Below are 57,671 nucleotides of genomic sequence, written 5' to 3'. Positions count from 1 at the left end.
GGTGATTTAAATCTTGAGGGTTTAGATCATGTTTTTGAAGTTTTTAGCTCACAATTAAATGCAAATACTAATGAAATTGAGTTAAAGAATAACTTTAAAAAATCATACGTAAGTAATTCTAATTTAGCTGAATCGATGCGTTATTTGGTTAATAAGTTGTTTGAAAATTCTGGTTTGGTTATTGTTGATGGAAATGACAAAGAATTAAAAACGCTTTTCATTCCAAATATAGAAGAAGAACTAATAAAACAAACATCATTTTCGAGAGTTTCTGAAGCTAATCAAATGCTGAATGCCTTAGATGGAAACTATAAAATTCAGGTTAATCCAAGAGAAATAAATCTGTTTTATATTGTTAAAAATATTCGCGAACGTATCATCGAAAAAGAAGATGTTTATTATGTAAACAACACCAGTATTAAATGGAGCAGGAGTGAGATACTAAAAGAAGTCAATGCGTTCCCTGAACGGTTTTCACCTAATGTGATAATGCGACCTTTATATCAAGAGGTGGTTTTACCAAACCTTTGCTATATTGGAGGAGGTGGTGAACTAGCTTATTGGTTGCAGTTAAAATCTAATTTTGAAAGCCAAAAGGTTCCATTTCCAATGCTGTTACTTCGTAATTCTGCATTATTAGTTACTGAAAAGCAAAAGGAAAAACTTGCCAAATTAAACCTTGAAGTATCAGATTTATTTTTAAATCAAGATGCATTAAAAACCAAAATAACAAAGGAAATTTCTGAAATTGATATCGATTTATCATCTCAAAAGCAACATTTAAAAAAACAGTTTAAGGCTTTATATGATTTAGCAGAAAAGACTGATGCTTCTTTTAAAGGTGCTGTTGCTGCTCAAGAGCAAAAACAAATTAATGGATTAGAAGTTTTAGAAAAGCGTTTGCTTAAAGCTCAAAAACGCAAGTTGACAGATCATCTTAATCGCGTCGTGACCCTTCAAAATGAACTGTTTCCAAATCAGAGTTTACAAGAACGCTATATGAATTTTTCGGAGTTTTATTTGGAATATGGTTCAGATTTCATTCCTAAGTTAATCGATAGTTTAAATCCCTTACAAGGTGACTTTTCTATTGTTCAAGTTTAATAGGTTTTTATTTATCGACTTTTGAAAGATCAACTCAACAGACCCATTTCAATCCAGCAAACACCAAAACGGATTGTAAGTTTGGTGCCTTCTCAAACCGAATTATTAATTGATTTGGGACTGGAAGATGCGGTTGTGGGCATTACCAAGTTTTGCATTCATCCAGAACATCTACGGAAAGAAAAAATAGTTGTAGGAGGTACTAAACAAGTGCATTTGGATGAAATCAAATCACTTAATCCTGATATTATCCTATGCAACAAGGAGGAGAATACTAAGGAGATGACTTCTGAATTAGAACAGATAGCTCCAGTTCATATTAGTGATATTTTTAATATTGATGATAGTTTAGAACTCATTGAAATGTATGGTGATTTATTTAATAAGTCTGAAAAAGCACACGAAATCATTACTAAGATTAATCTCAAATTAAAGGCTTTTAAGGAGTTAATGTTAAGTCGACCAAAGCTCAAAGTGGTATACTTTATTTGGAAAAACCCTTGGATGATTGCAGCTAACCAAACTTTCATTAATGAAATGCTTTCTATTAACAACTTTGAAAATGTATTCAAAGACGTTGATCGCTATCCAGAAATAACACTCTCAGAATTAAATAAAAGACAACCTGATGTTATTTTATTGTCTAGTGAGCCTTTTCCCTTTAAAGACCTTGATATTGCTGAATTCAAATCTAGTTTCCCAGAAATTAAAACTAAAATTGTAGATGGTGAGTCGTTTTCTTGGTATGGATCAAGATTAATAAAGGCGTTTGAATATTTTGAAGAATTACAAAAATCAATTTAATTTTTGTGTTGTATTAACGGATTAGTTTTGTTGTAATGTGTTTAAGTCTCTCGTCAAAAATTTAAGCTTATTCATCTTATGTAGAAGTTTTATAGCTTGATATTCTGAAAAATCACTAAGAGCAGAATCCGTTTGTCTTAAATTATATGCTTGCTCAACTAGGCTTTTGTAACGTGATAGCAACGTTTTTTGATTGTCAATAATTTTTTGTGAGTACTTCATTACTATTTAGTTGAGCTATTAAATGTATACAAAATATTGCACTTGCCCAAAAAATAGATTTATAGATTGGTATCGATTTTATAATTTATTTTCTAAATCTAAAAAATAAAAGAAAAAAGAGTGTTGGTAGGATGATTAAAATGGGTAAACTAATGTTATGTTAATATTTGCAATGGATTAAGAATGATTTTATAGTTTTATGAAACAACTATAAATTCAATCCATCATGAAAAGACTAATACTTTCAATTGTAATTTTATGTTCATTAAGCATTAATGCTCAAACAAAACCTTGTAATTGTTGTACAGAAAAACATGCTGAGTTCGACTTTTGGATAGGTGATTGGACAGTTACAAATCCTGATGGTTCAGCCGCTGGAACAAACTCAATTCTTAAAATTCAAGATAATTGTATTCTTCAAGAGAATTGGACAAGTGCCAAAGGCAACTTTACGGGAACTAGCAATAATTTTTATAATTATAAAGCCAAGCAATGGGAACAAATCTGGGTTGATAATCAAGGACAAAGTTTACATCTTAAAGGAAACAAGACAGGAAATCAAATGATTTTACAGACAGATGAGGAGAATAATAAAGATGGAAATCCATTTTTTCATCGCGTAACTTGGACCTTAAATGAGGACGGATCAGTTCGTCAGTATTGGGAAACAATTACCAATGGCAAAGACATCACCGTTGCTTTTGACGGTTTGTATAAAAAACAAAAATAAAGATTGATTAATTTAATCTTGCAATGCAAACACTTTGCGAAGTAGATCGGTTGTTCTAGAAGATACTTTTGTACGAATTTCTTTTTCTTCCACAGCAATCATCGTGTAAACTCCTTTAAGAGCTTCACCAGTAACGTAGTCTGTTAAATCTGGATTTACATTGTTAGTAAATGGTATTGAATTGTATTTATTAATTAGGTTTGACCAAATTTCATCTGCTCCAACTTTGCTAAAACTAGCATTGATAACAGGTTTAAATTTGTTGTAAAGTTCTGATTGTGTTTTACTAGTTAAGTACTGCGTAGCTGCATCATTATTTCCCAATAAAATGTTTTTAGCATCATCAAACGTGATGTCCTTTACAGCGTTTACAAAAATAGGTGTCGCTTCTTTTACAGCATCTTCAGCAGCTCTATTTAATATTTTTAAACCTTCATCTGCCAAATTATCTAAACCTATATCACGTAAACCTTTATCTACTTTTTGTAATTCTTGAGGCAATAAGATCTTAACCAATTCATTTCTGAAAAAACCATCGGTTTGCGTCAACTTACTAACCTGCTTGTCGATGCCTAAATCTAAAGCTTGACGTAAGCCTGAAGCCATATCTGCATTACTTAATACAGTTCCGGTTTGTGGTAATTGGTCAACAACACTTTGTAATTCTGCACATGCTGTAAGGTTGAAAATAAATATAAAAGCTAATAATTTACGCATCATGATGTAAGGTTTTTTGAAGTGACAAATATAGATATTTACACTCGAATTATTTTAAAATTTTATTTCTTGAGTTTAGACATCGTTTTTTGTCTTGAACTCACATTTATTTTGATATCAAAAAGAATTATGTATTAAACAATTATAAATCTTTGAGTGCTTCATTTGAAAATTCCGTAAATTTGTATCCTTTAAAACACATAATTTTACGAATGAAGCAAGTCGCACCATACAACCCGAAATATAAAGTAAGAATCGTAACTGCAGCATCTTTGTTTGATGGTCATGATGCTTCTATTAATATCATGCGTCGAATCATTCAGGCTACTGGAGTTGAAGTAATACATTTAGGACATGACAGAAGTGTTGAAGAAGTTGTTAATACGGCTATTCAAGAAGATGTAAACGCTATTTGTTTAACGTCATATCAAGGTGGACATAATGAGTATTTTAAATACATGCACGACCTTTTAGAAGAAAAAGGAGCAGGTCATATTAAAATCTTCGGAGGAGGAGGAGGCGTAATTCTACCTTCCGAAATTAAAGAACTCATGGATTATGGTATAGCTCGCATCTATTCTCCAGATGATGGAAGAGAAATGGGTTTACAAGGCATGATTAACGATTTAGTTCAGCAATCCGATTTTGCCATTGGAGATTCCTTAAATGGTGAAATTGAAAAACTTCCAAACAAAAATCCAAAAGCGATTGCGCGTGTGATTTCATCTGCAGAAAACTTTCCAGAAATAGCAAAAGCTACTTTAGATAAAATTCATTCCAAAAATAAAGATTCGAAAACACCTGTTCTGGGGATTACAGGAACAGGAGGTGCAGGAAAATCGAGTTTAGTTGATGAATTGGTTCGTCGATTCTTAATCGATTTTCCAGAAAAAACTATTGGAATTGTTTCTGTAGATCCGTCAAAACGAAAAACTGGAGGTGCACTTTTAGGAGATCGTATTCGTATGAATGCTATCAATTCTCCTAGGGTTTATATGCGAAGTTTGGCTACACGTCAATCTAATTTGGCTCTGTCTAAATATGTTAATGAAGCAGTTCAAGTTTTAAAGGCTGCCGAATTTGATTTAATCATTTTAGAGACTTCAGGAATTGGACAATCGGATACTGAAATTATAGAACACAGCGATGTTTCACTTTACGTCATGACTCCAGAATTTGGAGCAGCTACACAATTGGAAAAAATCGATATGCTTGATTTTGCCGATTTAGTAGCCATTAATAAATTTGATAAAAGAGGTTCTCTTGATGCGTTACGTGATGTGAAAAAACAGTATATGCGTAATAATAATCTTTGGGATATTCCTCAAGATCAATTGCCAGTTTTTGGTACGATAGCCTCTCAATTTAACGATCCAGGAATGAATACACTCTACAAAGCCATTATGGATAAACTTGTAGAGAAAACAGATACCGATTTAAAATCGACTTTTCTTATTTCAGATGAAATGAGTGAGAAAATCTTTGTGATACCACCAGCTAGAACACGCTACCTTTCTGAGATTGCTGAAAACAATCGAGCTTACGATAAAACAGCAAATGAGCAAGTTGAGGTGGCTCAAAAGCTCTACGGAATTTATAAAACTATAGAATCTGTAACTGGAAAAAAACCGCAATTAGATAAAGCAGGAATTGAAAGTGAGTCTGTCAGTTCGAGCACAGTTGATAACATAGACTTCGTTAGAATGCTTATTGGAGAATTTGATAGAGTAAAACTTAACTTAGATCCTTATAACTGGGAAGTCATTACAGGTTGGGATGAGAAAGTCAACAAATATAAAAACCCAATCTATTCGTTTAAAGTTCGTGATAAAGAAATCAAAATAGAAACACATACAGAGTCCTTGTCGCATTCGCAAATTCCAAAAGTAGCTTTGCCAAAGTATCAAGCTTGGGGAGATATTTTGCGATGGACCTTGCAGGAGAATGTTCCAGGAGAGTTTCCATATACTGCAGGATTGTATCCTTTTAAACGTACAGGTGAAGATCCAGCGCGAATGTTTGCTGGTGAAGGTGGACCAGAACGAACGAATCGTCGTTTTCATTATGTGAGTATGGGATTACCTGCGAAACGTTTGTCGACAGCTTTTGATAGTGTGACGCTTTATGGAAATGATCCAGATCACAGACCGGATATCTATGGTAAAATTGGTAATGCTGGTGTGTCTATCTGTTGTTTAGATGATGCTAAAAAATTATATTCTGGGTTCAATTTAGCCGATGTCATGACCTCTGTGAGTATGACAATTAATGGTCCTGCACCAATGTTATTAGGCTTCTTTATGAATGCCGCTATCGACCAACAATGTGAGATATACATAAAGGATAATGGCTTAGAGAAAGCGGTCGAAGCTAAAATTGCAAAGCTCTATAAAGGGAAAGTTCGTCCGTCCTACAATGGCGACTTACCAGAAGGAAATAATGGTTTGGGTCTGATGTTACTGGGTGTTACAGGAGATCAAGTTTTAGATGCTGAGGTATATGCAGATATTAAAACCAAAACCATTGCTCAGGTGCGAGGTACAGTTCAAGCAGATATTTTAAAAGAAGACCAAGCACAAAATACTTGTATTTTCTCTACGGAATTCGCACTGCGTTTGATGGGAGATGTACAGGAATATTTTATTGAAAATAATGTCCGTAATTTCTATTCGGTTTCGATTTCAGGATATCATATTGCTGAAGCTGGAGCGAATCCAATTTCACAATTGGCTTTCACCTTATCTAACGGATTTACCTACGTAGAATATTACTTATCGCGAGGAATGGATATCAATAAATTTGGTCCAAACCTATCGTTCTTTTTCTCCAATGGCATCGATCCAGAATATGCAGTTATTGGTCGAGTAGCTCGAAAAATTTGGGCTAAGGCTTTGAAAAATAAATATGGTGCAAATCCAAGAGCACAGATGTTAAAATATCATATTCAAACATCAGGTAGAAGTTTACATGCACAAGAGATTGATTTTAATGATATTCGTACAACGCTTCAAGCCTTATACGCTATCTATGATAACTGTAACTCCTTACATACCAATGCGTATGATGAAGCTATTACCACACCTACTGAAGAATCAGTTCGTCGTGCAATGGCAATTCAATTAATTATCAATAAGGAATTAGGTTTAAATAAAAATGAAAACCCAATACAAGGTTCATTTATAATTGAAGAGTTAACCGACTTAGTAGAAGAAGCGGTTCTTTTAGAATTTGATCGTATTACAGAACGTGGAGGTGTTTTAGGTGCTATGGAAACGATGTATCAACGTTCAAAAATTCAGGAGGAAAGTTTGTATTATGAAACTCTAAAGCACAATGGCGATTTTCCAATTATTGGGGTTAATACGTTTTTAAGTAGTACAGGATCACCAACAGTGTTACCTGCTGAAGTTATTCGTGCTACTGAAGAAGAAAAGCAATTCCAAATTAAAACGTTAGAAAATCTTCATAATGCTAATGATACTAAATTGTTATTGAAGGATTTACAACATAGAGCTATAAATAATGAAAATATCTTTGAAGCCTTAATGGATGTTTGTAAAGTATGTTCCTTAGGCGAAATTACATCTGCTTTATTTGAAGTAGGAGGTCAGTATCGTAGAAATATGTAAGTTTACACATTATATAATTTTTGAGTAACCTCTCAAATCTAGATTACCTGACTTAAATCAATATTAAATAAAAACATTATGAAATACTTTAAGATTATTGCCTTACTACTTTTAAGTTCAACTTTGTCTTTCTATAGTTGCAATGACAATAAGAAAACGGTAAAAGAAGACAATACAAAATCAGTAGAAGTTGAAAAACAGGCTACTAAAGCATCTGAAACAACTACACCACCACCAACTACAACTGAGCCAGCTCAGAATGCCTTTGGTGTTTGGCACTATACCTGTAGGATTGGTTGCCCTGGAGGCGCTGGTACTGCGGCTAAATGTGAAACTTGTGGTAATATTTTAGCGCATAATACGGATTATCATGGTAGTAATAGTAACACAAATGCTTCACCTTTAGTTAATCCTTCCGCAACACCTGCAACACCTGCTGCACCAGAACCTGCTCAAAATTCTGCTGGTGTTTGGCATTATACGTGTGCAAATGGATGTGCTGGTGGATCTGGTTCTACTGGAAATTGTGCCACTTGTCAAGGTCCATTAGCTCACAACGCTGCATATCACTAAATACACCTAAGGTTTAAAAAATAATTACAACGAAATGCATCTTTTTTGAAGTTTTCTCGTCTACTATATGAACTTAAAACTCATATACTATGAAAAATTCAGATTGTACTTGCAACTGTAACAGTTGTAATGATGGAAATTGTAAAAGTTGTACTTGTGAAAACTGTACATGTAACAATTGTAATTGTTAAGCTATAATAAAATGGCAAGATGTAATGTCTATTTTGGTAACTTTATACTGGAATAGGCATTGTTTTGCTTCCTTAATATTATGAAGACAACAAAAGACATATGGACGCTTTATGCTGATGACATCAAATATTTTATTTTAAGCAAAGTAAAAGACACTGTAATTGCTGATGATTTACTTCAAGAAACCTTCATTAAAGCACATACAAAATTAAGTACGCTTAAAGATGAAGAAAAGCTAAAGTCATGGCTGTTTTCCATTGCTAGATATACAGTTCTGGATTACTTTAGACAACGTGAAATCGTCTATGAAATGACCGATGAGGATTTCATTTTTGAAGACCAAAAATTAGATCATACTGATATAGATTGTTTACGAGGTATTATTAAAAAATTGCCTAAAAAATATAGAGACCCATTGTTTTTGAGTGATATAAAAGGCATGAAACAAGCTCAAGTGTCAAATCAATTACATTTACCCTTGGCGACTGTAAAATCTCAAATACAGCGTGGCAGAAAACTAATTGCTCAAGGGTTTATAGAGTGTTGTGATTTTAAAGTAAATGACAAAGGTTTTCTAGTAGGTGAAATAAAAGAAAAAGAAGATTGTAAAGTTTGTACTTAAAATTAAAGTGTCATCATCCAATGGCGCTGTAATCGCTTGAACTTTTTTAATTCACTTTGAAGTATAGGTAAATAGTCTTTGCCATTACTATTGCAATGCTGTAATCGATTGCAATTAAGATGCAAACGATATACTAATCGTTCTATAGAAGCAAAGTGTTTATGTTTCTTATCCGAAAAACGTTCGGCTTGAGCTTTCTCAATTTCTGGAACTAAAGATTCTGACTGTTGAATGATATCCCCTGAAAAATAAATATCTAAATCTTCAGTGCCATCAGACCTTAAATACGATAAATCCTGACCAATATATGTAGAGATGTTTCTTGATAGCACAAGAATATCCATAGCCTTTTGATATATAGGCAGTTCAGATAAATGAGATGGGATATTATAATTCATTTTCAATAGCAATGGAAACAAAATTAGTGACAAGTAATGAAATTATACTTTCGATATTAAAGTAAAAACGTATATTTGATTTAACTATTAACGTATATTTTAAAAATTCTTTAAATGAATATTGATAGCCTGAATTGGAAGATTTTAAAATGCTTGCAAACAAATGCACGTCAGTCTAATGCAGAAATTGGGCGTCAGGTTGGTGTGAGTTCACCTGCAGTTTCTGAACGCATTAAAAAGATGGAAGATGCTGGAATTATCCAAAGTTATAACACCTTAGTAAGTTCGTTTGAAGTCGGTTACCAACTAAAAGCTTTAATCACATTACGTGCTTTTATGGGCATGCTTAAACCTTTTTTAGAAAAGGTAAAAACCTATAATGAGGTTATTAATTGTTATCGCATCACAGGAAATGAAAATATTGTGATGGAAGTGGTATTAAAAAACCAAAAACACTTAGAATCTTTTATTGATCAATTGATAGTTTATGGTGAGACTAAAACGCAAATTGTATTGTCTCATGTTATTAAACATAGTGAGGTCAAGCCACTAAAATAATGACTTATTCAATAATAAGGTGAGGAACAACATTCAGATCCCAATCTATTACCAGTCCTTCTGCTAAACGTTCTGCAATGGCTTTGCCATAGAGGAATTCACATAAGTATAAGGCTGCTTCAAATGATTTTGCACCACCAGCTGAAGTAATGTATTTTCCATCGTGAACAAATAAAACATCCGTCTTAATATCTAAATTTGGGAAGCGTGATCTCATGGCATCAATATCACTTGGGAATGTCGTCGAAACCGAATTATTAAGCAAGCCAGCTTGAGCTAATACAAACGCGCCATCACAATGTGAGGTTATAAATTGGGCTTCAGAATCAATTCGTTTTACAAAATTAATCATTGCTTCGTCTTCTAAATCTGAATCTAAATGATGTTCTGCACTTGGAACAACCAAAATATCAATTTTAGGCAAGTCGTCCTTCAGATAATTAAAATCAGGAATAATCCGCATACCTTCAAAAGTGACAATGGGTTGGTCTGTATTGGCAACAGTAAACACATTCATAGCCTTAATACTATCTCTAAAAATGGTATGTTGAAAAATGTCAAAAGGAGCTGTTAATTCTGTATTAAAAGTGCCATCCATAATAAGAAAAGCAACATTATAACGGTCAGGTTCTAACGTAGGAAATGTTTTTGAGTCTAAATCCTGAACATTATTGAGAATCTCATTATTCTTTTCAGAAGTATTACAACTTACTATGCTAATTAGGATAAATAGAAATATTTGTTTCATTTTATTGTATTCGCCAAGGCGGATTGATTCGATTATTTCCAGCTTTGAATAAAATGATATGGTTTCCGTCTAAATCATATAAATGGGCTTCACGCCACAACCAATCTTTATCTTCGGCTTCAGAAGTAAATATAATTCCTTTTTGTTGAAGTTGATCTACCAATTCATCTAGATTATCATCTTCAAAATAAATTGCAGGGCCATTTCCTATTGGTAATTTTTCTACTTTATGTATGGAGAAAGTAGCATGTCCATCAGGACATTCAAACCTAACATAATTTGGTGAAGCATTTACTATGAGTTTTAAGCCCAACGTAATATAAAATGAGGTCGCTTTTTCAACATCTAATGAAGGTATGGTAATTTGATTGAGATTCATAAGTTTATTTTTTTATCATTTTTGGAAGGTACATGATAATGATTGCTGCGATTGCTAAAATCACAAACATGCCATACCAAGTGGTGTCAAAATCAAAATGGTAAATGGCATTCATGCCAGCATTATGACCAATAATATGTGAAATTGAAAAACTCATACTATACAATCCCATATAACTTCCCTTTCGTCCTTTTGGAGCCATATTTAAAGCTAATGCATTAGAAAAAGGAGAACCTATCATTTCACCAATAGTCATTAAAATCATACCAAGAATTAGTACACCGAAGAGGTCTGAAAAATTGAGAATAATAAAGCTTAATGCTAGAAATATAATACCTAAAATAGTTGCTGTTATCTTGGTCATTCCTAACCTTTCTACCCATGATATCAATGGCATTTCTAGACATACTATCATGATTCCGTTTAAGAACAAAATTGAACCAATGGTAGCTTCTGAAAGGCCATGAACCTGTTTGTAGTAGAGGGGAATAGTTGAAAAGTATTGAATAAATGCAATGGCATTGATAACCATTACAACAAAAAACAATAAGAATGCTGGGTTTCTGTATGGAGAAATACCTTCTTTTACCTGAATAATTTTCTCTTCAATTTTTTTACTTTTCTTTGGTTTTAAAAGGATAATTAACAAAAATGATGCGATGATACAGGTGATGCCATCTACCCAAAAAATTGAAGTGTAACTTGCTTTTGCAATTAAAATCCCACCAATTACAGGTCCTATTGAAAATCCTAAGTTTATGGCTAATCGGATGAGCCCAATATTTCTGGTGACGTTGTTATTAATACTATAGGCATCTGCGGCTACAAAAATTGCTGGACGATAGGTGTCAACAGCTATCATTAGGAAAAACATTCCGAAGCACAACGCATAAAATGTATCCAAAAATTGAATTCCCATAAACCCAAGTCCACCAGCAAAAAGACTTAAAACAATTGTTTTATAGTAACCAATAACATCAGTGAGTTTTCCGCCAATTAAATTACCTACCAAGGAGCCAAATCCATAAAAGGTCATAATCCAGCCGACTTGCGGTAGCGTAAAATCTTTTTGATCAATTAAGTACAATGATAAAAACGGAATTACCATTGCTCCAGCTCGATTAATAAAAGTGACAAAAGACAGAAACCAAATTTCTTTAGCAATGCCTTTATAGGAGTTGATATAATTTTTAAATAATGTTTTCATTTGGTTGTTGTATAAATATAAAAAGTCCGACGCTAGCGTCGGACTTTTTATGATTGATTGGTTATATATTTACATTATCATAGCATATAGGACGTCCGACACTTAAAATAAGGGGTCTGTTTTTTTGTATATGTTACGACGCAATTGTGCATGATTTGTTTTTTATTTATACAGTCAAATCTATGAAAAAAAGGTTTAAGTTGTATTTTTGATTCTGTAAACAATACGTATGAAGTCATTTTTAATATTAATTGTACTAGTTATCACTTTCGGTTGTGCACAAGAAAAGAAACCTGTTTTAGGTGAAACAGAATTTCAAAAAGAATTAAATGCGGAGTATAAGGATGCAACAACTTCTCCATTAAAAGATAAGGATAGAAAGCAATTTGTAGGATTAGATTTTTTTAAATATGATTCGACTTTTGTAGTGAAAGCCAATTTAAAACGCACTCCAGATACAGATTGGTTTGATATGAAAACTACAACCAGCCGTGTGTCTCCAGAACGTATTTACGGAATTTTAACTTTTGAATTGAAAGGAAATACCTACGCATTACATGTATATCAAGGTAAGGATGTTATGAAACAAGAAGGACTTGAAGATTATTTGTTTCTACCGTTTCTTGACGATACAAATGGTGAAGAAAGTTATGGCGGTGGACGTTATATTGATTTAAGAATTCCTAAAGGCGATACCGTTGAGATTGATTTTAACAAAGCTTACAATCCGTATTGCGCTTATAACGATAAATATTCTTGTCCGATAGTTCCAAGAGTTAATTATTTAGCATTAGATGTTAGAGCAGGAGTGAAGGCTTTTGCAAAGTATTAGTTTTTTATTTCACTAAATACATTCCAAAGAAAACAGCTAAAAACCCTAAAATAAAACTTGCTATTGTATAAATCGCAAATGAAGTGAAATCTCCAGATTTTAAAAAGATATGGTTCTCATAGGCAAAGGTAGAAAAGGTTGTGAAACCTCCACAAAACCCTGTAGCCAAAAGTAAGGTTTGGTTAGACGTTAATGTATCATTTTTTGCAGCCATGCCTAAAATAATTCCAATGAGTAGACTCCCGATAATATTAGCTGCAAATGTTCCGTATGGAATTCCGTTTTGAGTATTGTTTAAAAATTTCCCTATGATGAAACGAAGTACACTTCCAAAACCTCCACCGACAAAAACAAGTAATAATTGTTTAATCATTATTTGATTGCAATAAAGATTTCAGTAATCCATTCAGCAGGATTAGGTTGACTAATTGGATCGGTTAAATAAGATTCAATCATAGGTCCAGTTTCTGTTTGTACTAAATTATTAGTTTCAATATAAGCCATGGTTTTGTCCCATGCCTCTTGTAGGTTTTCATAATCTCCTTTAAGAACTGTTTTGACAGTTTTAAAAGGGTCAAGCTGACCAGTAATAATATCGGCTTCGGTTGTTATTACTTTGGAAGTTGTAGGTACACAACATGAAAACATGACAGCATCATTTTCAGGATCCCATTTATGATAAATGACAAAAGGTTTTCCAGCCATTGATATATTATTTGCAATAGCATAAGCTCCAACTTTTGGAAGCATTTCTTGCATTTTTTCTTTAAAATTAGACATCTTACATGATGTGGTGTTATACAGATAGAATCCTCCACCATGTTGTGTTACGCCTTCAATATTGACGCTATATTTTTTCATATCAGCAATTAAGATACTATCTAATTTTTCTAAACCTCTTTCAAAATGTGGACCTATTTGTTTTTCCATTCCTCCCATTAAGGTCGAAAATATTTTAAAATCAAAAGGCAAATCCTTTCCACTTATATTCCATGTGACTTCTGTAGAACCATCGTTGTTGGGTTTAAAGTTCCAGGTTATGTCCGATTTTGGAAAATCACCAAATTGCATGTCTTGAGAAATTGTATGCATTGGACTTGTATCAATAGTATTCATTATTCCAACGCCATCTTCATCTTCCCAAGAATACGAACCGCCAATACCTTCGGTTTTATCAGATAAGGTGATTTTGGTCTCAGGTTTTGCTTCAACCCAAGATGACCAGGATTCCCAGTTTTTAAAATCTATTACATTATTATAGACTACGCTTTGAGGAGCATTTATGGTTCTTGTTCTTGTGACATCAAATGAATTTGGTTGAACAGCAATGTAGATGGCTAATCCTATTACAAGGATTAGAATTAAAAATAAAATATATTTCAACGCTTTCATCTTCTGATAATTTGATTGATAATAGATTGTACTATCAAAGATAATCATTTTTAGATGATATTTATAGGTGTAAATGATTGCACATTTACGTTGAATATTTTATTAGTTTTTATTTATGCTGAATTTAAGTAGCATTAAATTAATAATAATAAGTAATGTGAAAATTGATATGATAAGCATGACTGTATTTTAAATTACATCTGAATGATTAAATAAATGTCATCAAATTTTAAATTTAAAATCCCCAATTAAGGGGATTTTACTTAGTTGGATACAATTGATTATCCCTATGATTAATAGTATTCCAACTCTAAAAAATTGATTGTTTATTGTTTTATAAATCGTTTTGTTGACTGCATTGTATTACTACTGACAGAAATGAGATATACACCTGCAGATAACTGATCTATAGCAATCGCTGTTAGCTCAGTCGTTAGTTCTTTTTTAAATAGGAATTTACCGTTTACATCATATACTTGTGCAGTGGCTTCACTTCCTGATTTAGTTTTTATTGAAATCCATTCATTTGCAGGATTTGGATAGATACTAAAGTTATCAACTTCAAAATCAGTTGAACTCAACTCATCATCAATGATTACGGTTATATTAGCTCTAACAATAACTAAATCAGGAAGTGTCGTATTGGTGATTTCGCAATAGTAAACTCCACTATCTGGTATTTGAGCATTTACAATAGTGTAGGTGCTTGCAACAGCACCACTTATAGCTACATTGTCCTTGTACCATTGAAATTGATTGTTTGAAGCCGTATCCTCACCATCACGATCAATAGTTGCATCATTGAGATCTAGTACAATATCTGCACCTGGAAGAGACATAATTTCTTCTTCTTGATCTAAAGTTCTTTGTGGTGAATAACTAATAAAAGAATAGGGTACTCCATTATTCACTAAAGGGACTAAATCACTAAAATCAAAAAAGTTGTTTTCTAGTGTAATTTGAGGTGTTGGATTTATATTACCTGAGAAATCTGGTAATGGTCCAACTAGGTCATTATCGTTTAAATATATCCGAGCTAAATTTGTTAAATTACTTAAACTGTTAGGGATTTGTCCTTCCATGTTATTACCTCGTATATCTAGGGTAAATAGACTTGTTAAGTTACTAAAAGATGCTGGAATAGTTCCTGTAAAACTTTGGCCATTACCAGCAAAAGTGCGTTCTCCAAAGAGTGTCATATCTATTAGACTTGAGAGATTTCCAAGCGAAGGAGGTAAATCACCTGTCATGCCTGTAGCAATGATTCTCAGTTCCCATAAATTTGATAAATTACCAACACTAGCTGGTATTGGTCCTGTGTTTCCAGTTAACTGAAGACGTAACCTTTGAAGCTCACTAAGATTTCCAACACTAGAAGGTAGTTCTCCAGTTAGACCTTGTTCAATACCGATAGATAGCATTTCTAAATGGATTAAGTCTCCAATTTCAGTAGGTAATTCTCCATTGAGCCCAGCATCACCAAAAATATTTATTTCTATTACTTTATTTCCTCTAGTTTTAATAAAGGACCAAGTTCCAACAGGTTCGGTACTTAACCAATTTATATTGTTTGTCCAATTATCACCATCAAGGGCATTGTAAAATGCAATTAATGCATCTCTTTCTTGCTGACTTACTGGACCAGTTAAATGTATAGGTAAACGACGAATTATTAAATCTGGTATAGACGTACTAGATATTTCACAGATGTAATTGTCTAAATCGGACGCTTGAATATTGGTTAATTCATGTGTCGCGTTTGTAGCTCCATTCACAATGATATCTGGTTGTGTAGCTCGGTCTTTATACCATTGGTAAGCTACATTTGATCCTGCGATTGGTGTAACTTCAAGGGTATAATTAGAGCCTAAGGTAGGTTCAAAATTTATAATTGGGTCAAGACTTGTTTGTGATGAATATCTAAAATCGGTTATAGTTGAATTATTGGCAAAGTGTGTTTCAAGATCTTCAACCGAAAAATAATTTTGATTTACATCGTAAGTTTCTAAGCTTGAAATTGAACTTAAATCTGGCACTTCTCCGTATAAATTATTTGATCTAAAATCTGCAGTTTCTAAAAATGCCAAATCAGTAAGTGAACTAGGTAAGGTTCCTGTTGCGCCAAAAGTTGCAATAACTAAGGACGTAACATGACCATCTTCTACAGTTACATTAGCCCAAGTTGAAACAGGAGCACTTGTATTCCAATTGGTATTAAAAAGCCAGTTAGGACCATCTGTAGCATTGTATAAATCAATAAGTGCTTGGCGTTCTTCTGGACTTGCCTCTTGGGCAATAGTTGCTTGTACTTTCGATAATTCACCAGGCGCATCTCTGTACACAAGTACGTAATAAGATTGACCACTTACCATATTGATTAAAGGTTGAGTCTCAAAAGCGCAATTTGAAATCAAAGTTAAATCTGCTTCAGATGTTACATTAAGGTCAGGAGCTGTAAAAATAATCACGAATGCGTTCCCTGTAATAGCACCACCATTTTGGGGAAATAGGAAAAATTGGGCAGTACCATTTGTTGTTGCAGTAAATTTATAATACACTTTTGCGAAAGCGCCAGTTCCGCAACCATTTGGATCTATGCCATTCGTGGTCGCCAGATCTAAGCGTAAATTTTCATCATAAAAGTTTGCCTCTGTAACTTCAATGGCATTTTCGATTAAATCGTTAGGAGGAGGAGCAGCGAAAGTAAATGTAATTCTAGATAAAGTATCAGCGTCAATTCTATGAACTTCAACATAATATGATTGTCCGTTCGTAACGGTTACAGTTGCAGTTTCTCCAAACTGGCAGGCGGAAGCAACATTTAGCTGTGACTCATCAGTTTGGTTTAAATTAGGGGCAGTATAAAAAATAACAAATCCTTGGGTAATAGGATCGCTAATCATATCTGTAAGTACTGCATTTACAACACCATCATTATTCGCTGTAAATTTGTAAAATATTTTTTGATAGATACCAGTTGCACATCCAGCAGCATCTACACCAGAAGCTGTAGCCAAATCTAAACGAAGGTTTTCTTCATTGTAACCAGAAGGGTCAATTTCAATTGCATTTTCTATTAAATCGTTGGTAGGAACTTGTGAAAAAGAATTAAAAGTTAATAAAAGGGCAGTCAAAGTGAGTAATAATCTCTTCATAATTAAAGGTTTAAAAGGGTTGAATAAATAGCTATTACGAAGATGCGGATACTTTCATTTAAAAAAAATACCCAATAAAGGGTAGATTTAGAAACGATATTTTTTTTCTAAAGCATATCGCATGAGTTCACCTTTACCTTGAAGTCCCAAAATACGAGCCATATTTTTCCGGTGTGTATCTACTGTATGTACTCCTATAAATAATTCATCAGCAATTTCTCTTGAGGTTTTACCTAGTGCAATAAGTTCTAGAATTTCAATTTGACGTTTGGTTAAAAGACCTTTTGTTTTCGTTTTGTTTTCTGAAGCTAATGCATTTGTATTGATATTGGCATCAAAATAAGTGTCACCGTTTGCCACAGCTCGAATGGCATTTAAAACTTCATTTAAAGATGAATTTTTTAAAATATATCCTGAAGCACCTGCTTCGAGCATTTGCTCAATGGCTTCAGTTTGGTCAAACATAGTAAATGATAGAATTTTAACTTCAGGATGTGATTTTTTAATACGTTTAGCCGCTTCAATTCCATCTAGTTTAGGCATTCTAATATCTGTAAGCACAACTGTTGGACGCTTTTTTTCGACAATCTCTAAGAGTGCCTCTCCATCATTAGCTGTCCCAACAATAGAAATATCATCTTCGTATTCTAATAGAAGAGAAATACCATCAATTAAAGATTGGTGATCTTCTGCAATTGCGAGTCGTATCATATTGGAATATCTATTATTATGGTTGTACCTTGATTGTGTTCAGATTCTATGGTTAACGTGCCATCCAAATGTGCAACACGTTTATCAATACTACTTATTCCCATGCCTTTTTTTGTTTTGGTAATCTGACTTGCATTAAATCCTTTGCCGTTATCTTCAACCATAATATTAAGCGTGTCTTCATGGTTTGTGATGTGTATATTGGCTTCGGTAGCATTAGCATGTTTAATAATGTTTGTGATGAGCTCTTGAATAATTCTGAAAATAGTAAGTTCTAAACTATTTTCTAGTCGTTCATCTAAACCATGATCAATGACATTAATCTTAATTTTGTTTAGAACAGAAACTTTATCTGCCATTTGCTGAACGGCTTTTAAAAGGCCTTGTTTAGCAATAACACCAGAGTTTTTTGCATGTGCGACAGAACGTACTTTTTCATAAGCCTCATCAATCAATTGATTGGTTTTAGCATACAATTCTGGTGTTTGTTTTTCTTTGAGTGCATTAAAATGAAGTTTCACAGTTGCCATGAGTCCGCCTAAATCATCATGTAAGTCATTAGCTATCCGTTGTCGTTCTTTTTCCTGACCTTCAATCATGGCGTCGATGGTTGTTAGTTCTTGTTCTTTAAGAACAGTGGCTAGTTTTTGGGTTTCAAGTTCTTTGTCTTGTTCCGCAAGTTTTTGTTTGCGTTTTGTGTTTTTGAAGATGAGGAAAGCAATAATGCTACCTAGAGCTAAACTTCCTGCTAGACCTAATGCAATATTTTGGTTTTGTTTTCTTTTGGCTTCACTTTTCAAATTATCATTGCTGAGTTGTAGAATCTCTTTTTCTTTTTTCTCAGTTTCATATTTGGTATTAATTTCTGTTATTTTCGTAGCCTTTGAGTATTCATTTAATGTGTCTGAATAGGCATTTCGGCTTTTTAAATAGGAATAAGCATTTTCCCAGTTATTGCTTTGTAATTCAATGTCTGCGAGTAGTTCATTTATTTTTACTTTTTCAACAAATCTATATTTTGGAAGATTAATTGAGTTTGAAAACTGAAAGTATTTTTTCGCATTTTCGTAATCTTCCTTTCTTAAATAGATTAGCCCAATGTTAGCATTAATGCCGAACAACTCATTACGATAAAATTGATATGGCTTTTCTTGCATTAATTCCTTAGCTTTCAAATAGTAAACTAATGAAGAGTCAGAATTTTTTTTGAAGTAATCAAATTCAACACCTATAAGCTGGTTTATTTTTGCTTTCAAGAAACTAAGATCTTTGTCTTTAATAGCTGATAATACTAATTTTAAACTAGCAATTTTTTCTAATCTATGTTCACTTCCTTCATAATTATAGAGATGAAATGAATATGTTGCCTTTTCGTTTGCATCATACAAATAATCTTTATAGATATCCAAATAAATAGGATAGCCGTCTAAAGAATGTCTTGTTTTAAATAATTGTTTGAAGATTTTTTTACAAGACTCAGTGATGAGTATGGTGTCTTTAGTTTTTAGAGCAGTATTAACTGCTTTAGAATAATAACTATATGCTAATGAATCTTCAGGGATATTTTTAAAAAGATAATAATCTCCTAAGAGAATTAATTTTAGAGTGCTATTTTTAATGCTACTGCTGTCTATTTTAAAGTCTATTAATGAGTCAGTAGTTCCATTAATAATTAATTGTTTTTGATTATTTAGATAATCAAATTCAGATTGGTTAAGTTTTAAAGTTGGTTGTAATTTTTCTAAATCATCTAATTTATACGATTTAAGTAATTGGATGGCATTATTAAAATCTTGAGCGTAACTATTAATTACGCTCAAAAAAAATAATATAAGGATATAGTTTGTTCTTTTCAATTATAACTAATCAAGGATTAATAACAATACTCTTGCAGAATTGATTACCAAATTTAGTTACCATTGCTTTTTCAGTATGCGGTTTAGATTGAAGGTTTGGATCATTTGAATCTATGTGAATATCAATGATGTCTCCTTTGGTCATCATTTTATTCAAAGCAGATAAACTCACCTCTACAGGTTTATTTTCTTTTGATCCTGTATTTATTGTTACTCTAAAATGATGTGTTTGGACTCCTTTATCATCTTTTGTTGTATTTTCATATTTAGCATTTTCTAGGTCATATCTGTCCTTACCTTCTACTTCCATTATGTAGAAATGCATAGAGTTAATATTAGTGCTGGTAGCATCAATTTTTGAGATAATCCCAAGTCCATGTTTTAAATCTAAATGTACAGGTTGGTCGTCGACCTTCTCTAGACAGTCAAATTTTAAATACAAATTTAATTCTTTGTCAACAATTTTGTCACCTAATAGTTCAAATGGCTTAAGCAATTTGTCTTCGCAAGACATTGAAAGAGTTACAATTAGTGCTAAAAGGACGCTCGGTAATCTAGTTTTCATAATAATAGGGTTTTGGTTAATTAATTGTTCAAAGATGCGAAGTAGGTGAACATCAAAACATACCCGATTCTAGGTATTCTAACCTAAATTACTAAAAATTGTAGTATTAACAGGAAAATTAAGACAAAAATGAAATAAATAAAGACGTAAATTATTACACAAAAATGGACTTGATGACTGCTATCATGGCAATAAAAGATACAAAGGCAATCAAAATCCAAACGCTGCCTCTGTAATATTTTTGATGGATTTTAATATCTCTTCTATAGGCATAAAAGATGACTACAATAAATGCTATTGCAAATAAAATTCCAAAAATCAATTGACCATTACTGAACATATAGCTATTTTTATGCAAAAATAAATAATACATTTCCAAAATTCATATAAAATCAAGTTAATGTTTATGAATACTATTAATTCAATAGTTCATATTATTAAGTGTTATTATTCAAATTATTAAAAAAAAACAACTCATGAAAAACAAAATAGAGGCAGTCATAAAATTCCATACCGCATTTAAAATTGGCCATAGAGAAACACCAAAAGCTAATTTAGGAATTGACAAAAATATGTTGCGTTATAAACTAATGCGTGAAGAAAATGAGGAATACCTTGACGCAGCTAATACTGATGATTTAATAGAAGTTGCAGATGCTTTAGGCGATATGTTATACATTCTTTGTGGAACTATAATCGAACATGGCATGCAGTACAAAATCGAAGAAGTGTTTGATGAAATTCAGCGTAGCAATATGAGTAAGTTAGGAGAAGACGGAGAACCCATTTACAGAGAAGATGGTAAGGTTTTAAAAGGCCCTAATTATTTTAAACCTAACATTCAAAAGATTTTAAAGTCATAAAAAAAAGAAGCCAATTGGCTTCTTTTTTCTTTTTTATTTCACTTCGTATCTCCAGTTATGCTTATCTTCAGCTAAATTATGCTGTATGTTTAGCATTTTTTGTTTTAGAATGCTCGAATAAGAATTCTCATTTATTTCTGGAAGATTATACACAGTATCTCGATGTTCAAATGCAGAAATCGGACTAATAACTGCCGCAGTTCCTGCTCCGAAAATTTCTTTTAAACTTCCGTTTTTATAGGCTTCAACTAGTTCATCAACTTTAATTGGTCGTACATCACATTTTATAGCATTGTCTTCGCATAATTGAATTAAACTTTTACGCGTAATTCCATCTAAAATACGATCACTTGTTGGAGCCGTAATTAACGTGTCTCCAATTCTAAAGAAGACATTCATAGTACCAGCTTCTTCCAAAAACGTATGTGTGTCTGCATCAGTCCAAATTACTTGTTGAAATCCTTTTTCTTGTGCCAAATTTGTTGGGTAAAACTGTGCAGCATAATTTCCAGCTGCTTTTGCAAATCCAACACCTCCATTTGCAGAACGACTAAATTGCTCAGCGATTAAAACTTTAACAGTACCTTTATAATACGCTTTTGCTGGAGAACAAATAATCATAAATCTATAGTTATCAGAAGGTGCAGCTGCAATCGCAGAATCTGTAGCTATAACAAATGGTCTTATATATAATGAATTTCCTTCTCCGCTTTTTATCCACTCTTTATCAAGTTTTAGTAAGGTCGTAAGGCCTTCAAAAAAGTATTCCTTTGGAAATTCTGGGATAGCTAATCGTTTTGCAGATTTATTAATTCGCGCAAAGTTTTCATCAGGTCTAAACAAAAACACACCTCCATGATCATCTTTATAGGCTTTCATACCTTCAAAAACTGCTTGTCCGTAATGAAATACACGAGCAGAAGGGTCAATACTCATAGGGCCATAAGGCTTAATTTTTGGTTGTTGCCATTCACCATCTATAAAATCACAATAAAACATGTGGTCTGTAAACACACGACCAAATGTGAGATTGTCAAAATCTACATCATGAATTTTAGAAGTTTGGGCTTTTACTATATCGATTTCGTAAGTTGAGACTTTAGTCATTATTTTCTTTAAATATTGTTTTGCAAAAATAGGTATTTATGCTTTAAAAACGTATAAAAATTAGCTAAAAAATATGTAACTTTGTATCTCAAATATTTATTTAAAAATCAAATCAATTATGAAACGTATTTTATTACTATTAATGCTCGTAACCTTTGTTTTTTCGTGTAAAAATGAAAATAAACAAACTGAAGAAAATATAGATATAGCACAAGATATCTCAAATGAGAAAGCCATTTCTTATAGTTCTTTCGGAAAAGAAATAAATGATGCTGATGCACTTTCAGCAAAACGAATGGCAACTCATTTTGAAAGTATGACAATTGGCGATTCTATAGATACTAAAATGATTGCGAAAGTTGATGAGGTATGCCAAGCAAAAGGATGTTGGATGAAAGTAGATCTTGAGAATGGCGAACAAGTAATGGTAAAGTTTAAAGATTACGGTTTTTTCATGCCTAAAGATATCTCTGGAAAAGAAGTTGTGTTGAATGGGAAAGCTTTTGTAAATGAAGTTCCAGTTGACGAACAACGTCACTATGCTGAAGATGCAGGTAAATCTGCTGAGGAAATCGCAAAAATCACTGAGCCTAAAAAGACATTTTCTTTTGTTGCAGATGGTGTTTTATTAAAAGAAGAGTAATGCCAAAAAGCCTTTATTATATCGTTTTAATGGCCTTAATTTTTAGTTGTAATTCTACTGAAAAAGCAGAAAAGACTACAACTATAGTTGATGGTAGAGAACGCTATGATGTATACCAAGGTTCTGAAATGGCTAATTTAATGAGAGGAATGCATGCCTTTAACTTACAACTTAAAAAAGAAGTTGAAAGCGGAAAAGTTACGACCGAATTTCCTGAAGAATTTTTAAAAATCCATACAGCAGAATTTTCAGAGTCAAAGTCAAGAAATGAAACATTCGACCATTACTCAGGACAATTTATTGAAGCTCAGAAACTTGTATTTGCTGAAGATTCAATTGTAGCGCTTTCCGAACGTTACAATTCCGCAATTAATTTATGTATTTCTTGTCATCAAACAGAATGTACTGGGCCAATACCTAAGATTAAGAAATTACTCATTAAATAAGCAATTTGCAACGTAAAATAATTACTACGTCAGACGGTTCTAAAACCATTCAAATTGAAGAATGGAACGAACAATACCATTCTGTTCATGGTGCAATACAAGAAGCAAACCATGTGTATATTAAACATGGTTTGCTTTTTTGTAATCAACATATTCCGGCATCAAACCATATTTCAGTTTTAGAAATTGGATTTGGTACAGGTTTGAATGCTATACTTTCTTTATTAGCGTCTGAAAAACACAACCTAAATATTGACTATTTTGGTGTTGAAGCTTTTCCAATTTCCAAGGAGGAGTTAATTGAGCTCAATTATTCTGAATTATTAAAAATTAAAAACTCATCTTTTGAAGACATACATAATTCAGCTTGGGAAACATCACATCAAATCACAGAAATGTTTAGACTAACAAAGCAGAAGAAATTTTTTGATGAGATCACAGATGATAATTGTTTTGATGTTATTTATTTTGACGCCTTTGGACCTCGCGTACAACCTGAATTATGGACAGAAACAATTTTCAAAAAAATGTATAAGGCCTTAAGACCGTATGGTGTTTTGGTGACTTATTCATGTAAAGGAAGTGTAAAACGTGCTCTAAAGTCTGTTGGCTTTACAATTGAGCGCTTGGAAGGTCCTCCTGGTAAAAGACATATGCTGAGAGCCATTAAACGTTAAACCATTCCTAAATATTAGTTCCTACATTACAGAATACTTAACTTTGTAGTGCTATGAAAACAGTATTAATAACAGGTGCTACGGGATTAATTGGACGAGAAATCGTTAAAGTTTGTCATGATAATAATTGGTTGGTGCACTACCTAACAACTTCAAAAAATAAATTATCATCTCAGGATGATTACATTGGATTTTATTGGAATCCTGACACCAAAGACATTGATGTTTCTTGTTTTGAAGGTGTGGACACAATTATTAATTTAGTTGGAGCATCTATTTCAAAACGTTGGACTTCAGATTATAAAAAAGAAATTCTATCGAGCAGAACTAATACCGCTCAATTGCTTTTTGATACAATTAAAGCAAATAATTTTCCGATAAAGCATATGATTTCTGCTAGTGCAATTGGAGTTTATCCTAACTCTCAAACTAAGTATTATGATGAAGATTATGATGAGATTTCAAATACATTTTTAGGACATGTGGTTGAAAAATGGGAGGCAGCAATTAATCAATTTTCCTCCTTAGGAATTAAAGTATCAAAAATTAGAATTGGATTAGTACTTTCGGAAAAAGGAGGTGCATTACCAGAAATAATTAAACCCATGCGATTAGGAGCAGGTGCTGCTTTTGGAGATGGACAACAATGGCAATCTTGGATACACATTGAAGATTTAGCTGAACTCTTTATGGACGTAGCAGAAAAGAGACTTGAAGGTGTGTTTAATGGTGTGGCTCCTAACCCTGTAAGTAATAGCGAGCTAACTAAATTAGCAGCTAAAATATTAGGAAAGCCTCTTATTTTACCTAATATCCCAAAGTTTGCGATGAAATTAGCTTTAGGCGAAATGCATATGTTGTTATTTGAAAGTCAACGGGTGAGTTCTCAAAAAATTGAGGAAGCTGGCTTCAAGTTTAAATTCCATCATTTAGAACCAGCCCTTGAAGATCTATTAAATTAAAAAAGCCATTCTCTTTAAAAGAATGGCCTTAATAATCAATTTAAGTGCTATTAATCTAAGCTTTTTTTGCTTTGATTGTAATTTTCAGCTCAATGTCATCATTAATAAATTTATTTCCTAAACCTTCAAAGATTGATTTTGAACCGTAATTCACACCCCATTGTGTTCTATCAATTGTAAATGGTTCGCTTTCAATAGTCATTTGATCACCATCATTAGTAATCGTTACTGGAAATGAAATATTATGTTTCTGACCTTTTATAGCCAAGTTACCTGATAATCTAGTTTTTCCCGCAGCCAATGATTCGGTTGCAGTAATTTCAAATGCAGAAGTAGGGAATTTTGCCACATCAAAAAAGTGATTTTCTTTGCCTTCAACCGTTCCTTTTAAATGCGCTTCAAGATCTTCTTTCCCATCGCCAGCTTCTAAATCGGTTACAGTAATGGTATTCATATCAATTAAAAAAGTACCACTTTGTAATTTACCATCATCAGTTTTAAACACTCCATTATCAAGGTTTATAGTACCATTGTGAGTTCCTGTTGGCTTAAAGCCTTTCCACTCAATTGTAGACTCTGAAATACTAACAGTAAATTTTTCAGACGTACTTTCACTAACTGCAGCAGCCTCTGCGTCACTTGTATTTGCGTTTTCAGCTTTATCCTTGCATCCAGTGAATGAACTCACAAATACAAGTAATAATGCAAGGTGTAATGTTTTCTTAATCATTTGATATAGTTTTAGTGTTATTAATATTTCAAAAATAATCATTTCTTAATAGACTTCAAATCATTAAATTTTTTGATGACATTTTGACATTTTAATAATAATGGCAGTACTTTTGCCAATCTTAAATCGAAGATTTATAAAAATGACCAAAACAATGGGTAAAAAAGATAAAAACGAAGTTATAGATGATTTAGATGTTAATGAAACTTCAAATCAAGATACACAAGTAGAAGCCATTTCTGTTGAAGAGCAATTGAAAGAAGAACTTAGTAAAGAAAAAGATAAGTTTTTGCGCCTTTTTGCAGAGTTTGAAAACTATAAGAGACGTACTTCAAAGGAACGGGTTGAATTATTTAAAACAGCAAGTGAAGATGTCATGTTGGCAATGCTGCCTATATTAGATGATTTTGAGCGCGCATTAACTCATATTGAAGATGATAAAGAGGCTGAAGAACTCAGAAAAGGAGTGCTTTTGATTTATAACAAACTATTAACAACGCTAAATCAAAAAGGATTAGAAAAGCTCGAAGTGAAGGCAGGAGATGTGTTTGATGCCGATGTGCATGAGGCTATAACTCAAATTCCAGCGCCAAGTGAAGATCTTAAAGGGAAAATTGTTGATGTCGTTGAAAAAGGATATAAACTAGGAGATAAAGTGATTCGTTTCCCAAAAGTTGTGATTGGACAATAAAATATTAATTAAAATGAAATCTGTTTTTTTATTGAAATCAGATAAAATGACATGGCAAAAAGAGATTATTACGAAATTTTAGGTATTGATAAAAATGCATCTGCAGCTGAAATAAAAAAAGCGTATCGTAAGATGGCAATTAAATTTCATCCAGATAAAAACCCTGATGATAAGGATGCAGAGGCAAAGTTCAAGGAAGCAGCTGAAGCCTATGAAGTATTAAGTAATGCTGATAAAAAAGCAAGATACGACCAATTTGGTCATCAAGCATTTGATGGTGCTGGTGGCTTCGGAGGTGGAGGCGGTATGAATATGGATGACATATTTAGTCAATTTGGTGATATTTTCGGAGGCGCATTTGGAGGTGGAGGAGGTTTCTCTGGCTTTGGAGGTGGTTTTGGAGGAGGACAAAGACGTGTGAAAGGAAGTAATCTTCGAATTCGTGTAACACTTACTTTAGATGAAATAGCCAATGGCGTTGAAAAGAAAATAAAAGTTAAACGAAAAATTCAAGCTCCTGGTACAACCTATAAAACGTGCAGCACTTGTAATGGTGCAGGTCAAGTAACTAGAGTTACTAATACCATTTTAGGTCGAATGCAAACTGCTTCAGCTTGTCCTACTTGTGGTGGAGCTGGACAGAGTATAGATAAAAAGCCTAGTGATGCCGATGGTCAAGGATTGAAAGTACAAGAAGAAACAGTTTCTGTTAAGATTCCTGCTGGTGTTGTAGATGGTATGCAGTTAAAAGTTACTGGAAAAGGTAACGAAGCACCTGGAAATGGTATCTCTGGTGATCTATTAGTAGTTATTGAAGAAAAAGAACACGAGACACTGAGTCGTGAAGGTGATAATTTACACTATGATCTTTATGTAAGCTTACCTGATGCAGTTTTGGGTACATCAAAAGAAATTGATACAGTAACTGGTAAAGTGAGGATTAAAGTAGAAGCTGGTGTGCAATCTGGCAAAATTTTACGCTTACGCGGAAAAGGTATTCCTAGCATCAATGGTTACGGTACTGGAGATTTACTTGTTCATGTCAATGTATGGACGCCAAAAACATTAAATAAGCAACAAAAGGAATTTTTTGAGAGTATGAAAAATGATGAACATTTCAGCCCTAAGCCTGAGAGTAGTGATAAATCATTTTTTGAAAAAGTTAAAGATATGTTTTCATAAAAAAACCATGTTTTAATAAAAAACACTATATTTGATTATCACTAATTAATTTTAGTGGTAATTTTTCTTTTTCATAGCAATTTTTTCCCATCCTTAATTTATTAAGGGTGGGTTTTGTTTTTTTACTAATTTTTGATGTGTTGTCTATTATCTTTTAAGATATTTTAAAATTTAAGTGATGAAGTAAAAAATTAGTGTGTTTAAGCACTTAAATCATCAGTAACATTTTTATCTTTACACGTTACGACAATTAATTTTTCAATTTTTATTTATGGATAACCTCTTAGTTGCTGATTCAGTTTCTAAAAATTTCGGTGATTTCAGAGCATTAAACGCTGTCTCTGTCTCAGTTCCCAAAGGAAGTATTTTCGGATTATTAGGACCAAATGGTGCTGGTAAAACAACACTTATTCGCATTATAAATCAAATAACAATGCCAGATACTGGTCGTGTTTTACTTGATGGTCAACCTTTGAAACCAGAAGATATTCAGAATATAGGTTACTTGCCTGAAGAACGCGGTTTATATAAATCTATGAAAGTTGGTGAACAAGTTTTGTATTTAGCACAACTAAAAGGTCTGACAAAACAGGACGCCAAAAAGCGTTTGAAATATTGGTTCGAAAAGCTAGAAATTGGTGATTGGTGGAATAAAAAAATTCAAGAACTCAGTAAAGGTCAAGCACAAAAGATTCAGTTTATTGTTACAGTTTTACATCAACCTAAATTATTAATATTTGATGAGCCTTTTTCTGGTTTTGATCCGATTAATGCCAATTTAATAAAAGATGAAATTCTTCAGTTACGTGACGAAGGTGCAACTGTTATTTTCTCAACACATCGTATGGAATCTGTTGAAGAGCTTTGCGATCATATCGCTTTACTTCATAAATCGAATAAAGTACTTGATGGAAAACTAACAGATATCAAACGTCAATATAAAACCAATACTTTCGAGGTTGGACTTCAAACGAATAGCATTGAAAGTGTTTCAAACGCCATTAAGGAAAAATTTGAGGTGTTACCAGCCACCTTCAGGAATTTGAATGATGATGTTAAGATGAATATTAAATTAAATGCGAATGATTCATCTAATGATTTGTTGTCATTTTTAACGTCAAAAGCAGAAGTACATCACTTTACGGAAGTAATACCTAGTGCAAGCGATATTTTTATTCAAACAGTCAAAAACAATTAAGATGAATCATTTGCCACTTATTATAAAAAGAGAATACTTAACTAAGGTCAAAAACAAATCGTTCATTATTATGACGTTTGTGAGTCCATTAATTATGGTTGCCTTAATTGCTGTCGTTGCTTATTTGTCACAGCTTAATAATGATAAAGATCGAAATATTTCAGTACTGGATGAAACAGGAGTTTTAAGTGAAGTCTTTGTGAATACAGAACACACTAAATACACAATTCTAACGAATGAAAGTCTTGAAACTGCAAAAGCAATGGTGAAGGCAAAAGAAGATTTTGGCTTATTATATATAGAAAAAAGTGCAGACATTGTGAATGTTTTACCAAAGGTGAAATTCTATTCAGACGAATCACCTTCATTATCCATTATGTCTAGTTTGGAGCGAAAAATAGAAAAAAAATTATCTGATACTAAATTGCAAAGTGATGGCGTTGATATAGAGAAAATTCAAGCCGCAAAAACGAATATTAATATTACTCAAGAAACATTTTCTGGCGAAAAAACATCAAAGATTGATAGTTATCTAAAATTAGCATTTGGAGGAGCTGCAGGATACTTGTTATTTATGTTTATCATTATTTACGGAAACATGATTATGCGAAGTGTTATTGAAGAAAAAACGAGTAGAATTATTGAAGTTATTATTTCTTCAGTAAAGCCAATTCAACTTATGATGGGTAAAATAATTGGCACCTCTTTGGCTGGTATAACACAATTTGGTATTTGGGTAATTTTAGGCAGTATTTTAATGCTTATTTTGTCTTCGATTTTCGGAATAAGTATGGCTGAAATGCAAACCCCTCAGCAAGAAATGATGAACCAGGCTATGCAAAATCCTGAAGTAGCTAATGAAATGCAATTGGCCATTCAGTCGTTTTATAATTTGCCTATAATTAATTTAATTACGGCTTTCATGTTCTTTTTTATTGGTGGTTATTTATTATATAGTTCTCTTTATGCTGCGGTTGGTGCTGCGGTTGATAACGAAACGGATACTCAACAATTTATGATGCCAATCATTATGCCTTTAATTCTAGCCGTATATGTTGGTATTTTTACGGTTATTGAAGATCCACACGGAACAGTTTCAACGGTATTTTCATTTATCCCATTTACGTCTCCAGTAGTGATGTTGATGCGGATTCCTTTTGGTGTCCCAATTTGGCAACAAGTCTTATCGTTTTTAATCTTAGTTGGTACCTTTGTATTTACGGTGTGGTTTGCAGCTAAAATCTATCGTGTTGGGATTTTAATGTATGGAAAGAAACCTAGTTATAAAGAATTGTTTAAATGGATTAAATATTAATTATGATTCAAAATTTATCTAATTTAGAAGAAAAGATTGAAGAAAGCTCTGCTTGGCAAAAAGCAAAGGAGTTCCTCAATTTGCATATAGATATTTCTGATAAAATAAGTATATCTATTCTTGATATTTTAATTGTAATAACAGCCATTTTTATTACAACAATTATTTTAAGAATACTTCTTAAGGCGTTTACAAGGCATTTGCCAGATGAAGATAAGGGGAAATTTAATGTGGTCTATGGTTACTTTAGATGGCTTATTTATCTTGTTATTTTACTTGTTACTCTGCACTCAGTAGGTGTTGATGTTACAGCGGTTTTCGCCGCATCTGCTGCATTATTAATTGGAATTGGATTAGCATTACAAACCTTATTTCAAGATATTATATCTGGTGTTTTCATTCTAATTGACCAATCAGTTCATGTTGATGATATTATAGAAATTGATGGAAAAGTAGGTCGTGTTGAAGAAATAAAACTACGAACAACTAGAGCTGTAACTATTGATAATAAAGTATTAGTAATACCTAACCATTTGTATTTGGAAAACAGCTTATATAATTGGACGCAAAATGGAACTATTACAAGAGAAAGTGTTTCCGTAGGTGTAGCTTATGGAAGTGATGTTCAATTAGTTAAAAAATTATTATTACAAGCAGCAAGTACGCACCCACAAGTGTTAAGTGCGCCTGAGCCTACTGTTGTTTTTGCTGATTTTGGAGAAAGTTCCCTAGACTTTAAACTCATTTTTACCTTATCAGATAGTTTTAAAGCGCAATTTCCTAAAAGTGATATTCGCTTTAAAATTGATGAATTATTTAGAAAACATAATATTACAATTCCTTTCCCTCAGAGAGATATTCATATCAAGCAACAACCTAAATAATTTATTTGATTTATGCTATTAAAATGTCGTTGTGTTTACCTATTGATAACAATATGCTTGTATTCTAATATTGTTTCAGCACAGCTCACAGATTTAGCACGACTTGAGTATTCGTTTATTCCTAAAGGCAATTCTGAAGATCAATATACAAGGCTTAGGGCTTTAGTCAATTATCCAATTGAGGTTTCAGAAGATAATTACTTAATTATTGGAGCCGAATACAATCGAATTATATTAAATTTAGAAGATAGTTACCCATTTGATACGTCTCTTTTGAAAACGATAAGTATTATAGATTTGAATATAGCTTATACATTTAAAACTAGCGGAAAATGGAGATTTGGTGTCAAGTTAAGTCCAAGAATCGCATCGACTTTGACCACCGCAATTACTCGAGACGATATTTTTATAAATGGAGGTGTATTTGCAATTAATGATCGTACTAAAGATGAAAGTTCTAAAAAGCCATATCGTTTAATTTTAGGCTTGACCTACAATGCAACAACGGGATTGCCTTTTCCGTTACCGTTTGTGAGTTATTTTAGAAGAATTAATGAAGACTGGTCATTCGCTATTGGAGTTCCAAAATCAAATATAAAGTACTTTTTTAATGAAAAAAACATCATTCAGACTTTTGTGAGTCTTGATGGCTATTTTGCACATCTGCAGGAACCATCTGTTGTTCAAGGTAAAAAAGTTGACAATATTTCACTTTCAGTTGTTGTCGGTGGACTTGGATATGAGCACTTATTTTCGAAACATTTAGTAGCTTACTTGTATACAGGTTACACATTTCGGTTAAATAATGTATTACGTAGTGAAAACAAAGGAGAAATTTTTAAATTAGACGATGTAAATACATTCTATTTAAGAACAGGAATTAAATTTAAAATATAAATATGTCAAAGATTTTAGTTATTGAAGATGAAGCGGCAATCCGAAGAGTATTAGTTAAAATACTTTCAGAAGAAAGTGATAGTTATCAAGTTGAAGAGGCAGAAGATGGTCTTGTAGGTATTGAAAAAATAAAGAAAGACGATTACGATTTAGTGCTTTGTGATATTAAAATGCCAAAAATGGATGGTGTTGAAGTTTTAGAAGCTGTTAAAAAAATTAAACCAGAAATCCCTATGGTCATGATATCTGGTCATGGAGACCTTGATACAGCTGTAAATACAATGCGTTTAGGAGCTTTTGATTATATTTCTAAGCCACCAGATTTGAATAGATTGCTTAATACTGTTCGTATAGCATTAGATACAAAAACACTAGTTGTTGAAAATAAAATGCTAAAAAAGAAAGTCAGTAAGCAATACGAAATGATTGGTGAAAGTGAAGCTATTGCTCATATCAAAGATATGATTGAAAAAGTTTCAGCAACAGACGCTCGAGTTTTAATTACTGGACCAAACGGAACAGGTAAAGAACTTGTAGCGCATTGGTTACATCAAAAAAGTGCACGATCAAAAGGGCCATTAATAGAAGTGAATTGTGCTGCAATTCCTGCAGAATTAATTGAAAGTGAATTGTTTGGTCATGTTAAAGGGGCATTTACGAGTGCCGTAAAAGACAGAGCAGGAAAATTTGAAGCTGCTAATGGAGGTACAATCTTTCTTGATGAGATTGGAGATATGAGCTTATCTGCTCAAGCTAAAGTATTACGAGCACTGCAAGAAAACAAAATTCAACGTGTTGGTAACGATAAAGATATTAAAGTAGATGTACGTGTTGTAGCTGCCACCAATAAAGATCTAAAAAAAGAAATAGCAGAAGGTCGATTTAGAGAAGATCTCTATCACAGACTGGCAGTGATTTTAATTAAAGTTCCTTCTTTAAACGACAGGCGAGAGGACATTCCGTTATTAATAAATCATTTTTCAGCTAAAATTGCTGAAGAACAAGGAACGGCTAAAAAAGAATTTTCAGAAAAAGCTATTAAACTACTTCAAGATTACGACTGGACGGGTAACATTCGTGAACTGAGAAATGTTGTGGAACGACTGATAATTCTTGGAGGAAGTAATGTAAGTGAAAATGATGTGAAATTGTTTGCTTCAAAATAAGGATTATGAAAAATATTGACATTAACGATTTTAAAGTAACTGAAACTATTAATTTAAATAAGACGCCTACAACGTTTGATTTACAGTCAGATAAAGGTATTATTGAAAAAAAATTGGAAGACGTTCGGGAGAAGCTAGGCGATTTTCAAAATACAATTTATGCTCATGGTAAATATGCAATTTTAATTTGCATTCAAGGCATGGATACTGCTGGAAAAGATAGCATGATTAGGGAAGTGTTTAAAGATTTTAATACGAGAGGAATTGTTGTGCATAGTTTTAAAGTGCCTACCGAAAATGAACTTAATCACGATTACCTTTGGAGACATTATATTGCGCTTCCAGCGCGAGGTAAATTTGGTGTTTTTAATAGAACACATTATGAAAATGTATTAGTAACTAGAGTGCATCCTGGTTATATTCTAGGTGAAAATTTACCTGATGTAAATTCGATCGAAGACATAAATGAGGGGTTTTGGAATAAGCGCTTTGATCAAATTAATGCTTTTGAAAAACATATTTCTCAAAATGGAACAATCATTTTTAAGTTTTTCCTTCACTTATCTAAAGAAGAACAAAAAAATCGATTACTACGTCGTTTAGAAAAACCAAGTAAAAATTGGAAGTTTTCTCCTGGCGATTTAAAAGAGCGAAAACTATGGGATTCGTATCAAGCATGTTATGAAGATGCACTAAACAGAACCTCGAAAACACATGCACCTTGGTTTGCAATTCCAGCAGATGATAAACCAACAGCTCGATATATTGTTGCTAAAATTTTATATGACACCCTTATAAAATATAAGGATATTGTTGAGCCAGAGCTAGATGACGACATTAAAGCAAATCTTGACGATTATGTGAGGCAACTCGAAAATGAGTAATTTTTATGATTTCTTTATAAATCCTCAGTATTTAAAATAGTATATTTAGCTTCAATAAAAATCTCCATATGAAGCGAATAATTCTAGTACTTTCTATTGCAATTTCTTTCCAAATTTCAGCACAAACAGATGCAGAAAATCTTAAATCTATTTATGATAATTCTTTAACTAATGGTATGAGTTATCAATGGTTAGATCATTTATCTAACCAAATTGGTGGTCGCCTTTCAGGATCTTTAAATGCAGAAAGAGCTGTAGAATACACAAAAGAAGAATTCGAAAAATTAGGATTAGATAAAGTATGGTTACAGCCTGTTATGGTGCCACGTTGGATTCGTGGAGCCCCAGAGTTCGCTTATATTGAAACTTCTCCAGGTAAAACGACTAGTGTAAATATTTGTGCACTCGGTGGATCAATTGCAACACCAGCTGGAGGTGTTAAGGCTAATCTTATTGAAGTGGCTACTTATAAAGATTTGGAAGCATTAGGTGAAGCTAAAATTAAAGGCAAAATTGTATTTATCAATAGACCAATGCAAGCCAATTTAATTAATACGTTTGAGGCTTATGGTGGCTGTTCTAGTGAACGTTATGCTGGAGCTCAAGAAGCTGCAAAATATGGAGCTATTGGAGTAATTGTGCGTTCATTGAATTTAAGATTAGACGATTTTCCACATACTGGAAGTATGAGTTATGGTGATTTGCCAAATTCACAACGTATTCCTTCTGCTGCAATTAGTACAAATGATGCTGAATTGTTAAGCGGAATGTTAGCGCTTAACAAAGATATAAGACTATACTTTAGTATGAGTTGCAAACAACTAGACGATGTGCAATCCTATAACGTAATTGGTGAAATAACAGGAAGCGAATTTCCAAATGAAATTATTGTTGTAGGTGGTCATTTAGATTCTTGGGATTTAGGAGATGGTTCTCATGATGATGGCGCAGGAGTTGTACAATCAATGGATGTGCTTCGTTTATTAAAAGAAAGTGGTATTCGCCCAAAAAGAACGATTCGTGCTGTATTATTTATGAATGAAGAAAACGGTTTACGTGGAGGTCGAAAATATGCAGAAGTGGCAAAGAATAAAGGTGAGAATCACATTTTTGCTTTAGAAAGTGATTCGGGTGGATTTACACCAAGAGGTTTTAGTTTTCAATCGAGTGACGCTATGTTAACTAAAGTTCAAAGTTGGAGGTCTTTGTTTAAGCCTTATTTAATACATTATTTTGAAGCAGGTTATGGTGGAGCAGATATTGGTCCCTTGAAAAATGACAACATCGTTTTAGCTGGTTTACGTCCAGACTCACAACGATATTTTGACCATCATCATGCAGCAAACGATACATTCGAACATGTTAATAAACGCGAATTAGAATTGGGAGCGGCTTCAATGACAGCTTTAGTTTTTTTGATTGATAAATATGGTACAGACACTATAAATTATGATGCGCAATTAAAAGATTAAAAGTAATATTATGTACAAAGAACGACTTGAAATTTACGACCAAATTGTAGATAAATGCCCTCGTTTTGACCGCAAAGGAAAAACCATGCCTTATACTTCAGCTAATGGTTATATGTTTTCATTATTAAATAAAGATGCAGAATTAGGTTTTAGGTATTCTAAAGAAGTTCAAGAAAAATATATAAAAGAATTTAATTCAAATTTGTACAAATCGTATGGAGCAATTATGAAAGGCTATGTTTTGATACCTGACAACATGTTAACCGATTTAGATAAATTAGCTCAATACTTAAACGAAAGTTATGATTATGTTATGACTTTAGATCCGAAATAAAATGAAACACATAGTACTTATTCTTGCCTTATTATTTTCAACAATTATTCAAGCACAAACTGAAAAACAACAACTTCCTTATTACGAAATACCTGAGTATTCTGAAACGTTTACTGCTGGAACTGTGGCTGCAAGACTAATTGATGGACTTGGGTTTAGATTTTATTGGGCAAGTGAAGGTTTGACTGATATCGATCTAGAATATCAGCCTAATGAAGATGTGCGTTCTGCTTCAGAAACGATTGATCATATCTTAGATTTATCTTATATCATTGTCAATTCTACTTTAAAAAAAGCTAATCAACAAGTCGAAAAAAATGAAATGACTTACGCACAAAAGCGCGAACAAACCTTGATGAACCTGAAAACGGCTGCCGATATTCTAAGAGGTAGTGATGACATTTCCCAATTCAAAATTATTTTTGGTGAGCGAGAAATTCCATTTTGGAATCAAATTAACGGACCAATAGCTGATGCAATTTGGCATTGTGGTCAATTAGCTTCATTCAGAAGAACTTCAGGAAACCCAATTAATCCAAAGATTAGTCATTTTAATGGTACTGTAAAAGAGTAATTATGAGTCAAGGCTATTTACAACACATTCATCCTGTACTTCCTGTCAAAAATTTGACTAAAGCCATTGATTATTATGTCAATAAATTAGGATTTAAACTTAGTTTTAAAGATCAAGGCAGTGATCCAAAATATGCAGGTGTAGGAAGAGATAGTATCGAAATCCATTTGCAGTGGCATGATGAAAAAGAGTGGGATGCTGGGATAGATAGACCAATGCTTCGTATTAAAACCGAAAACATTGATGCCTTATATGAAGACTATAAATCCAAATCTGTATTTCATCAAAATACTAGTCTAAAAAAGACGCTTTGGGGAACTCGAGAATTTGGATTCTATGATAAGGATATGAATGGATTGGTTTTTTACATGAATTTTCCTACTTAGGAATGGTTTTTGATGCTTTAGTTTTATATTTTTAACAGTGCCTTTTTGAACGTAATCAATTCAATTGTACGATTAACCACTAACTATTCAGCCATTTATGAGACTAATCACACTCTGTTTTATTCTATTTTGTTATTTGTTTGGGTTTTCCCAAAATCCTTTAAAAGAAGGTATCAGTGATACAGCCTTTGAGGATTATGATCTTTTATCTTCTTATGAAGATTATGCAGAATTAGAACGCGAAGTTGTTTATCTCCATCTGAACAAATCTACATACATAAAAGGCGAATCTATTGGTTTAAAAGCTTATGTTTTTGATAAGGCTACACAACGATTTTCTACAGCTACATCAAATCTCTATTGTACAATACAGGATGAAAAAAATGCCATTGTCAAACAGAAATTAATATTGATTAATGACGGAATAGGAATCAATGACTTTATAGTGGATAGCTTATTTACTTCTGGCGAATATAAAATTACAGCCTACACAAATTGGATGAAAAATTTTGATGAGAAAAATTATTTCTCTCAAACCATTCGTATTATTGACCCGGAAATTGAGAACGTTGCAAAAAACATAAAAACAATTTCAGAAATAGATGCACAATTTTTACCAGAAGGTGGACATTTGGTAACCAATGTTGAAACTATTATTGGAGTAACAATCAAAGATAAATTTGGATTTGGAATACCGAATATAGAGTGTAATGTTATTAATTCTAAAGATGAAGTTATTACTAATTTTAAACTAAACACTTTAGGTTTAGGTCGGTTTAACTTAAAACCATTGTCTAACGAAACGTATAAAGTTGTTCTAAAGTATGATGAAAAAGACTATGAGTTTGATTTAAAAAATATACAAACTCAAGGTATTGGATTAGCTGTGAAACGTTTAAAAGATAAAACGTATATAACGCTAAAAACTAATGAATCAACTTTTGATCAAGTCTCTAATAAAGTGTTTATTATGGCTATTCATAATGGTAATCAATTAAAGGCATTTAATATTAAATTTAATGAAGACCTAGACGTGGTAAAGGCAGTCTCAAACACCGATTTATTTTCAGGAATAAACATCATAACCATATTTAATGACCATAACACACCAATTTTAGAACGTCAAATATTCAATTATGATGGTTTAAAATTTGCAGTTTCCAGTGATCCAATCGTAGAAAAGAAGAAAGATTCTTTATTGGTTTCAATTCCTTATTCAAACTTAGATACTAAAACGTTTAATAATTTTAGTATTTCTGTGTTACCCGAACAAACACGAGCATATAATCATCACGAGAATATTTCATCTTCAACATTGTTGCAGCCTCATGTTAGAGGTTATATTGAGAATTCACAGTATTATTTTCAGTCAATTACACAAAAAAAACAGCATGAACTAGATAATTTATTGCTAACACAAGGTTGGAGTAGTTACGATTGGGAGAACATATTTAATAATCCGCCAGATTACGATTTCGATTTTGAAAATGGGATGAGCTATGTTGCTAATTTTGCAAATAAAGGAAATCAGCAATTAATCATTTACCCAACATTAAATGGTCCTTTAGAAATTATCGAATTAAAACCAGATGAGATGTCGTTTGAAAAGCAAGGTTTTTTTCCAATTTCAAATGAAAAAATAAAGATCAGTGCGATTGATAAAAAAGGGAAGCCTGTTATGCCAAATATTTCGCTAAAATTTGACCCAGAAGTTTTTCCTGATTTTAATCTAGCACATGATTTTGCAACCTTAAGACCAAGAGAAGCCAGATTGTCTGAAGTTAATAATTATAGTGATTTTGAAAATGGATGGAAAACGATTGAACAACTTGATGAAGTCAAATTAATAGGAAGACGAAAATATACAGAAATAGATAGGATCAAGAACGCAACGGTTGGTAAAGTTGAATTTTTTGATGATAAGAAACGATTAAAATTTCAAACCATTGGTCGATATCTCAGTACAAAGGGTTTCATTGTATTAGAGAATAAAGCAGGAGGCTTAGGTTTTCAAATATTTAGAAGAGTTAATACAACCGGAAGACCTCTAAACTCTTCAGATAATATTCCAGTGATATATCTTGATGATGTTATTTTACATTCAGATTTAGGAATTTTAAGAGATATGACGATGGCAGATGTTGAATATATTGAAGTCAATCTCTCTGGAATTGGCGGCGGAATGCGAGGAGGAGGAGGCATTGTGAAAATAAAGACAAATCCATTTAAAATTCATAATAGCACAGAAAAGAAAACGGCACATAAGTCATTCGAAATTCCTTTAAAATTTGATGTTGCGAAGCAATTTTATATACCAAAATACACGTCTTATACTAGTGATTTCTTTAATGAATATGGAGTGATTGATTGGTTTTCAAACGTGAGCACAGACAGTAATGGTGTGCTTAAATTGAAAATTTTCGATAATGAAATGACTAATTTGAAATTATTTATAGAAGGGTTTTCTAATGAAGGCACTTATATTTCAGAAGTAAAAAACATAAAAATTAATTAGCTATGAGAACAAAAACAGTTTTAATTAATACACTACTTGCATTTTTAGTTCTACAAGTTGCAACGGCTCAAAATCAAAATTCAGACGTAGATTTAATTTCCGTTTATAAGGATTATACTGAGATGGAACGAGAAATCGCTTATGCTCATCTCAATAAATCAATTTATATTAAAGGCGAATCTATAGGTATTAAAGCTTATGTTTTTGATAAGTATAATAAGCAATTAGCGACCCAAGCGACTAATTTGTATTGTACAATTTCAGATACGGAAGGAAAGATCATAGTGAGTAAAATGCTAATGATTACTAACGGAACAGCTATAGCCGATTTTGAAATTGATGATCGTTTTTCTTCTGCACATTATACGATTAACCTGTATACAAACTGGATGAAAAATTTTGCTGAAAATAATGTATATACAGAAACCATTAGAATTATTGATCCAGAGCTTGAAAAAACAATGATATCTTCTCAAGAGCCGTTACAAATTGATGCTCAGTTTTTGCCCGAAGGTGGTCATTTATTAGCTAATGTAGATAATACAATTGGCGTTGTTATAAAGAATGAAAAAGGTATTGGTATTTCAGGTGTTGAAGGTGAAATTATAGATCAAAATGGAGTGGTCGTAACTAATTTTAAAGTAAATCAATTTGGAATAGGAAAGTGCCTTTTAAACCCAAAAGCGAATGTATCCTATAGTGCTCAATTTGATTATGATGAACAAAGACATACAATTGCTATAAAGCATATAAAAACTGAAGGCATTAGTATGAGTTTATTAGAGGCTCGAGGTAATGTTGCTATTACTTTAAAGACTAATCCTACGACATTAAAACGTATTACAGGACAACTCTATAAGTTGGTAATTCATAATGGAGAAGATATAAAAGAGACTTTGTTTAAGTTTAGTGAGAATACTGAAGAATTAAAGATTATTTCAAATTCAGATTTATTTAAAGGGATCAATATTTTTACGGTTTTTGATTCGAATAATAATCCATTAATTGAGCGTTTGTACTTTAATTATGATGGATTTAAGTTTATTGAATCTTCTGAAGCTATAACAAAATCAGCTAACGATTCAATAACAATTACTTTACCGTATATGTCAGAACCAAAAGCTATTTTAAACAGTTTTAGTGTTTCAGTATTGCCATCGAAGTCCAATTCTATCCATCATCAAAATATGGCTTCTTATATATTAATGCAATCGTATTTAAAGGGTTATGTAGAACAAGCAGCCTATTATTTTACAGGAATTACGCCTAAAAAGAAATTTGAACTCGATAATTTATTGATTACTCAAGGCTGGAGTAGTTATGATTGGAATACCATATTTAATAATCCGCCAGATTATGCTTTTGATTATGAAAATGGCATAAGCTATACTATAAATTCACAACAAAAAGAGGACCAACAATTAATGATTTATCCAACCTTAAATCATCCTATGAAATTAATAAACCTCACAAAGGATAATACCTCATATACTGCAGCCGGTTTATTTCCTATAGACGATGAACAAATAAGAGTTAGGGCATTGAGTTCATCAGGTAAGGCGTCAAAACCTAGCTTATATATACAGTTTGATCCTTTTAAGATTCCTGAAATAAAGACAAGTTTGAAACCTTTAATGCCTAATATTAATACCATTCCATACAGTAAAACTCTGACTTTCGAAAGTACATTGAGACAAGTAGAACAGCTGGAAGAGGTAATTATAAATAAAAAGAAAGCATATACTAAAATTGAAAAACTTCAAAATAGGAGTTTAGGTAAAGTAGAAATGGTTGATGAAGTACTCGAAAGACGTTATAGAACCTTAGTGCGTTATCTAAGAGATAAAGGGTTTAAAGTCGTTGATACACCAACAAAGTTTGAAATTTATTCAAATTCTGTAAATAGTACTAGAGATCGTATTGCAATAAATGTTGTGGAATCAGATCCTCGAGGCGTTGCTGCTTATGATCCTAATGGACCAGCGTTACACTTAAATGAAAATTCGGCTATTGTTGAACATGCTTCATTTGACCAAGATGCTGGTACAAGTCCAATTGTGTATCTAGATGGAACTATTCTGCATCAGGATTTAACCATTTTGAAAAATTTAACGATGGATCAAATAGAATATGTTGAAGTTAATAGATCTGGAATTGGAGGCGGAATGCGATCAGGAGGAGCAGGACTAATTAGAATTAAAACCAAACCTCAAGCAGAAATTAAAATTGAAACAGATAATGTTAATACAGGTTATGAGATTCCTTTAAATTTTTCAGTAGCTAAACAGTTTTATGTTCCTGTGTATAAATCATATGATAATGATTTTTTTAAAGAATTTGGCATTATTGATTGGATTCCAAACCTAAATTTGAATGCAAATGGTAATTTAGAGTTTAAAATTGCGGATAGACAATTAACCGAGTTTAATTGCTTTATTGAAGGCACAATTAATGATAAAACTTTTGTTTCAGAAATTAAGACCATTAAATTAAAATAACGTATGAAAAAATTAATCATTCTAATCTTGTTTTTAACTGTAAGTACAAATGGTGTATATGCACAAAATGTACCTTCAGAAAATGTGGTAGAAGAGCTTACGTGTCAAATTATAGATCAATCAGATAAGCGACCAGTCGTATTTGCAACAGTGAGTATTAAAGATAAAAACAATGGTGTTATTGCTGATGAAGATGGTAATTTTCGACTTCCATATAAATATAAAACTCAGAATGATGTTTTAATTATTTCATGTATTGGATATGAGACCAAAACGATTGCAGTTACTACGTTGTCAGATAACAACCTCAATATTATTTTCTTAAAGCCAAAAATTGAAGCTCTCAATACAGTTACTATTACAACTAAAAAGGATAAACCTAAAGCCAACTATGAAAATGTAAGAGATATTGTGGGTAAGGCTATTGCCAATATGAGAGTTAACTACCCAACAACGCATCATTCTTTTATTGGATATTACAGAGATTATCAATTACTTGAAAGTAGGTATTTTAACCTTAATGAAGGTATTGTTGAGGTCTTTGATGCTGGTTTTCAAACTAATAAATTGTTATATAAAGACAACCAATCTGCTTTGTATGAGTTTAATCAAAACTCAAAGTTTCCTAAAGACACATTGTTGACAGCTGCATATGATAATCAAAAATATAAGTACATTAAGGATGCTACAATCTCTTCCATTGGTGGTAATGAATTAAGTATTTTAAACGTACATAATGCCATAAGAAATTCTGCTTATCATTCCTTTTCTTTTGTGCATACTTTTAAAGATAACTTCCTTTACAATCATGAGTTTAGAATAGCAAACAAATTATACCTAGATGATATTCCTATTTATGAAATTAAGTTCACTGCAAATGAAGATGTGACAGGTGTGAAAAATACAGCAAATGGTGTCATTTATATTGCTCAGGATAGTTATGCAATTCACAAATTAGAATACTATGGTTTTGTTGTAGGTGATTCAGATCCCTTTTTCTCAATCAAAATAGAGTATGCTCCAAAAGGAAAAAAAATGTTTTTAAATTATATTTCATTTAATAATAAATTTGAAGTTAGAAGTCGTAATGATTTCGAAATTGAAGATGTGTCTTATGACAAAGGCGAAAACGCTTTTTTTGTTAGGTTCAATAATACGGTCGATAAAACTACGATTGCCAATAGTAAGAATTTTAGGTTTATTTATAAGAAACGAAAACTAAAAATTAATAAGGTGACTTTAGATAATGGTAAAACCGTTAAAATAAGTCTTATTAGTGGCGCAATTCCGTCTAATGAAGAACTTAATGAAGCCCAAATGAAAGAATTGAAGTATCGCATTAAAAAAGTTACAGATATTAGTGGAAGAGCACTCAATAAGAAAACATTTATAGAAGTTAATCAGTTTAGAGAACTGTTTGTTCAGGAGGTATTTGAAAGAAAAGTAATGCCTAAAAATTTGATTTATGTAAATAAATCCAAAAGTCTGAACAATTCTATAGTGAATTCAGATGCGTCAATAAATAGTTCTGATTATTGGATTAACTCGCCTTTGAAAGCAACAAAAAATTAGTCATTTTTAGCGTCCTCTTGTTGTTCTTTTCGCATTTTAACATAACCTGTCACTAAGCGTACACCCAATCTTGCAAAAAGAATAATGGCAATAACCATCACAATATCAAATCCATTCATAACATCAATAATCAATACGTTTATAAAAGTAGAAAATTGGTTTTAGCTAAACGTATTTTTAACAAGAATTATGATTTTGGCTCAACAATTAGAAAAACAGCAGTACTATCTCCAATATTTAAGACTTCGTGCCAGTCGACTTTTTCATTATAAAAACTATAACCTGTCGGAATGTTTACCTCTCTAGTTCCTGAAGTATCTTTAATTCTGAACGTGCTTCCAGCCAATGTATATCCAAAATGCGATTTATGATAATGACGTTCATGACCAACACCAGGAGGAAAGGTGCATTTAAGTGTTCTCACCTTGTCATTATCTTCTAGGACTTCACAAACCACTTCGTTATTCCATCCAGCTTCAAGTGGATCTGGAAGGTTTTTTATCTCCTTGCAATTACATAAAAGTAAAAAGAGAATAATTGAACTTACAATTTTGAAAGTGAAGGTATTATTTAAGGGTTGCATATACTAATTATTGTAGCGACTGTATTTCTTTATCGAGTGATTTTATTAATGACAAGATACTGTTCTCTACGCGTTCTGCTCTATTTTTAACGCTAGAATTTTCAAATGCAATAGCTGATACTATTTTATTAAATGCCGCATCCTTTTTAAGGCTAGTAAAGTCTTCTTGAGAAATTTCATGTTTTAAAAAATACGTTTGCTTTTCATCATAAACAGGACTAAAATACTGAATTAATTTAGGTTCACTATGCAAAGCATGAAAGCGTAGTCGTTCTTCTTCATACCGTTTGTAATAGCTGTAAAGTCGTTCATAATGTAAAGAAATATTATTTCTAAGGCTATCATTAGAAATGATACCAATTCCTTTCGAAACCAAAAGACCATAACCACTTGTGTTTGGGTCAAAATGTGGTGTTACTCTCAATAAAGAAGCATGTATAAATAATTGATTTGAAGGATTCTCTTGAGTTTCTAAATACACTTTTACATCATCACAGGCTTTATTTATGTCATCCATTATACCAATGTCTTCTTTGATTTCTTTTAAATCTAGGATTAAATTTGTACGTATTTCTTGTATGATTTTTAACTCTAATTGTTGTTCCTCATTTTGCTTGTTCCACGTATTAATTTGAAGTGCGATTAAAATCCCAATCACTACAAGGACGATTTCACCAATAGCATATTTAAAATATTTAGAGGTTTTGTTTTCCATAATTAGGTTTTGACGAATTTTGCGGAAAAATTTGATCATTGATTACAATATAGGATTAATACAAAATGTTATCCAAAATACGATTTAAGTTTTGTTCCATCATTGTTAGCTTTCCATCACTATAAAATAGATCTTGAACTTCTTTACGAAATTTGGAGAGCTCCATATTATTGTATTCATGTTGTTGAATATTATCATCTATTTTCTCAAAACGTTCATCTTCATTGTCATTAGAAAACTCTTTAAAGATTTTTTTGAATGTTTCTGAGTCAACTTTAGATCTAATCAGTTTAATTTCACTTTCAGTTATTTCAGCATCAGCATTAGCACAATGAAGAAGAATATAAACTTGAAGCTCTTTTTTGGTCCAATGTTTATTTTTTGATGTCATAGCTATATTGTTTAATCGATTAGATTTTTGTCTTAAAATATTAAAATTGAAAATAGATAACCTGTTCAAATCAAACTAAGCTAAGTAAGCTTATGGCAAAAACGTTGAACATTGATTGTTTTAGATTCATTTTTGGTTCGTATTAGTTGGTTCATTTCTTAAGTTTATAATGGCATCCATGTAACTAGTATGGATTGAATGATAAAGAACACGATAAATGGAATTACCAAATAACCCATTACATCACGTGCTTGGATTTTAATGCCAGTTCCCATAATTGGAAATACAAGCAATAAATAAAAAGGCTGCAAGACATTAGAAAGGCTTTCTCCATATGCAATAGACAAAGAAGCTCTCGTAATCATTGCTGATACCTCGTTTTCAGTTAAACCTTCTCCTATAACTTTGACAGCATTGATAATGCTTGGTCCAACAACAGCAAATTCACCTCCAGCAGATGGGATGGCGAAATTAATAATGCCACCAGTGATATACGCGAAAAATGGATAAGTTTCAATGGTTGCAATAGATGCTATGACTTCTGCTAATTTCTCACCCAAACCTGTATAAAGCATGATACCCATAATACCTGCGTAAAAAGGATACTGGTATAAAATTCCAGAGATATTACTACTTGAGCGTTTCATTGCAATCACATAACGCATAGGTGTTTTGTGCAATGCCAGACCAACAATCAAGAAAATGAAAATCATGATATTAAAATTCAATTGAAAACCGTTGGTATAAAAGTGATAGATGATATAGGTAAATCCCATTAGTACAATACAAATTAGAAGGATGATACCATTATTTAATTTGTCGGAAACGGACTTGTAAGATAAATTTAGACTAAAAGCTTCCTCTTTAATAGAAAGTTCCTTTTTTATCGTTTTATCTTCCAGCATATCCTCAAGTTGTTTGATGTTTTTCGTTTTTGGAATAAGAAAAACAATCATTAAAGGCGCGAATAATACATAGAGAGCCATCATTGCAAGGCTCAAGCCAGAACCCAATGTAAACGAAGTTGGAATAATGTCTGTTAAAATACCAGCTTCGATTAAATAATTGTTTTCTGTACCCAATAAGAGTGGAATTGAACTCGAAAGACCAGTTACCCAGCTTCCACTACTAAAATAGACGCAAGCTACTAAAAACGGATAATTGATGCCTTTAATACGAATTGCCAATTCTCTTGCTAATACACATGTAATAACAATCCAACCAAAACTAATGAGCGATAGTAAAGCACCAATTAACGTTACAAAAAAGTAAACCTGTCGAGGCGTTTTGATGTAATTGGTCAATTTGTCTATGCCTTTATTTACAATTGGCGACAATGCAATGGCAAAACCTGTGATGATTATCAATACAATTTGCATCCCAAATTCTAATAATGAATAAAAGCCATCGTACCATCCTTTAATGATTTCTATTGGAGAAGCTTCTAACCAGAAGAAAGCGATAAGACCAGTGATGATAGTTAGAAGCATAGCGAATACGAATGCATTCGGCATGTATTTTTCAAATAATTTCGTGGATCTTTCTCCGAATTTAGTTATCATGATTGGTTGGTTTTGAAAACTTTAGAGTATCTTTTTGTCTACATTTTGTATGATTTTTTTTAATCATCTATAACATGTGGCGTAACTAAAGTGTGGTCTAAAATTTTAAAGCTTTCTACTTTTGTTTTGTGATTTTTAAAGTTAATAAATTGAACCAAAATTCCCATGATTAATGGCATTATTGCGGTAAAAACAAAAACAATCTCCCAAGTATAACTTTCTTTTAGTACACCTAGTAAAGCTGAACCAGAAGCGCGTCCCATATTAGAAACCGCCATATATAATGTGAATTGTGTTGCTGCTACTGTTTTCCAGCATAGCTGCATTCCTGAGGCGAAAATCCCAATACTTAAAAAAATGTTGAGTACATAATAGATAAATATAAAGCCACAAATAAATGTAATATTAGTCCAAAAGCCTGTTGTAAAAGCGAAGATTAAAATAATAACAGTAGCCAAGGACAAATAGATGGTTAGCATTTTTATTTTACCAAAATAATCTACTAAGTAACCACCGACAAACATTCCAAAGATACCACCAACTACATTTATTATGGAATAGAGTTGTGAAAAATCTGTGTTTGTCCAACCCAATTCTTGGATCGTAAAAATCGGAAAAATCGTATCCATAAGCCCAAATAATATGCCACTAATAAAAGAGATAACTATAAAAATGAGACTTGAACGTAATTTAGTGACACGAAATAAACTTTTCAAAATATCGGTCCAACTTTTTAATTGACTAGCTTGAGATTCTGTATTCGCTTGGCCTTCTGACCAAGGCATGATTTTTTCACCAGGTCGTTCAGTAAAATAAATTGGCACAATCATAATGATTGCAACCGCAATTGATAATAAAGAGATTGCAGTAGAAAAACCTAGACTATTTATCAATGCTGTTCCAACAACTAGAGAAAGAGAAGTCCCAATAATTTTTGTTCCCCACATTAATCCGTTTGCTCTAGCTTGTTCTTTGGCAGGAATAACATCAACGGCCATGCCGTCTGTTGCGACATCTTGAAAAGCTCCAAAAAAACTAATTAAGAATCCAACAATCATTAAACCTGAATTATTATGCAGAGGATCTGGAACAAACCCTATACTCAAAAAACTTAGAATTAAACCTAGTTGGCCAAAAATAACCCAAGGCCGTTTTCTGCCCATAGATAAAATGGTAAAACGATCCATTAAAGGAGCAATAACTAATTTAAAACTCCATGGAATTAATATGACTCCAATAAATGCAGCTATTTCTGGAGCAGATTTGCCATTCATAGCTAACCAAGCTGGTAATGCGAAAAATAAAATACCTTCTGGAATTCCTTGTGCGATGTATAGTGCTGAAAAAGAAAAATAACGTGATATTGCACTACCAGTTAAGCTTCGGGTGAATTTTATTTTTTGTTTTAGTGATGTCATCAAGTGCCTCTTATATGTTAAATTGAAAATCTATTTTAAAATTATCTCTTTGTAAGAGTTAAACTCTTAAAGACAAATTTTTTTCTTAGAAAGATATTATTCCTTTTCAGAATCAGCCAATTTCTTGGTATCCACATATTGTTGAAATCCGATAATCTTTCCATCTTTTAGTGACCATAGATGTGCGGCTTGAACATCTATTTTTTTTCCTGTAGTTTTCATTTTAGCGATGTAGCGAAGTGTTGCTAATACCTGATTATTTGCCATATCATGCAACCGGATATCTTTTAAAGAAAAACTTTCATACTTATCTCCAAGACGTGAAAACACTCCAGCTAACACAGCATCTGGTCCGATATATGGATTACCATCTGCAAGTGAGTTGCTTTCAGCTTCATTCCATACAATTTTAGCATCCATCATACCTAGAACGGAAGGAATATCACCTTTTGAAAAACTTTCATAAACACCATGGATAATTCCAACATTAGCAGAATTAGATTGTATTCCTAATTGTTGCATAAAAACAGCATTGTCCATAAAATCCTGTTCTTGCGAAATTTTACCATTCTTCATTTTTGCTATGGTTACACCTTGAATGTCAACGGATTTATTTGTAGCTGGAATTCCAAAAAAGTCACCAGTATGATTGCCTTTGAAATTCCAGTGCTTAACAATCTTGTTTTCTTGACCAAAAACATCAACAATTGTAAATTCGATGTCTGAAAATCCAGTAATAAAGTTTTGATAATAGGCTTTAAAATTGTCAAGACCGACAATGTTTTCTGGACTTTGAATAGCTGTAATATTTAAATCAAAATATGTTGAATTTATTTTGTCAATGTCTCCTTTGTTTACAATGTCATCCCAAACTTGAGTGTACATTTTTATATCTTTTTGAATGTTTTGGCCTTGAGCGAATAGTGCAGATAAACCTATAAGTGAAGTAATTAATACGAGTTTAATTGTTTTCATTGTATGCAATGTGTTAATGTTAAAATTTAATACCTGAAGGATCAATAAAAATGACGAGATCACAGTCTTTAGTGAAATTTTGAAGTGCAGATTCTCTTTCAAAATCTATCTCGCAGACATAGAGGTTTTCGGAATGTTCTAATTCCATGAGATGCTCATAGTTTTCTTTTTTAGAAATATCAATAGTAGAGACTTTGACGTCATAACTTGTGTCTAATAAAAGTGAAATAATTTCACTTTCAATAAATCCAGAACCTCCTATGACACCTGCTTTTTTCATGTTTAAATAGTGAGAATAATAGAGTGTGGTTTATTAAAAAAACAGGCAGATGATAATCTAGTTGGTTGATTTGCTTTTAAAACACTAAAACGAAATCGTTTAGTATTATCACGATTCTCTCCACAAAAATCGGTTCTGCCTGTTAGCATAAAGTATTACATACTAATCTTATTCGTCGATGTCATCTTCAGCAGCTTCCATGCTTTTAGCTGCTTCAATAGCTTGAAGATTTAAAACGACTTCTGTAGGATCCCAATACCCACTTTCTCTTACAATTTTTCCGTCTATAAATTGATACGTTAAATGGATTGGGATAGTTATTTCTTTGCCATTAGCAGCAAGTGTGCCTTTCCAGTCTGACCAAAAATTCACCCATGTTTTGCCATCATCAGTAATAACCATTTCATATTCTTGGTCTTTGTCATCAAAGCTTCTTGAAGAATAAATAACATCGTTTGCTTTGTGATAAGCAATGACCTCGTCAGGAGTTAAGGTTTTGTCGCTGGAGTTGTAACCCGTTTTTGATGTATCAGCATAGATACTCGTGTCATATGTTTTGTTGTTGTAATTATCAATCAGTTTTTTTACGGTGTCAATTTCAGGAGATTGTTGCGTATAACGCTTCTCTTGTGTTTGGCAAGCTGTAAATAAAATGACACTGAAGGCTAGTAAAAATAAATTTTTCATTTTGGTTGGTGTTAGTAAAACCTCGTAGCTTATAAAAACCTACGAGGTTTAAAGATTGGTTATTTATTTGAATACGATAAGTCTGGTCTCATACCTCCTGTAACTTCTTCATAATCGGAAGCGAGATTAAAAACAGCATCAAATTTTGCTTTGCTTTCAGGACCTAGCAGTTTTCTGTTTTCTTCAGACAGTTGAGCCATGTCCAATTCATTTTTGGCAGACACTACAACTATAAATGAATCGCCTATTTGTCCAAACCCGTTAGTGTAAACACGATAGTGCATTTTAGATTTTTTACTAACAAAAAGATCTTTAACAACTTTCATATTCTCTGCCATTTTTGCTCTATTTTCAGGAGTTACACTAATAATATGCCATTTTCTATAGTTCATTCCTTCTTGAGTTGTACTCATACCATCAGGCATATAGGATAAATCGTTGCTTAGGATAGTAACATAACTGCCATGTTTGTCGTAGCATTTGTTGTAGCGATCGAAATAAGATTTAAATTTTTCTTTACCCATTTTTTCGCTTAATTCTGCCATTGACATATTATCAATATCGCCTAAGTTTTTAATAGGAGTGATACTTAAATATTTACCGTTCACCATTTGAGCAACAGACCAAGCAGCTTTGAAGTCAAGTTTTTTGCATTCTTCATTGAACTCTTTGGAAATGGCTTCATAAGTTTCAACCATTCCTGGTTTTACCTGATCTTGATGTATCAAAAATGCTTGATCATCTTGTGCAAAAGTGACTATTGGAATTAGTGATAAGAATAATGCCAATACAAATGTTTTTAATGTTTTCATAATAAATAATATTTAAATAGTTGATTAATATTCTGTAACTAAGTAAATGATTATATAATAGTTATGAAACTCATCAAGGACGAATGGTTAGTTTGATTGTCCGAAACAATCAATTTGTTTATCCGAATTTTTTATGATAAGATATAGAGGATTTTAGTTATATAGTTTGTAGTCTTTTAAGTAATTCTTCTTTTAAAGATTTACTAACAGGAATCGCTTTTTTTGCAATAACGATGTGACTTGTAGCAATTTCATCTATTTGCGACAGATTAATAATAAATGAACGATGCACTCTTAAAAAGTGTTTGTTTGGTAATTTTTCGTCCATATCTTTTAAGGTCATTACTAATAAGTATTCTTTGCCTTTTGAGTAAATCCGGCAGTAATTACGTTCGGCTTCTATATATAAAATATCTTTAATATCAACCTTTACCATTTTTTCATGGTGTCTAACAAAAATGCAATCGCTTAACATGAACGGTGAAGGTTCAGATTTTGAAACGTTATCAATAATATCATTATTCTTTTCTTGTTGAAGACGATCAACTGTTAGTTCTATGGCACGTTGTAAATCTAGTTTTTTGAATGGCTTTGAAATAAAAGCATGTGGATGTGTGCTCTTTGCACGATTAAAATGGACTTCATCAGCATTTGCAGTTAAATAAATGACCGCAACATCGTGGATGTCTTTAATTAGCTTTACAGTTTCTATACCATCTAGTTCACCTTTTAAATTAATATCCATTAAAACTATATCAGGTGAATCTTGTTTCACACACGTTAAAGCGTCTTCGGCACGCGGTACAATTCCAATAACGTCATATCCAAGCGAAGTTAGTTGTAATGAAATGTTTGCGGCTATTATCATCTCGTCTTCAACAATTAATATTTTAATAGGTCTACTCATTTATGCAGCTGATTTAATTTTAAATTCGAATAATACAGTGGTTCCATTCATGTGTCTCTCTTCCATATTTCCATTGAGTTGTTGGGTAAGTAGTTTAATAAGCTGAGATCCAAAACCTGTGCCTTTTGGACTTGCTCCAATTGTTTTACCAACGCCATTATCTATCACTTTTAAGGTGAGTGTTTCAGGAGTTGACTGGGTTAAACTTATTTCTATTTTCCCTTTACTATCTTCTGGAAACGCATACTTTAGAGCGTTTGTCAAGAGTTCATTTACGATTAATCCAATAGGAACAGCAGTGTCAACATCTAATTCAAGTTGTTCCATGGCGCATTCAATTTTCACTTTATCGTCAGCGTTAAAGGTGTCTAATATCCCATCACTTAAATTTAGAAAATAATCTTTCATGTCAATGCTACCTAAGTTTTCTCCTTGGTAGAGTTTCTGATGAATTATTCCCATAGATTGCACTCTATTCTGACTAGCGATCATCGCATCTTTTGTTGGAGAATCTTCTAATTGAGCAGATTGTAATGCGATTAAACTCTTTACTAATTCGAGATTGTTTTTTACGCGATGATGAATTTCCTTAAGTAGTAATTCATTTTGTTGGTTTTTGTTGTCTAAAGCAACATTCAAAGTTTCTAATTGCTGATTTCTTTTTTGATTTTTTCTATAATTATAAATCACTCCGAAAAGAATAAACCCTAATAATGACGTCAAAATAATATATAAAATCTTTGTGCGTTTTTGCTGACTAATTTTTTCATCCTGAAAAATTATCATTGCATTTTTTTGCCCAACTTCATACTTGGATTGGGCTTCACTTTCTAAACTTAAAATGATATTGTCTTTAAATGATTCCAGTTCTGAAGTATACAATTGATGATAATATAGAGCATTTGTGTGATCACCAAGAGATTCGTAAATTTCTGAAACATGCATATAGTTTTCCCATAAATTTCGAGTTCTTCCCGTTTTTTTGATGAGGTCTATGGCTTTTAGATTGTATGGTAAAGCGTCTTCATAGTTTCCTTGCATAAGGTAAACATGACCAATATTGGCTAAAGATGGAATTAAATAACGATCAAGTCCCAATTGTTTAGAATTATCATAATTGGCTTGATAATCTGAAATAGCCTCATCATAACGCTCCATGTATTTGTAAATGTTTCCTCTCCAGTTTAAAGATGCCATCATTGGAATACCAGTTTCACCTAATTCATTATAAATTTCTATTGATGCATTTATGGACTCTAGTGCGTTTTCTATATCAAAGCCTGTAAATAATTGGTTATTGGCTTTAAAACGATAGGTAAGTGCTAATTCCTCATTAGCATCAATTTTTTTAAAAATGTTGATGGCTTTGTTGCAATATGTAATGGCTTCATTGTAGTTATTCTCATAATATAAAAGATCACCAATATGTGCATAACATTGCGCAATCCCTTTTTGATTGTTTAATTGCTCATAAAGCTCAAGAGCTTTATATACATAGTTTTTAGCTTGATTGTAATCTGCTTGTACTGTATAAAGAGCTTTAATATCTAAATAGGTGTCTGCAAGATTTAGCTCTTTATTTTGAATACTATATAGATCTTTAACTTTAGTGAAATAGTGTAAGGCAGAATCTAGTTTAGAATATTCTTTATGATAAATAGCCAAATAGTGATATGATTTTGCAAGTGTATTTTGGTTGTCTGATTGCTTTGAAAGCATAATGGCTTTTCTTGAATTACGACCAAGTGCTGTAGAATCCTTTGGGTTATTGCTATGCATTTCTAACCAAACCATAATATCTTCTAATGAAGATGGCGTTGATTCTGAGTTTTGAGCAATACTATGTAGTGTACAAAAAAGTACAAGTAATATAGTTAGTTTTTTAGTCATAAGTCTTTAATATAGCTATGAAAAAGACTTTAGGGAAAGTTAAAGATAGTAAAATTTTCCTTACAAATTTAACATTGTATTAACAAAGGTGATTTGACAGAATTCAAAGAAGACGTGGTCTTAACATATGTTTATGCTGCAGCTTTAGTTTTAAACTGAAATAAAATTGAAGTTCCGTTTTCGTGTTTTTCTTCCATAATTCCATTTAACTGAAGTGTTAAAAGTTTAACGAGTTGAGAGCCGAATCCTGTGCCTTTTGGTGAAGTACCAGCTACCTTTCCAATCCCATTATCAATCACTCTTAACGTTAGGGTCTCTGGATTAGGTTTTGTTAAACTGATTTTAATCTTACCTTGGCTATTTTCTGGAAAGGCATACTTTAATGCATTCGTTAATAATTCATTAACGATAAGTCCGATAGGAACAGCTGTATCAACATCGAGTTCTAATTGATCCATAGCACATTCGATCTTCACTTTGTTTTCAGCATTAAAGGTATCTAAAATACCATCACTTAAATTAACAAAATAGTCTTTCATATCTATGCTTCCCAAATTTTCACCTTGATAGAGTTTTTGATGAATAATGCCCATGGATTGAACTCGATTCTGACTTGCGATCATCGCATCTTTCGTAGGTGAATCTTCCAGGTCGGCAGATTGTAATGAAATTAAACTTTTTACTAATTCTAGATTGTTTTTAACGCGATGATGAATTTCTTTTAGAAGCAATTCATTTTCAGAGTTCTTTGCCTTTATAAGCTGTGTTTTCTTTTTGTTTTTATTGAAAAAATAAAGCAAGGCTAATAGTAATACCGCTAATAAACTGGCAATAACAATAAAAAGCGTTTGTATTCTACCTTTCTGTTTAAGCAGTTCTCCTTGGGTGGCTATAGCTTCATCTTTTTTTCCTGTTTCGTATTTAATTACAGCTTCAGATTCGAGATTTGCTATTTTGTCTTCTAGAACCTGATTTGAATTGGCATAGGCTTTTTCTTGACATAATATCGCTTTTTCAAAATCTCCTAAATTAGCATAACATTTTGATAAGTCCTGGTATTGTTGAATAATAGTAGCTTGTCCTTTCTTTTCATACGCTTGTACTCCAGCTGATAAATGTTCTAACGCCTTATCGTATTCTTCTTGTAGCAAGTACACTTGTCCAATTTCTGTTCTATAGGTTGCACATCGCTCTTCGCCTATAATGGCAACACATAATTCCCAAGATTTGATATAATCTTTTAATGCATTGGTATAATCTTGTGCTCGAACATATACTTCACCTCGATAGGAATGTGCCTTAACAGGAATAAAAACCTCTTCTGGCACTTTTTCTTCAACAATTTTGAGACAGTCATCTGTTGCTTTATAGGCTTTTTCAAATTCTCCAAGTTCACCATAACTGATAATCAAATTAAAATAAGCCATCCCAAGTAAGCCATACTTTTTGGTTTTTTCTAAAAGTGGAATAGCTCTAGTTGTGTACTCAATAGACTTATGATAATCTTGCATGACCTGGTAGAGTAAACCGAGCGTTCTGTATGCACTTCCTAAGCCTTCTTCATCTTTTAATGCCTCATAAATTGGTATTGCTTTGAAAAGTACATCTTGCGATTTTTCCAGTTTACGAGCTTTAATGTATTGTCTAGAAAGAACTTCATAAGTGTCCGCAATTTTCTTTTTATCCGTTCCTTTTTTGTGATATCTTAAGGCATTTGAAGTATGATATACTGCAGAGTCTGGAGAAAAAAGGCCATTATAGGAATGCCAAAGGGCTAAGTTCTCATGAATTTGTGCTAATGTTAAATCTGTTTCAGTGTTTTGCGCTCGTTTTAAAGTTTGAAGACCAATGTCATGGAAGTCATTTGGATTTTTGTAATTGTTTGTCATCCACGTAATACAAGAATCTATAGAGACTATTTTGAATTCATCTAACTTTTTGTGGTCTTGAGATTGTCCAAATATTGAAAACAGAAAAGCTAGTAAAAATGAAATGGTTGGTGTTTTCATATCTATTTAGGTAGACAATTAAAAGATGAAGGGCTAAACCAAATATACTAAAAAAAGCACCATGGAAATAGTAATGCTTTTATTTCAGTATTATCTTCCGTCTTAATTTTCATTAGAAATTGAATTGAAATATTAAACATAATATCCTTTTATTGAAGATTTGGTATTAAATATTATCTACATAAAAATATTGGTAAAAACCTTAAGTATGTTTATTTTTGTGCTCGTAAAAAACACTTCGGAAGCCTATTCGAAGACTAACAATAAATTTCAAGACCAAATGAATTTACACGAATATCAAGGAAAAGAATTATTAAACAGTTTTGGCGTACGTATTCAACGTGGTATCGTTGCACAAAATGCTGATGAAGCAGTTGCAGCAGCTAAGAAATTAACTGAAGATACAGGTACAGGTTGGCATGTTATTAAAGCTCAAGTTCACGCAGGTGGTCGTGGTAAAGGTGGTGGAGTTAAGTTAGCGAAAAACTTAGACGAGGTTAAAACGATTGCTGGACAAATTATTGGAATGGATTTAGTGACACCTCAAACGTCTGCGGAAGGTAAACGAGTACACCAAGTGTTAGTTGCTGAAGATGTTTACTATCCTGGAGATTCAGAACCTGAAGAATATTACATGTCTGTGTTATTAAACAGAGGAACTGGTCGTAATATGATTATGTATTCTACAGAAGGAGGAATGGATATTGAAACTGTAGCTGAAGAAACACCGCATTTAATTTTTCATGAAGAAATAGATCCTGCAACTGGAATCTTGCCTTTCCAAGCACGTAAAATTGCATTTAATTTAGGATTGTCAGGAACGGCATTTAAAGAAATGACACGTTTTGTAACGTCATTATATAAAGCCTATTCAGAATCTGATTCTTCTTTATTCGAAATCAATCCTGTATTAAAAACTAGTGATGATAAAATTATGGCTGTTGATGCAAAAGTATCTTTAGATGCGAACGCACTTTTCCGACATAAAGATTTAGCAGCATTACGCGATTTACGTGAAGAAAATCCTATAGAAGTTGAAGCAGGAGAACATGGATTAAATTATGTTGACCTTGACGGAAACGTTGGTTGTATGGTAAATGGTGCTGGATTAGCAATGGCAACTATGGATTTAATAAAACAAGCAGGAGGTGAGCCAGCTAACTTTTTAGATGTTGGTGGTACTGCAGATGCTGCTAGAGTTGAAATAGCTTTTGAGCTTATTTTACGAGATCCGGCTGTAAAAGCAATCTTAATAAACATATTTGGAGGAATCGTTCGTTGTGATCGCGTAGCTCAAGGTGTTATTGATGCCTATAAAAATATGGGTAATATTGAAGTGCCAATTATTGTGCGTTTACAAGGAACTAATGCCGATATCGCAAAAGAATTAATAGATAATTCTGGTTTAGATGTGATGAGTGCTACAGAATTCCAAGAAGCTGCAGATAAGGTACAACAAGTATTAGCATAATAAATTCTTATTATATAAACTAAAAAAAGCTCTCAATTTGAGAGCTTTTTTGTTTTATAAATGTAATCCACATTCGGTTTTTGGATTGTTATTCCAACGACCATTACGATCTTCTCCAGGAATCGTACAATGTTTACAGCCAATTGAGTTATATCCTTTAGAAACTAAAGGATGAAATGGTAAATCGTGTTCTTTTATATAAGCATCTCGTTGCGCTTTTGTTATATCTAACAAGGGATAGAACTTTAAAATCTCGCCACGTAATTCAAAAATATCTAGAGTAGAGCGATGATCACTTTGCCATTCCATTAAACCTGAAACCCAAACTTTATACTTGTTTTTTATAATGTCTAAAGGTCTTACTTTATTTATAGAACAACAGAAGTTAGGATTCTTTTTCCAAGTTTCATCTTTGGTTGTAAAGTCATGTTCTTCTTTTAATGCACTAATTGAAGTAACTCGAAGTCCGTATTGATTTGTAAGTTGTTCTTTGTAGTTTAAGGTATCTTCAAAATGATAACCTGTATCAATAAAAAATACCTCTTGTTTTTTATTTACGTCAGAAAATAGCTTTAATAGAA

Annotated in this window: 58 protein-coding genes (2 of these 58 cut by a window edge); 29 read left to right on the top strand and 29 right to left on the bottom strand. The window is 32.4% G+C overall.

Features of this window, described 5'->3' with window-relative positions:
• Together bshC and VOI25_RS08320 are read left to right on the top strand one after the other, a co-directional pair.
• Positions 1 to 1,104, top strand: partial view of a bacillithiol biosynthesis cysteine-adding enzyme BshC gene (gene bshC, locus VOI25_RS08325; RefSeq protein WP_323788597.1) — the 3' portion only. Its footprint begins 498 nt before the window's first position; only the last 1,104 of its 1,602 coding nucleotides appear in the window; the start codon falls outside the window, past its left edge; it ends in the stop codon at positions 1,102 to 1,104.
• A 21-nt stretch (positions 1,105 to 1,125) separates the two neighbouring features.
• A complete protein-coding gene (locus VOI25_RS08320; RefSeq protein ID WP_323788596.1) occupies positions 1,126 to 1,908 on the top strand; it encodes a helical backbone metal receptor in 783 nt (260 codons plus the stop codon).
• A 21-nt stretch (positions 1,909 to 1,929) separates the two neighbouring features.
• On the opposite strand, the gene VOI25_RS08315 is transcribed toward VOI25_RS08320, so the two are convergent.
• Positions 1,930 to 2,130, bottom strand: coding sequence for a Lacal_2735 family protein (locus tag VOI25_RS08315; protein ID WP_323788595.1), 201 nt, complete (start codon positions 2,128 to 2,130; stop codon positions 1,930 to 1,932).
• Positions 2,131 to 2,356: 226 nt separating this feature from the next.
• On the opposite strand from VOI25_RS08315, the gene VOI25_RS08310 reads away from it, so the two are divergent.
• Positions 2,357 to 2,860 (top strand): hypothetical protein, encoded by a 504-nt coding sequence (locus VOI25_RS08310; protein ID WP_323788594.1) that lies wholly within the window; start codon positions 2,357 to 2,359, stop codon positions 2,858 to 2,860.
• Between the two features lie 12 nt (positions 2,861 to 2,872).
• On the opposite strand, the gene VOI25_RS08305 is transcribed toward VOI25_RS08310, so the two are convergent.
• A complete protein-coding gene (locus tag VOI25_RS08305) occupies positions 2,873 to 3,577 on the bottom strand; it encodes a DUF4197 domain-containing protein (RefSeq protein WP_416376068.1) in 705 nt (234 codons plus the stop codon).
• A 212-nt stretch (positions 3,578 to 3,789) separates the two neighbouring features.
• On the opposite strand from VOI25_RS08305, the gene VOI25_RS08300 reads away from it, so the two are divergent.
• The 3 genes from VOI25_RS08300 to VOI25_RS08290 all read left to right on the top strand — a co-directional run bounded on the left by VOI25_RS08300 (position 3,790) and on the right by VOI25_RS08290 (position 8,593).
• Positions 3,790 to 7,206 carry a methylmalonyl-CoA mutase family protein gene (locus tag VOI25_RS08300; RefSeq protein ID WP_323788592.1) on the top strand — a complete coding sequence of 1,139 codons (3,417 nt, stop codon included), beginning with the start codon at positions 3,790 to 3,792 and terminating at the stop codon, positions 7,204 to 7,206.
• Between the two features lie 78 nt (positions 7,207 to 7,284).
• Positions 7,285 to 7,779, top strand: a complete 495-nt coding sequence (locus VOI25_RS08295) for a hypothetical protein (RefSeq protein WP_323788591.1) — start codon at positions 7,285 to 7,287, stop codon at positions 7,777 to 7,779.
• Positions 7,780 to 8,050: 271 nt separating this feature from the next.
• Positions 8,051 to 8,593: a sigma-70 family RNA polymerase sigma factor gene (locus tag VOI25_RS08290; protein WP_323788590.1), complete on the top strand. Its 543-nt coding sequence runs from the start codon at positions 8,051 to 8,053 to the stop codon at positions 8,591 to 8,593.
• Between the two features lie 2 nt (positions 8,594 to 8,595).
• On the opposite strand, the gene VOI25_RS08285 is transcribed toward VOI25_RS08290, so the two are convergent.
• The gene (locus VOI25_RS08285) at positions 8,596 to 8,991 is read right to left on the bottom strand and encodes a hypothetical protein (protein WP_323788589.1); all 396 of its coding nucleotides are present in this window, start codon (positions 8,989 to 8,991) and stop codon (positions 8,596 to 8,598) included.
• Positions 8,992 to 9,105: 114 nt separating this feature from the next.
• On the opposite strand from VOI25_RS08285, the gene VOI25_RS08280 reads away from it, so the two are divergent.
• Entirely contained in the window at positions 9,106 to 9,549 is a 444-nt protein-coding gene (locus tag VOI25_RS08280) for an Lrp/AsnC family transcriptional regulator (protein WP_323788588.1), read from the top strand.
• A 4-nt stretch (positions 9,550 to 9,553) separates the two neighbouring features.
• Here VOI25_RS08280 and VOI25_RS08275 read toward each other — a convergent pair whose 3' ends face one another.
• Genes VOI25_RS08275 through VOI25_RS08265 form a run of 3 tightly spaced genes read right to left on the bottom strand, consistent with a single transcriptional unit; the run spans position 9,554 to position 11,883 of the window.
• Positions 9,554 to 10,297, bottom strand: coding sequence for a DJ-1/PfpI family protein (locus tag VOI25_RS08275; RefSeq protein WP_323788587.1), 744 nt, complete (start codon positions 10,295 to 10,297; stop codon positions 9,554 to 9,556).
• 1 nt (position 10,298) lies between these two features.
• Positions 10,299 to 10,676, bottom strand: a complete 378-nt coding sequence (locus VOI25_RS08270) for a VOC family protein (protein ID WP_323788586.1) — start codon at positions 10,674 to 10,676, stop codon at positions 10,299 to 10,301.
• Between the two features lie 4 nt (positions 10,677 to 10,680).
• Entirely contained in the window at positions 10,681 to 11,883 is a 1,203-nt protein-coding gene (locus tag VOI25_RS08265; protein WP_323788585.1) for an MFS transporter, read from the bottom strand.
• A 229-nt stretch (positions 11,884 to 12,112) separates the two neighbouring features.
• Here VOI25_RS08265 and VOI25_RS08260 point away from each other — a divergent pair, with 229 nt between their 5' ends.
• The gene (locus VOI25_RS08260) at positions 12,113 to 12,715 is read left to right on the top strand and encodes a DUF1684 domain-containing protein (RefSeq protein WP_323788584.1); all 603 of its coding nucleotides are present in this window, start codon (positions 12,113 to 12,115) and stop codon (positions 12,713 to 12,715) included.
• A gap of 4 nt (positions 12,716 to 12,719) precedes the next feature.
• On the opposite strand, the gene crcB is transcribed toward VOI25_RS08260, so the two are convergent.
• From crcB to VOI25_RS08225, 7 genes are all read right to left on the bottom strand, one after another.
• Complete coding sequence (gene crcB / locus VOI25_RS08255; protein WP_323788811.1) at positions 12,720 to 13,085, bottom strand: fluoride efflux transporter CrcB; 366 nt, start codon at positions 13,083 to 13,085, stop codon at positions 12,720 to 12,722.
• A gap of 2 nt (positions 13,086 to 13,087) precedes the next feature.
• Complete coding sequence (locus VOI25_RS08250; protein ID WP_323788583.1) at positions 13,088 to 14,107, bottom strand: SRPBCC family protein; 1,020 nt, start codon at positions 14,105 to 14,107, stop codon at positions 13,088 to 13,090.
• Between the two features lie 326 nt (positions 14,108 to 14,433).
• Complete coding sequence (locus VOI25_RS08245) at positions 14,434 to 17,262, bottom strand: T9SS type A sorting domain-containing protein (protein WP_323788582.1); 2,829 nt, start codon at positions 17,260 to 17,262, stop codon at positions 14,434 to 14,436.
• An 87-nt stretch (positions 17,263 to 17,349) separates the two neighbouring features.
• Positions 17,350 to 17,973: a response regulator transcription factor gene (locus VOI25_RS08240; protein ID WP_323788581.1), complete on the bottom strand. Its 624-nt coding sequence runs from the start codon at positions 17,971 to 17,973 to the stop codon at positions 17,350 to 17,352.
• Positions 17,970 to 19,793 (bottom strand): sensor histidine kinase, encoded by a 1,824-nt coding sequence (locus VOI25_RS08235; RefSeq protein WP_323788580.1) that lies wholly within the window; start codon positions 19,791 to 19,793, stop codon positions 17,970 to 17,972. Before VOI25_RS08235 ends, VOI25_RS08240 begins: the two co-directional genes overlap by 4 nt.
• Positions 19,794 to 19,839: 46 nt before the next feature.
• Complete coding sequence (locus VOI25_RS08230; RefSeq protein ID WP_323788579.1) at positions 19,840 to 20,394, bottom strand: hypothetical protein; 555 nt, start codon at positions 20,392 to 20,394, stop codon at positions 19,840 to 19,842.
• A gap of 154 nt (positions 20,395 to 20,548) precedes the next feature.
• On the bottom strand, positions 20,549 to 20,734 hold the full coding sequence (locus VOI25_RS08225; protein WP_323788578.1) for a hypothetical protein: 186 nt from the start codon (positions 20,732 to 20,734) through the stop codon (positions 20,549 to 20,551).
• A gap of 136 nt (positions 20,735 to 20,870) precedes the next feature.
• Between VOI25_RS08225 and VOI25_RS08220 the strand changes: the two genes are divergently transcribed.
• Complete coding sequence (locus VOI25_RS08220) at positions 20,871 to 21,257, top strand: nucleoside triphosphate pyrophosphohydrolase family protein (RefSeq protein ID WP_323788577.1); 387 nt, start codon at positions 20,871 to 20,873, stop codon at positions 21,255 to 21,257.
• A 33-nt stretch (positions 21,258 to 21,290) separates the two neighbouring features.
• Here the strand turns inward: VOI25_RS08220 and VOI25_RS08215 are convergent, their stop codons facing one another.
• Positions 21,291 to 22,364: a branched-chain amino acid aminotransferase gene (locus VOI25_RS08215; RefSeq protein ID WP_323788576.1), complete on the bottom strand. Its 1,074-nt coding sequence runs from the start codon at positions 22,362 to 22,364 to the stop codon at positions 21,291 to 21,293.
• A 118-nt stretch (positions 22,365 to 22,482) separates the two neighbouring features.
• On the opposite strand from VOI25_RS08215, the gene VOI25_RS08210 reads away from it, so the two are divergent.
• The 4 genes from VOI25_RS08210 to VOI25_RS08195 are packed head-to-tail and all read left to right on the top strand — an operon-like array spanning position 22,483 to position 25,092.
• On the top strand, positions 22,483 to 23,007 hold the full coding sequence (locus VOI25_RS08210) for a DUF4920 domain-containing protein (protein ID WP_323788575.1): 525 nt from the start codon (positions 22,483 to 22,485) through the stop codon (positions 23,005 to 23,007).
• The gene (locus VOI25_RS08205) at positions 23,007 to 23,453 is read left to right on the top strand and encodes a hypothetical protein (protein ID WP_323788574.1); all 447 of its coding nucleotides are present in this window, start codon (positions 23,007 to 23,009) and stop codon (positions 23,451 to 23,453) included. The genes VOI25_RS08210 and VOI25_RS08205 overlap by 1 nt, the downstream gene beginning before the upstream one ends.
• 5 nt (positions 23,454 to 23,458) lie before the next feature.
• Entirely contained in the window at positions 23,459 to 24,130 is a 672-nt protein-coding gene (mnmD, locus tag VOI25_RS08200; protein ID WP_323788573.1) for a tRNA (5-methylaminomethyl-2-thiouridine)(34)-methyltransferase MnmD, read from the top strand.
• A 53-nt stretch (positions 24,131 to 24,183) separates the two neighbouring features.
• Positions 24,184 to 25,092 (top strand): TIGR01777 family oxidoreductase, encoded by a 909-nt coding sequence (locus VOI25_RS08195; protein WP_323788572.1) that lies wholly within the window; start codon positions 24,184 to 24,186, stop codon positions 25,090 to 25,092.
• Positions 25,093 to 25,147: 55 nt separating this feature from the next.
• Here VOI25_RS08195 and VOI25_RS08190 read toward each other — a convergent pair whose 3' ends face one another.
• Entirely contained in the window at positions 25,148 to 25,822 is a 675-nt protein-coding gene (locus VOI25_RS08190; protein WP_323788571.1) for a YceI family protein, read from the bottom strand.
• A gap of 154 nt (positions 25,823 to 25,976) precedes the next feature.
• Here VOI25_RS08190 and VOI25_RS08185 point away from each other — a divergent pair, with 154 nt between their 5' ends.
• The 15 genes from VOI25_RS08185 (at position 25,977) to VOI25_RS08115 (ending at position 43,390) form a co-directional block, all read left to right on the top strand.
• On the top strand, positions 25,977 to 26,513 hold the full coding sequence (locus VOI25_RS08185) for a nucleotide exchange factor GrpE (RefSeq protein ID WP_416376067.1): 537 nt from the start codon (positions 25,977 to 25,979) through the stop codon (positions 26,511 to 26,513).
• Positions 26,514 to 26,564: 51 nt separating this feature from the next.
• Positions 26,565 to 27,695, top strand: a complete 1,131-nt coding sequence (gene dnaJ / locus VOI25_RS08180) for a molecular chaperone DnaJ (RefSeq protein WP_323788569.1) — start codon at positions 26,565 to 26,567, stop codon at positions 27,693 to 27,695.
• A 271-nt stretch (positions 27,696 to 27,966) separates the two neighbouring features.
• Positions 27,967 to 28,893 carry an ABC transporter ATP-binding protein gene (locus tag VOI25_RS08175; RefSeq protein WP_323788568.1) on the top strand — a complete coding sequence of 309 codons (927 nt, stop codon included), beginning with the start codon at positions 27,967 to 27,969 and terminating at the stop codon, positions 28,891 to 28,893.
• 1 nt (position 28,894) lies between these two features.
• Positions 28,895 to 30,208 (top strand): ABC transporter permease, encoded by a 1,314-nt coding sequence (locus VOI25_RS08170; protein ID WP_323788567.1) that lies wholly within the window; start codon positions 28,895 to 28,897, stop codon positions 30,206 to 30,208.
• Between the two features lie 2 nt (positions 30,209 to 30,210).
• Positions 30,211 to 31,092, top strand: a complete 882-nt coding sequence (locus VOI25_RS08165; protein WP_323788566.1) for a mechanosensitive ion channel family protein — start codon at positions 30,211 to 30,213, stop codon at positions 31,090 to 31,092.
• Positions 31,093 to 31,149: 57 nt separating this feature from the next.
• The gene (locus VOI25_RS08160) at positions 31,150 to 31,989 is read left to right on the top strand and encodes a DUF6268 family outer membrane beta-barrel protein (RefSeq protein ID WP_323788565.1); all 840 of its coding nucleotides are present in this window, start codon (positions 31,150 to 31,152) and stop codon (positions 31,987 to 31,989) included.
• Between the two features lie 2 nt (positions 31,990 to 31,991).
• Positions 31,992 to 33,155, top strand: a complete 1,164-nt coding sequence (locus VOI25_RS08155) for a sigma-54 dependent transcriptional regulator (RefSeq protein WP_323788564.1) — start codon at positions 31,992 to 31,994, stop codon at positions 33,153 to 33,155.
• 5 nt (positions 33,156 to 33,160) lie between these two features.
• Positions 33,161 to 34,039: a PPK2 family polyphosphate kinase gene (locus VOI25_RS08150; RefSeq protein ID WP_323788563.1), complete on the top strand. Its 879-nt coding sequence runs from the start codon at positions 33,161 to 33,163 to the stop codon at positions 34,037 to 34,039.
• Between the two features lie 68 nt (positions 34,040 to 34,107).
• Positions 34,108 to 35,511, top strand: a complete 1,404-nt coding sequence (locus tag VOI25_RS08145; protein WP_323788562.1) for a M20/M25/M40 family metallo-hydrolase — start codon at positions 34,108 to 34,110, stop codon at positions 35,509 to 35,511.
• Positions 35,512 to 35,521: 10 nt separating this feature from the next.
• Positions 35,522 to 35,845 carry a hypothetical protein gene (locus VOI25_RS08140; protein ID WP_323788561.1) on the top strand — a complete coding sequence of 108 codons (324 nt, stop codon included), beginning with the start codon at positions 35,522 to 35,524 and terminating at the stop codon, positions 35,843 to 35,845.
• A 1-nt stretch (position 35,846) separates the two neighbouring features.
• Positions 35,847 to 36,419, top strand: a complete 573-nt coding sequence (locus VOI25_RS08135) for a hypothetical protein (RefSeq protein ID WP_323788560.1) — start codon at positions 35,847 to 35,849, stop codon at positions 36,417 to 36,419.
• Positions 36,420 to 36,421: 2 nt separating this feature from the next.
• The gene (locus VOI25_RS08130) at positions 36,422 to 36,805 is read left to right on the top strand and encodes a VOC family protein (protein ID WP_323788559.1); all 384 of its coding nucleotides are present in this window, start codon (positions 36,422 to 36,424) and stop codon (positions 36,803 to 36,805) included.
• A gap of 97 nt (positions 36,806 to 36,902) precedes the next feature.
• Positions 36,903 to 39,320 carry a hypothetical protein gene (locus tag VOI25_RS08125; RefSeq protein ID WP_323788558.1) on the top strand — a complete coding sequence of 806 codons (2,418 nt, stop codon included), beginning with the start codon at positions 36,903 to 36,905 and terminating at the stop codon, positions 39,318 to 39,320.
• A gap of 2 nt (positions 39,321 to 39,322) precedes the next feature.
• Positions 39,323 to 41,818 (top strand): hypothetical protein, encoded by a 2,496-nt coding sequence (locus tag VOI25_RS08120; protein WP_323788557.1) that lies wholly within the window; start codon positions 39,323 to 39,325, stop codon positions 41,816 to 41,818.
• A gap of 3 nt (positions 41,819 to 41,821) precedes the next feature.
• Complete coding sequence (locus tag VOI25_RS08115; RefSeq protein ID WP_323788556.1) at positions 41,822 to 43,390, top strand: carboxypeptidase-like regulatory domain-containing protein; 1,569 nt, start codon at positions 41,822 to 41,824, stop codon at positions 43,388 to 43,390.
• On the opposite strand, the gene VOI25_RS08110 is transcribed toward VOI25_RS08115, so the two are convergent.
• From VOI25_RS08110 to VOI25_RS08050, 13 genes are all read right to left on the bottom strand, one after another.
• Entirely contained in the window at positions 43,387 to 43,509 is a 123-nt protein-coding gene (locus VOI25_RS08110) for a hypothetical protein (protein ID WP_323788555.1), read from the bottom strand. The genes VOI25_RS08115 and VOI25_RS08110 overlap by 4 nt on opposite strands.
• A gap of 68 nt (positions 43,510 to 43,577) precedes the next feature.
• Positions 43,578 to 43,973, bottom strand: a complete 396-nt coding sequence (locus VOI25_RS08105; protein ID WP_323788554.1) for a cupin domain-containing protein — start codon at positions 43,971 to 43,973, stop codon at positions 43,578 to 43,580.
• Between the two features lie 7 nt (positions 43,974 to 43,980).
• A complete protein-coding gene (locus VOI25_RS08100) occupies positions 43,981 to 44,688 on the bottom strand; it encodes a DUF6090 family protein (protein WP_323788553.1) in 708 nt (235 codons plus the stop codon).
• 55 nt (positions 44,689 to 44,743) lie between these two features.
• Positions 44,744 to 45,079: a hypothetical protein gene (locus tag VOI25_RS08095; protein ID WP_323788552.1), complete on the bottom strand. Its 336-nt coding sequence runs from the start codon at positions 45,077 to 45,079 to the stop codon at positions 44,744 to 44,746.
• Between the two features lie 164 nt (positions 45,080 to 45,243).
• Positions 45,244 to 46,641 carry a short-chain fatty acid transporter gene (locus VOI25_RS08090; protein WP_323788551.1) on the bottom strand — a complete coding sequence of 466 codons (1,398 nt, stop codon included), beginning with the start codon at positions 46,639 to 46,641 and terminating at the stop codon, positions 45,244 to 45,246.
• Between the two features lie 59 nt (positions 46,642 to 46,700).
• The gene (locus VOI25_RS08085; RefSeq protein ID WP_323788550.1) at positions 46,701 to 48,059 is read right to left on the bottom strand and encodes an MFS transporter; all 1,359 of its coding nucleotides are present in this window, start codon (positions 48,057 to 48,059) and stop codon (positions 46,701 to 46,703) included.
• Between the two features lie 96 nt (positions 48,060 to 48,155).
• Positions 48,156 to 49,034: an ester cyclase gene (locus VOI25_RS08080; protein ID WP_323788549.1), complete on the bottom strand. Its 879-nt coding sequence runs from the start codon at positions 49,032 to 49,034 to the stop codon at positions 48,156 to 48,158.
• A 19-nt stretch (positions 49,035 to 49,053) separates the two neighbouring features.
• Positions 49,054 to 49,314 carry a hypothetical protein gene (locus VOI25_RS08075; RefSeq protein WP_323788548.1) on the bottom strand — a complete coding sequence of 87 codons (261 nt, stop codon included), beginning with the start codon at positions 49,312 to 49,314 and terminating at the stop codon, positions 49,054 to 49,056.
• 168 nt (positions 49,315 to 49,482) lie between these two features.
• Complete coding sequence (locus tag VOI25_RS08070) at positions 49,483 to 50,001, bottom strand: nuclear transport factor 2 family protein (RefSeq protein WP_323788547.1); 519 nt, start codon at positions 49,999 to 50,001, stop codon at positions 49,483 to 49,485.
• Positions 50,002 to 50,060: 59 nt separating this feature from the next.
• Positions 50,061 to 50,813, bottom strand: coding sequence for a hypothetical protein (locus tag VOI25_RS08065; RefSeq protein ID WP_323788546.1), 753 nt, complete (start codon positions 50,811 to 50,813; stop codon positions 50,061 to 50,063).
• A 157-nt stretch (positions 50,814 to 50,970) separates the two neighbouring features.
• Positions 50,971 to 51,720 (bottom strand): LytR/AlgR family response regulator transcription factor, encoded by a 750-nt coding sequence (locus VOI25_RS08060; RefSeq protein WP_323788545.1) that lies wholly within the window; start codon positions 51,718 to 51,720, stop codon positions 50,971 to 50,973.
• The gene (locus VOI25_RS08055) at positions 51,721 to 53,610 is read right to left on the bottom strand and encodes a histidine kinase dimerization/phosphoacceptor domain -containing protein (protein WP_323788544.1); all 1,890 of its coding nucleotides are present in this window, start codon (positions 53,608 to 53,610) and stop codon (positions 51,721 to 51,723) included.
• Positions 53,611 to 53,741: 131 nt separating this feature from the next.
• Complete coding sequence (locus VOI25_RS08050) at positions 53,742 to 55,619, bottom strand: sensor histidine kinase (protein ID WP_323788543.1); 1,878 nt, start codon at positions 55,617 to 55,619, stop codon at positions 53,742 to 53,744.
• A gap of 280 nt (positions 55,620 to 55,899) precedes the next feature.
• Between VOI25_RS08050 and sucC the strand changes: the two genes are divergently transcribed.
• Positions 55,900 to 57,090, top strand: a complete 1,191-nt coding sequence (gene sucC, locus VOI25_RS08045) for an ADP-forming succinate--CoA ligase subunit beta (RefSeq protein WP_323788542.1) — start codon at positions 55,900 to 55,902, stop codon at positions 57,088 to 57,090.
• Positions 57,091 to 57,144: 54 nt separating this feature from the next.
• Here sucC and VOI25_RS08040 read toward each other — a convergent pair whose 3' ends face one another.
• Positions 57,145 to 57,671, bottom strand: the 3' portion of a protein-coding gene (locus tag VOI25_RS08040; protein ID WP_323788541.1) for a phosphoadenylyl-sulfate reductase. 175 nt of this gene lie beyond the right edge of the window; only the last 527 of its 702 coding nucleotides appear in the window; its start codon lies beyond the right edge, outside the window — the gene reads right to left on this strand; it ends in the stop codon at positions 57,145 to 57,147.

Source organism: Psychroserpens sp., assembly GCF_034670085.1.
Lineage (GTDB): Bacteria > Bacteroidota > Bacteroidia > Flavobacteriales > Flavobacteriaceae > Psychroserpens.
The sequence above is the reverse complement of the archived record's forward strand: the minus strand, read 5'-3'. Positions and strand labels throughout refer to the sequence as shown.

Coding starts and splice junctions, on each gene's coding strand:
- VOI25_RS08315 (WP_323788595.1), bottom strand. CDS start 2,130: ATGAAGTACTCACAAAAAATTATTGACAATCAAAAAACGTTGCTATCA.
- VOI25_RS08310 (WP_323788594.1), top strand. CDS start 2,357: ATGAAAAGACTAATACTTTCAATTGTAATTTTATGTTCATTAAGCATT.
- VOI25_RS08305 (WP_416376068.1), bottom strand. CDS start 3,577: ATGCGTAAATTATTAGCTTTTATATTTATTTTCAACCTTACAGCATGT.
- VOI25_RS08300 (WP_323788592.1), top strand. CDS start 3,790: ATGAAGCAAGTCGCACCATACAACCCGAAATATAAAGTAAGAATCGTA.
- VOI25_RS08295 (WP_323788591.1), top strand. CDS start 7,285: ATGAAATACTTTAAGATTATTGCCTTACTACTTTTAAGTTCAACTTTG.
- VOI25_RS08290 (WP_323788590.1), top strand. CDS start 8,051: ATGAAGACAACAAAAGACATATGGACGCTTTATGCTGATGACATCAAA.
- VOI25_RS08285 (WP_323788589.1), bottom strand. CDS start 8,991: ATGAATTATAATATCCCATCTCATTTATCTGAACTGCCTATATATCAA.
- VOI25_RS08280 (WP_323788588.1), top strand. CDS start 9,106: ATGAATATTGATAGCCTGAATTGGAAGATTTTAAAATGCTTGCAAACA.
- VOI25_RS08275 (WP_323788587.1), bottom strand. CDS start 10,297: ATGAAACAAATATTTCTATTTATCCTAATTAGCATAGTAAGTTGTAAT.
- VOI25_RS08270 (WP_323788586.1), bottom strand. CDS start 10,676: ATGAATCTCAATCAAATTACCATACCTTCATTAGATGTTGAAAAAGCG.
- VOI25_RS08265 (WP_323788585.1), bottom strand. CDS start 11,883: ATGAAAACATTATTTAAAAATTATATCAACTCCTATAAAGGCATTGCT.
- VOI25_RS08260 (WP_323788584.1), top strand. CDS start 12,113: ATGAAGTCATTTTTAATATTAATTGTACTAGTTATCACTTTCGGTTGT.
- VOI25_RS08250 (WP_323788583.1), bottom strand. CDS start 14,107: ATGAAAGCGTTGAAATATATTTTATTTTTAATTCTAATCCTTGTAATA.
- VOI25_RS08245 (WP_323788582.1), bottom strand. CDS start 17,262: ATGAAGAGATTATTACTCACTTTGACTGCCCTTTTATTAACTTTTAAT.
- VOI25_RS08240 (WP_323788581.1), bottom strand. CDS start 17,973: ATGATACGACTCGCAATTGCAGAAGATCACCAATCTTTAATTGATGGT.
- VOI25_RS08230 (WP_323788579.1), bottom strand. CDS start 20,394: ATGAAAACTAGATTACCGAGCGTCCTTTTAGCACTAATTGTAACTCTT.
- VOI25_RS08225 (WP_323788578.1), bottom strand. CDS start 20,734: ATGTTCAGTAATGGTCAATTGATTTTTGGAATTTTATTTGCAATAGCA.
- VOI25_RS08220 (WP_323788577.1), top strand. CDS start 20,871: ATGAAAAACAAAATAGAGGCAGTCATAAAATTCCATACCGCATTTAAA.
- VOI25_RS08215 (WP_323788576.1), bottom strand. CDS start 22,364: ATGACTAAAGTCTCAACTTACGAAATCGATATAGTAAAAGCCCAAACT.
- VOI25_RS08210 (WP_323788575.1), top strand. CDS start 22,483: ATGAAACGTATTTTATTACTATTAATGCTCGTAACCTTTGTTTTTTCG.
- VOI25_RS08205 (WP_323788574.1), top strand. CDS start 23,007: ATGCCAAAAAGCCTTTATTATATCGTTTTAATGGCCTTAATTTTTAGT.
- VOI25_RS08195 (WP_323788572.1), top strand. CDS start 24,184: ATGAAAACAGTATTAATAACAGGTGCTACGGGATTAATTGGACGAGAA.
- VOI25_RS08190 (WP_323788571.1), bottom strand. CDS start 25,822: ATGATTAAGAAAACATTACACCTTGCATTATTACTTGTATTTGTGAGT.
- VOI25_RS08185 (WP_416376067.1), top strand. CDS start 25,977: ATGGGTAAAAAAGATAAAAACGAAGTTATAGATGATTTAGATGTTAAT.
- dnaJ (WP_323788569.1), top strand. CDS start 26,565: ATGGCAAAAAGAGATTATTACGAAATTTTAGGTATTGATAAAAATGCA.
- VOI25_RS08175 (WP_323788568.1), top strand. CDS start 27,967: ATGGATAACCTCTTAGTTGCTGATTCAGTTTCTAAAAATTTCGGTGAT.
- VOI25_RS08170 (WP_323788567.1), top strand. CDS start 28,895: ATGAATCATTTGCCACTTATTATAAAAAGAGAATACTTAACTAAGGTC.
- VOI25_RS08165 (WP_323788566.1), top strand. CDS start 30,211: ATGATTCAAAATTTATCTAATTTAGAAGAAAAGATTGAAGAAAGCTCT.
- VOI25_RS08155 (WP_323788564.1), top strand. CDS start 31,992: ATGTCAAAGATTTTAGTTATTGAAGATGAAGCGGCAATCCGAAGAGTA.
- VOI25_RS08150 (WP_323788563.1), top strand. CDS start 33,161: ATGAAAAATATTGACATTAACGATTTTAAAGTAACTGAAACTATTAAT.
- VOI25_RS08145 (WP_323788562.1), top strand. CDS start 34,108: ATGAAGCGAATAATTCTAGTACTTTCTATTGCAATTTCTTTCCAAATT.
- VOI25_RS08140 (WP_323788561.1), top strand. CDS start 35,522: ATGTACAAAGAACGACTTGAAATTTACGACCAAATTGTAGATAAATGC.
- VOI25_RS08135 (WP_323788560.1), top strand. CDS start 35,847: ATGAAACACATAGTACTTATTCTTGCCTTATTATTTTCAACAATTATT.
- VOI25_RS08130 (WP_323788559.1), top strand. CDS start 36,422: ATGAGTCAAGGCTATTTACAACACATTCATCCTGTACTTCCTGTCAAA.
- VOI25_RS08125 (WP_323788558.1), top strand. CDS start 36,903: ATGAGACTAATCACACTCTGTTTTATTCTATTTTGTTATTTGTTTGGG.
- VOI25_RS08120 (WP_323788557.1), top strand. CDS start 39,323: ATGAGAACAAAAACAGTTTTAATTAATACACTACTTGCATTTTTAGTT.
- VOI25_RS08115 (WP_323788556.1), top strand. CDS start 41,822: ATGAAAAAATTAATCATTCTAATCTTGTTTTTAACTGTAAGTACAAAT.
- VOI25_RS08110 (WP_323788555.1), bottom strand. CDS start 43,509: ATGAATGGATTTGATATTGTGATGGTTATTGCCATTATTCTTTTTGCA.
- VOI25_RS08105 (WP_323788554.1), bottom strand. CDS start 43,973: ATGCAACCCTTAAATAATACCTTCACTTTCAAAATTGTAAGTTCAATT.
- VOI25_RS08100 (WP_323788553.1), bottom strand. CDS start 44,688: ATGGAAAACAAAACCTCTAAATATTTTAAATATGCTATTGGTGAAATC.
- VOI25_RS08095 (WP_323788552.1), bottom strand. CDS start 45,079: ATGACATCAAAAAATAAACATTGGACCAAAAAAGAGCTTCAAGTTTAT.
- VOI25_RS08090 (WP_323788551.1), bottom strand. CDS start 46,641: ATGATAACTAAATTCGGAGAAAGATCCACGAAATTATTTGAAAAATAC.
- VOI25_RS08085 (WP_323788550.1), bottom strand. CDS start 48,059: ATGACATCACTAAAACAAAAAATAAAATTCACCCGAAGCTTAACTGGT.
- VOI25_RS08080 (WP_323788549.1), bottom strand. CDS start 49,034: ATGAAAACAATTAAACTCGTATTAATTACTTCACTTATAGGTTTATCT.
- VOI25_RS08075 (WP_323788548.1), bottom strand. CDS start 49,314: ATGAAAAAAGCAGGTGTCATAGGAGGTTCTGGATTTATTGAAAGTGAA.
- VOI25_RS08070 (WP_323788547.1), bottom strand. CDS start 50,001: ATGAAAAATTTATTTTTACTAGCCTTCAGTGTCATTTTATTTACAGCT.
- VOI25_RS08065 (WP_323788546.1), bottom strand. CDS start 50,813: ATGAAAACATTAAAAACATTTGTATTGGCATTATTCTTATCACTAATT.
- VOI25_RS08060 (WP_323788545.1), bottom strand. CDS start 51,720: ATGAGTAGACCTATTAAAATATTAATTGTTGAAGACGAGATGATAATA.
- VOI25_RS08055 (WP_323788544.1), bottom strand. CDS start 53,610: ATGACTAAAAAACTAACTATATTACTTGTACTTTTTTGTACACTACAT.
- VOI25_RS08050 (WP_323788543.1), bottom strand. CDS start 55,619: ATGAAAACACCAACCATTTCATTTTTACTAGCTTTTCTGTTTTCAATA.
- sucC (WP_323788542.1), top strand. CDS start 55,900: ATGAATTTACACGAATATCAAGGAAAAGAATTATTAAACAGTTTTGGC.